Origin of the sequence: Vibrio chemaguriensis (genome assembly GCF_012275705.1) — a bacterium.
Classification (GTDB): Bacteria; Pseudomonadota; Gammaproteobacteria; order Enterobacterales; family Vibrionaceae; genus Vibrio; species Vibrio diabolicus.
Map to the genome: position 1 here is coordinate 1 of NZ_SHOE01000003.1, position 57,671 is coordinate 57,671.

Below are 57,671 nucleotides of genomic sequence, written 5' to 3' on the forward strand. Positions count from 1 at the left end.
GTATACTGTGTATTTACTTGTATTGATCTTTTTTTTTTTTTTTTTTTAATAGTACGGCTACCACCGAGATCTACACAAGGCTATTCGTCGGCAGCGTCAGATGTGTATAAGAGACAGATATCAATGTTGACACTGCCAAATATATATTTATTAATGTAAAAACTTTTTAAGAATGATGAAGATTTTTGTTTTAATGCTAAATTAGATAAATAGTTCGCTTCTTTTGTTGGTTTGAGAACTGAAATCATAGTGAGAGCTCTGAAAACTATATGAGTGGTAAGACGGCGAATATAGGAGCTGAACGAATAAGGGTGAATTTTTAAGTTAACATGTAAGGGATGATAATTTAATGTTTGCATGTTTATAAAATCAGTGGAGTGCGTTAATTCATTATTATAATAGAATTAAAAGTTATTTTTATACGCATGCAAAAAATTAAGAGTTAAAATTTAAAGGTGATATCCTTGCTTGTTAATCATAATAAGTGTTTTGGATTTTTACGCTTCCCATTTTTTGTAAACTCAGGCTGCGAACAAGACCCTTTTGTATTTACATGTAATTTGGAAAATAAAGGCGGTGGCTTGAAAGCTTGTTTTAATCAAGCCGAGAATTCGATGTACTTCGTTGTTGACGAAAATGGGTTGAAAACAGATTATGCCCAACGAAAAGGGAAGAGTTTAGATAACTATAAATGGATAGATATTTCTCTTGAAGAACCTGAATTCATTCCTTTGAAGTTTGAAGTAAATGAAAACAAGAATGCGTATTTTTCATTGACTAGAGGTGGTGGGCGGTTGAGTGTCGTTGCTAACTCCGTTGACATGATTGAAGATGAAAATGCTGTTGAGTACTACTGTGAATTGGAAACTGAAACAGCTCTGGATCCCAACGTTAGATTAAAAATAAAACACGTAAAGCCCAATGAGTTTGAAGCTTGGGATTAAATAGCAATAGATTCCAGTGAGAGCCTAAATAAAATTCATTGTAATAAAGAGTTAGCTTTTCTAGAAAATTTACTCGAGATGTTTGGATAAGAAATGTTCAGATAAAAAGCGCCGAAAGGCGCTTTTTATTTTCTTTAAAATAAAGTATGGTCTCCCTCCTTTTAAAATGGTAAGTGTTGAATAATTATACAGTGGTTAGGTAAATGAATAAAATAACTAAACTCGCTTTGGCTTTGTCCGTATTGACATCTGTTGTTGGGTGTCAACTGGTCTCAAATACGCCGATGCAATCGACAGCAACGAAGGAAATAATTGAAAAAGCAAAGGCAGAGTTTGATGGACAACGTTTTTATAAGTTGAATGAATATGATGAAGAAATCAACGTTTCAGATGACGGGGTCATTACCTTCAAGTCTTACTTACCACGCAGCGGCGGTTATGAATGGGTACCAATTGTTATACGCGATACTAGTTTTCGTGTTTCTTGCGATTATTTCAGTGAATATGTTGAAGCTGGAATGGTTGTTCAGGTTCAGTTTGTAGGTAAACGCGGGCGCATTGAAAATTACGACAAGCAACGTTGTGAAGAGTACGGTGGGCCAACATGGCAATAAGAGCTGTAGACAATTAAAGCGCCGAAAGGCGCTTTTTATTTACGTTTTAGTTAACCGTTAGAAAAGATGTAGACCAATCTTCGGAAGATTAGGCAAGCAATGCGTAGTATCTGGTTAACGAAAAAATACGAAAGTTGCAACAATGGACGTGTCAGTAAAGTAGGAGCGATAAAGCCTCCGCGTACTGTACTCATCGTGTGTTACGTTAATTAGGAGTGTCTACCATGAAAAGCCAGAACGACAATCAAGCAAGTTACCAAGATGAACCTGATGAAGGTCGTCGCAATATGATGAAAATGACGGGTGCTAGCGTGGTTGCTATGGGAGTCGGATCGCTCTCAACGAGTTCCGTTCAAGCTGAGACGCAAATAAGTCTTGGTGACACCTGGGATAAAACATTTACGAAAAGTAACCAAGTTCAACATCGCAAAGTGAGTTTTAAAAACCGTTATGGCATCATGTTGGCAGCGGATCTTTATCAACCTAAAAATAAAAGTGGCAAGCTTGCGGCTATCGTCATTAGTGGTCCATTTGGCGCTGTGAAAGAGCAGTCTTCAGGGTTATATGCTCAAACATTAGCTGAGCGAGGCTTCATTACTTTAGCGTTTGATCCGTCGTATACCGGAGAGAGTGGTGGTGAACCAAGAAATGTTGCATCACCTGATATCAATACAGAGGACTTTAGCGCAGCTGTGGACTTTATTGGCCTACAGAAAGACGTTGATCGTCAGAAAATTGGTGTGATAGGCATATGTGGTTGGGGCGGCATGGCGTTAAACGCAGTTGCTGCAGATAAACGCGTCAAAGCAGTCGCAACCAGTACGATGTATGATATGACCCGTGTAATGTCTAAAGGCTATAACGACAGTACGACGTTTGAACAGCGCACGCAAACGTTAGAGCAGCTAAGCCTGCAACGATGGGAAGATGCCGAAAATGGAATACCTACTTACGGGCCAGTATCGCTTGAGTTAGTTGGAGGTGAGCCCCAATTTGTTGTTGAGTATGCAGCCTATTACAAGTCTCCTGAACGTGGCTTTCATCCACGAGCGATTAACTCAAATGCCGCATGGACACTCACAACGCCGCTGTCGTTTATGAATATGCCAATTCTGACCTACATTGAAGAGATATCTCCACGCCCAGTGTTGTTCATTCATGGCGAAAAGGCGCACTCTCGCTATTTCAGTGAAACGGCGTACGAAGCGGCGGCAGAGCCTAAAGAATTGATGATCATTCCAAATGCGAATCATACGGATCTCTACGATCAATTGGATGTGATCCCATTTGATAAATTAGAGAGCTTCTTTAAGGTTAATTTAGTTTAGATCGCCCTCTAGAAGACAACTGAGGAGCGGTTACTATTGTGCTCCTCAGTTCCTATTGATTGAAAAATTCTCTAGATTCTCGGTGAACCATTACGGAGAGTATTTCATTATTATACTCACAAGTCGGTATGAACTTGTTTTGTAGAAAACGCTAATAAAATCGCTAAACAGCTACATGCTAATAGAACGACACCTAAGTTTTGTACTGTTCCAGCCATCGCTAATCCCGTCCCGATCATGATGTAGTACATGAGCCCAAATAAAGCACCTGCGCTACCTACCTGTTGTTTATAATCAACGAGTGCATCACTGAGTATGTTGGGTATCGCAATCCCATAAGACATGACGACTAACACCATTGGAGCAACAAACCAGATTGATTGGCTCAGAATCAACACACCGACTGACCCCAAACTAAGCAATACTGCTGAGAGCCAAAGTAGTTGGCTTTTTCGAACATTTTTAGACACTAGGGATTTGTTTAAATAACTCCCAAGCAGAGTGCCTAACCCCAGTACCATGCCACTGTATCCAAATTGTTCGGAGCTATACCCAAGTGCTGAGAAAGTAAATGCGCCAAGCTGGTAATAAGAAAATAGAGCAATGTTATACAAAGCAACCAGTAATCCTGAGCGCCAAATTCGCGCGTCTCTTAGCATTTTCCAGCTAAGTTGATGCAACCGCACTGGTGTCTGTTCCTTCTGTGTTTCAGGAAGTTTAATAACGTTATAAGCGAGCAATACTAACGCGATTAAAAATAAAGCGAAAAACACATAACGATATCCACCAAGCCCTGTAAGCTGTCCGCCTAATAGCATGCCTACTACCGGGCTGATTGATATACCCATCCCCATTAAGCTGAAGACTTTACTCAGTTCTTGACCGTCAAACGCGTCACGAAGCATGGTCTGTGTGACAACGGAACCTACCGCGATACCAAATGCGCTCAGGGCTCGCGCAGCCATGACAACAGCAAAACTCTCGGTTTGAGTTGCGAGTAAAGACGCAAAACCATAGATAAAGAGCCCAATTAACATGGTAGGCCTTCTTCCCAGTTTATCTGCGAGCACTCCCCAAACAACGACGCCAATGGCAAACGCTAGGAAGTAAATCGACAGTGTTTGTGCTGCTTGTGCGTGGTTTACATCAAATGATAGAGCGATTGAGCTCAACGCTGGGCTATAGATGGTTTCTACAATTTGCGGAAACATCAACATAACCAGCATGAGCCATAAAGAGGGCTTAGTATTCATATTGTTACCCATTGTTAATGAAGTTGGCGGGCAGTATAAATGAGGCTATGATTGAGCCAATAACAACATAAAAACCAAATACATCAATATTCGGACAAAATGGCACTTATTGACGAAGAAACACAGTTTGACGCAGACAAAATTTCTAATTGTGTAGTGGGAATTGCTGCGGATATTGGCAAGCACGACTCGGGTATGCATCAGCACAAGAAAGGGCAATTGTTGTACGCACCTCAAGGTTGTATGAGTTTTGCTCTGAAGGACTCGATTTGTATTCTGCCCCCGACAAAGGCGGTTTGGATCCCACCTAATACGCCGCATCGCGCACTGATGACGAATGTGGTTGCGTATCGATCTTTGTATTTTGATTGTGAGGTGTTTGCGTGTCCGAGTAAGATCACGATGATAGAAGTGAATAATTTACTCCAAGCCCTCATTGATAAAATGTCATTTTGGGAGTGGGATAAGCCTAACAGCGAGATGCTAAATACGACAGCACTCTTCTGGGAGGAGTTTTATGCTGCGAAACGTTATTCGTTTCAGTTGCCTTTGCCATCACATCGGCGCTTAACAACATTTCGCCGGGAGTTGGTTGAACCTTCATTTCTCGCTCCTTCGCTTACTACTCTTGCAAGCAAAGTGGGGGCAAGTACCAAGACGGTAACACGATTATTTAAGTCGGAAACGGGTATGAATTATCAAGATTGGCGTCAACAGTGGAGGCTCTTAAAAGCAGTTGAATTGTTATCAACGGGAATGCAAGTTAGCGCCGTTGCTGATTGGCTGGCGTTTTCGTCAGACAGTGCTTTTATTGCATTTTTCAAAAAGCAAACTGGGCAAACACCTCTGACGTTTATGAAAACCAAGCCCTAAGCATCAAAATACTCACACTCTTTCTAGAACAAATCCTAGGTTCATAGGCTCAGCCTATGAAGCGTACATAGAGAGATACCAACGTGCACGTTACTTGTGTTTACTCGGCAGCTGATGAAAATATTGAGTAGCAAAGTCAATAAAGGCTCGGATGCGTTTTGGTTGATGTCGGTCGTGATGGTAAAGGAGTGAAAACTCCACACTCGGAATGCTCCAGTCGGTAAACACTTCTTTTAGCTTGCCTGTCTGGAGTTCTTGTTGGCAATAAAGTGCTGGCACACGGATGATACCATTTCCCGCCAACGCTGCTTTTATCATTACTCTGCCACTCTTACATCGTAACTGTCCACGTATCTGGTGTTCCGTTGACTGCTTTGTATTTGTGTTCTCGAATGCCCAGCGTGTCACACTGCCTGTCAAACAAATGTGTTTTTCTAAGTCTTTTGGATGCGAAGGATAGCCATATGTTTCTAAATAACTTGGGCTTGCGTACGTCCCCATTTCCACATCGATCAGTTTGCGAGCGATAAAGTTGGAGTCTTCTAACTTTCCCATTCGAAAAGCGATATCGAATTCATCTGCGATTAAATCGACACGATGGCTGCTAAAATCTAAGTTAATGTTCACTTGTGGGTGTTGGATTAGAAACTGAGCAACGATATCTGCGACAACGTCTTCCCCTAAATAACCCCCCACGCAGTTGATACGAATTTCGCCTCTTAATTCTTCTACATCATCAACCACTGCCATAACAGCTTGATCAATATTGTGAAGGGCGGTTTCACACTGTTTATACAGAACCTTGCCTGCTTCGGTGAGCTTCAGTGTTCGAGTGGTTCTTTGTAGCAAAGTGGCACCAATCTGTTGTTCCAGATTTGTTATTTGACGTGAAACGTGTGAGCGAGAAACGCCAAGTTCCTCTGCTGCTTTTGTGAAGTTTCCTAGTTGAGCGATTAGGACGAAAGAGCGAATATCCGCAAGGTTGATGTGTGTTTGCATGACGACTTCTGCGTAATTCAAAAAAGTATTGTTGCAGTATAACAACAGTGTTTCAACTAGGTCGGTATATATCAACAAACAAAGTTTTCTTAAACTTATCGCCACTGAGGTAAACCGTTCTATTAAGGATTCAAAATGAAAAAGTTAATTGTTATTACAGGCGCTAGTTCAGGCATTGGTGAAGCGATTGCACGTCACTTCAGTGAACAGGGCCATGCTCTTCTTTTGTTAGCAAGACGTGTAGAACGTTTAGAAGCATTAAACTTACCAAATACGCTTTGTGAAAAGGTAGATGTGACCGACAAAGCTTCTTTTGAGGCGGCAATTGAGAAAGCTGAAGCGTTGTATGGTCCGGTAGATGCACTTGTAAATAACGCAGGCGTTATGCTTCTAGGCCAGATAGATACTCAGGACGCATCGGAGTGGAAGCGCATGTTTGATGTGAACGTACTTGGCTTGCTCAATGGTATGCAGTCCGTCTTAGCACCGATGAAAGCACGCAACAGTGGTACGATCATTAATATCAGCTCTATTGCGGGCAAGAAAACATTCCCTGATCATGCCGCTTACTGTGGTACCAAATTTGCGGTTCATGCGATTTCTGAAAACGTACGTGAAGAAGTCGCATCATCGAATGTTCGCGTTACGACTATTGCACCTGGCGCTGTGGAAACTGAATTACTTTCCCATACTACGTCTCAAGATATTAAAGATGGCTATGATGCTTGGAAAGAGGATATGGGGGGCGTGTTGGCAGCCGACGATATTGCACGAGCAGTGCTGTTTGCTTATCAGCAACCGCAAGGTGTATGTGTTCGCGAAATTGCTTTGGCACCGACAAAACAGCAACCTTAACATTAATTTACAGCGACTTCTGGATCATTAGGGCTGTGAATATTTGCACACCGATTCGTGATTGATATGGCATCTTTCAACTAAGTCGTATGAAAATTTAGGTTACCCATTTAAGTCCGTAGCCTAAGTGTGTTATTGCTTATACCCAAGTTACTCAAGGTGAGAAAAAACTTTGAGTAATTTGGGTTTTTATTTGGTCTCAATTTTTAGTATGTCGCTCTATTGGGGTCAGCGGGCCACAGTCGTAAAGAAAAGGAGAAGGTGACGTAAAGCAAAATGAAGCAATATCCATAGCTTAATGAGAATTGATTTCATCAACGTCACAAGCCGTTACAATTATCCGTTAGGTATTATACTTTGTGGGTGGTTAATATTTAACCAAACAAGGAGGTGTGTATGAAACGATTCGCGAACATACTTTTTGCAACACAAGGATTGCCTGGTCATAGTGAGGCGCTCGAACAAGCGATGAGGATCGCATCCAGCAACAAAGTACCTGTTTCAGGGCTAATTGCGTGCCCCGATTTCCCCGCGGATATGCTCCAGTATCAGCAAAGTTATGAGCAATCGCTACAAGACTCCCTCAAACAAAGCATTCAGGAATACAGACAGAAGCTCGATCTTTCTGAAGATGATCTGGCATTTCCTCTTGCTGTGAAAAGCAGTGAAAAACCCGCTGTCTGTATCATTAAAGAAGCATTAGCTGACAACAAAGATCTTATCATCAAAGAAGCTGAACCACTCGGTGAAGGCGCTGAAGGCTTCAAAGCCATTGATATGACACTGTTACGCAAATGTCCTTGTCCATTATGGTTACACCGACCGATTGATAAGCCGAGAGACAAACGCCGTGTGGCTGTTGCTATAGATCCGTTAACGGCGAGCGATGAACAGCACTCATTAGCGGTGCGTTTACTTGAATTATCTCGTTCAATAGCCGACACCTGTGACAGTCGTTTACATGTGATTTCTTGCTGGGAATATTACTTAGAGAACTACCTACATGACAATGCTTGGATTCAAGTCGACGATGCTGAGTTGAAACATGAACTCGACAAAGCAAAAGCCGATCATAAACAAGCTCTACAACAACTGCTGGAAGAGTCGGGGATTACGGGTGAAATTGTGATTCATCATTTACACGGAAAGCCTGATGAAAAAATCCCGGATTACGTAGAAAGCATAGAAGTGGACGTTCTAGTCATGGGTACCTTAGCGAGAACTGGGATATCTGGCTACGTCATTGGTAATACGGCTGAAAACATTTTGCAATCTATAAACTGTAGTTTGGTCGCTCTTAAGCCCGATGGTTTTGTATCGCCGATTCAGTAATTGGTGTGTAACAAACCTAGGTTTAAGTGGTTGTTTTAGGTAAAGGAGGGAGACGGAGTTCTAGAACATGGAATTATCAGTGTATCAATAAGTTATCAGAGGAGAGTGACATGAAAAACCTATGCCCGAAATGCCACACAGAAATGATAGAACGTTCGAACGTTTATGTTTGTCCGAGAAATGATATCGGTGACTGCACCTACGATGCGTTCGAGTTAACTGATGACGATAATCCATACACATTCAGTCGAGAACACGTAAGTAGTGATCTACGTTCTTACACCGTAGCGGACAGCAAGTAGCTGTTTGTATTAACGTTCCTTTAAGTAGCATTCAGTGATTGCTGTTTGCTACTTATCCCTTGGTTTTATGATCTTTTTTGAAATACTTGGGCTAAAACAATCAAGTGGAGCTTTTTATCTTTGCGCCAAATAGGGCGAACTTTCTTATAAAAATGAATGGGCTGCGATGTTGAATAGCATAACGGGTAAAGAAAACCTGCCGAAAAATCCCGATAATCAATTGGTCTTACTGATTTTCCCTGTGCTGCCAATTTTAATCTTCTCTTTTCTTTTTTACATCTACACACCCGCAGGCGTAAGCTGGAATGCGGAATGGATACCTAGCCTCGATATTAACTTCAGCTTTAGGTTAGATGGTCTGTCATTCCTTTTTGCCGGGCTGATCAGCGGGATTGGCGCACTGATCCAAATATACGCTTTGGCTTACTTACGAGAGAGTGATAGCCGATTTTCCTTTCATTTATACCTAACCCTATTCATGCTTGCCATGCTAGGGATTGTGATGAGCGATAACATCCTGTTGTTATTTGTTTTCTGGGAACTCACCACCATCACTTCTTACTTACTGATTGGTTTTAATCACGAAAACAAAACGTCACGAAAAAATGCACTGCAGTCGTTGATCGTTACAGGTGCTGGTGGATTAGCGTTGTTAGCTGGCCTTATCTTGTTGGGAGCGATGGCAGGGAGTTATGAGCTACATACGATCATCGCTCAGGCGGACACTATTGCGCAGCATGAATGGTTTATCCCATCTCTAGTGCTCATACTACTTGGTTCATTTACTAAATCTGCGCAGTTCCCGTTTCATTTTTGGCTACCTAACGCGATGGCAGCGCCCACTCCAGTCAGTGCGTATTTACACTCGGCAACAATGGTAAAGGCGGGCATTTACTTGTTAGCGCGTTTATCGCCAGTTTATGCTCATAGCGAGGTTTGGTTTTATGCCCTAGTGATCACAGGGAGTATCACCGCCGTTTGGTGCACGTTTGTCGCATTAAAACAAACTGACTTGAAGCTGATGCTAGCCTACAGCACGAATGTTGCTTTGGGTAAATTAACATTATTACTAGGTATGGGCACAGATTTGGCCGTTAGTGCAGTACTGATGTTTATTCTCGCTCACTCTTTCTACAAAGCTGCACTGTTTATGGTGGTGGGGAATATCGATAAAGCGACAGGAACGCGAGATATTGATCAACTGTACGGCTTGAAGTCAGTGCTCTTCATCAGCATGGTTGCGGGGAGTTTGGCTGCATTGTCGAAAGCTGGGTTTCCGCCGTTGTTAGGCTTTTTGAGCAAAGAATACATGTACAAAGCCGCCGTAGAGCTCAATAACTGGATCGCCTTTGTACTTTTAATCGTGAATATACTGATGGTTGCGCTAACCATTATGCTTATAGCGAGACCATTCTTTGCTCGCCGTGATCTCATGCCGATTGAAATGAAGCCAGTTGAGACAAAAAAAGCCATGTGGTTCTCGCCTTTGCTCTTGGCACTTGGCAGTCTCATCGTTCCGCTAGTCGGTTTAAATTGGTTAGATCACAATATCATCTTTCCTGGCTCTGCTGACATTCTGCCTGCAGCCGATATTAAAGCGACATCATTATGGCATGGTGTGAATGTACCGCTGGTCCTAAGCGTTATCACGCTAGTATTGGGGTATGTGGTGTACCGTGTTTATCCTACTGTGTCTGCATTTTTTCAGCGGTTACATCTATTCGTCCCCAAAGCAGAGAATGTTTTTGAACGACTATTAGATGACATGATGACACTGGCGAAGTGGCAAACGGCGCTGTTGCAGCAAAAGAAGTTGAGTCGTTATGTCCTGCTATTTTTCGCGGTACTCGCCGTCGCTTTACTTGGTCAGGTAGCATTTATTCCTCTGCCTTTGTTAGAGCAGCTTTCAAATGTGGCTTTCTATGAGATTGGCATTGCCTTATTACTGATTGGTGCAGCGATCGTATGTACGTTGTCTCACTCAAGGCTTCTTGCGATTTCTGCGCTAGGTATGATTGGTTTTATGACCACGCTTGTTTTTATGATCTACAGTGCTCCGGACGTCGCGAAGACTTTACTGTTAGTGGAAACATTAATGGTGGTCTTTTTAGCATTGTTAATGCGTCATATGCCGCGTTTAACCACCGTGCCCAAGCATTCAATAAAACGCAAATTGGCGAATGTTTGTATAGCGGGCGTGATAGGTGTTTCGATTACTTTCCTCTTGTTAGGAATCACGTCCCAGCCGATGGATTCATCGGTGTCGGAATTCTTTGCGGAAAATAGTGTCCCAGGCGGGCATGGGCGCAATATTGTCAACGTCATTCTCGTCGACTTTCGTGCGTTTGATACATTGGGAGAGGTTGTCGTCGTTGTCATTGCTGGGATTGCAGCAGTGAGCTTGCTTAAGACAAGAGCGAAAAAGCAAAACCGTATTCAATCATTAATTTTTGCAACCACGGCACATATCGTCGCGGCGCTCATGCTTGTGTTCTCAGTGTATCTGTTATTACGTGGTCATAACGAACCGGGTGGTGGCTTCATTGGTGCATTGATTGCCGTTATTGGCTTATCGCTTCTCATGTTCGCGGAATCACCGAAATACGTTCGTTCTAGATTGTATTTCAAGCCGTTTTTCATTGCGTTATTAGGCATCGCATTGAGCTTAATATCTGGAGCTTTGAGCTTTGCGTTTGATAAACCGTTTTTAACCGGGTTGTGGTGGAAAGATGTGATACCACTGGGTACGCCGTTAGTTTTTGATGTTGGTGTTTATCTTGCCGTTATAGGTGGCGTGATGGGGATGCTGCTTCGTATTAATGAGGAGCTAGAGTGATGGAAATAGTCTGGAGTGTTGTCGTTGGAGTATTTGTCGCCGCAGGCGTTTACTTAATGCTGGAAAAGCATATCTTGCGTCTTTTGTTCGGTATCATGTTACTCAGCAGTGCGGTTAACCTTGCTATTTTTACCGCGGGAAGGCTGACTCCTGGAGAGCCGCCATTGATTGGCGATAATGCACTTTTGCCACCAGATGGCGCGGCAAACCCATTACCTCAAGCACTGATTTTAACCGCGATAGTCATCGGTTTTGGGCTACTTATTTTTGCTTTAATGTTGTTCTATCGAGCTTATAAAGATTCTGGAACCGCAGACGTCGATGAAATGCAACGTTCTGAGGAGGGTCAATGAGTTCGATTTTACTGACGTTACCTGTTGTTCTTTCATTGAGTACGGCGCTGACCATTTTCTTTGTACGTCGCTCAACAAAAAGTGCTGAGTGGTTAAGTGGCGCGAGTGCGATTTTGAACCTTGTTGTCGCAGGCCTTCTCACAGAAAACATCATAAGTAATGGTATTCAAGCCGTTGCTTTTGGCCAGTGGCAAGCACCGTTTGGTATCGTCTTTGTCGCAGATTACTTCAGCGTTGCCATGGTGATGATTACGGCAGTGATTGGTGCGATATGTGTTTTCTATGCCATGGCGGACCTTCACCGAAAACCTTCCTATAGCAATTACCATGCGTTGACGCACGTGTTGCTTGCTGGTGTTTATGGCGCGTTCCTCACCGGAGATATTTTTAATCTGTATGTTTGGTTTGAGGTCATGCTCATCGCGTCATTTGGTTTAATGGTATTAGATGCAACGAAAACTCAAATTGATGGGGCAGTGAAGTATGTGATGTTGAACCTGATTTCGACGCTAGTGTTCTTACTTGCCATCGGTTTGTTGTATGGCGCAACGGGCACCTTGAACTTGGCCGATCTCTATACCAAAGCGGGAGAGAGCGAACTGAGCATCAACATGATGTTGTCCGCCTTGTTTTTGTTTGCCTTTTCTATCAAAGCGGCACTATTTCCTTTATTTGCTTGGTTGCCAGCTTCTTATCACACCTTACCAAGTGGTGTGGTTGCGCTGTTTGCTGCGTTGCTTACTAAAGTCGGCGTATACGCGTTAATACGAGTCTTCACATTGGTATTTCCGCTCGCCGAGAGTGGTTGGCAGCCGACGTTGATTTGGATTGCTGGCCTCACCATGTTAACGGGCGTTTTGGGGGCGGCAAGTCAATTCGACATTAAGAAAATTCTTTCTTTTCACATTATTAGCCAAATAGGCTACATGATAATGGGATTAGCGATTTACACTCCTTTAGCTTTGGCTGGCGCTATTTTCTACATTGTTCATCACATCATTGTAAAAGCGAATTTGTTCTTAATCGGTGGCTTTATTGAGCGCAAATATGGGTCTAGTCAACTTGAACAGTTGGGCGGGGTATATAAAGCAATGCCTTGGTTAGCGTTCTTGTTTCTTGTCCCTGCGTTTTCTCTGGCAGGATTTCCGCCGCTCTCTGGTTTCTGGGGCAAATTCTTGGTGATCAAATCGAGTTTACAGGCTGAATATTACTGGTTAGCCGGTACCGCGCTATTGGTGGGGCTGCTTACTGTCTACTCGATGACGAAAATTTGGAGTGAGGCATTCTGGAAAAAGCCGGTTAGGGAGAAAACAGAACAGACTCTGCAAGTCAAAGTACATTGGTTGTATTGCGTTCCAATTGCCGTATTGACCATGTTCACGTTGATCATAGGCTTGGTGGCGGAGCCTTTTTATCAGTTTTCTGTTCAAGCTGCTGAACAACTGTTAAATCCGAATGAATACATTCGAGCGGTATTGGGAGGAAATCTATGATCTATCTATTCCTCAATCTTTTCTTAGCATTAGCATGGATGATGTTAAACGGCAGCTATTCGAGTTTGAATTTTATTGTCGGGTTTACGGTCGGTTTTTTTGCCTTACGGTTGAGCCAACCATTTGGATTAAAAACCAGCTACTTTCGACGTTTTGCGTCGGCATTAAAGTTACTGGTGTACTTCGCTTATGAAATGATCATATCGGTTGCAAGAGTCGTGTGGGATGTCGTGACGCCAACGCATTTGAGCCAGCCAGATATCGTCTATGTCCCTTTGGACGTCGATTCCGATCTTGAAATCACCTTACTTGCGAATATGGTTTCGTTAACACCGGGCACACTCAGTTTGGACGTTACGCCTGATAAAAAGCATCTTATCGTTCATGCCATGTTTGCTCCTGAGCATGAAGAAGTTATTCGTGGAATTAAAAACGGATTAGAGCATCGAATTTTGGAGGTGACGCGTGGATAGTTGGCTGCAAATAAGTGTCACTTTTGCCTATGCAGGGCTATTACTCAGTTTTGTTATGGCTTTCTTCCGTTTAATTTTAGGACCAACGCTGGCTGACCGAGTTGTGGCGTTAGATTTGATTTCATTTATCACCATCGGTTTTATTACGGTTTACACCTTAGACAGTGGTGAGGATGCCTTGTTAGATATCGCCATTACATTAGGTTTGGTCGCATTTCTTGGCACAATCGCATTTGCGCGTTTGATCGTTAAAAGGAAGGAGAGAGAATAATGGATGTGTTGATTGGGCTGTTTTTATGTTTAGGGACGTTATTGATTCTAAGCGCTAGTTTAGGTGTGTTGCGGTTGCCAGATTTATATACCCGAATGCATGCCGCAACCAAAGCCGGTACCGTCGGAGTTAGTTGCTTACTACTAGCGGTTGCCTTCTCAATTCCTGAAGTCACCGTGATCTCCCGAGTTATCGGTACGATGTTGTTTATCGTTCTCACGGCACCAGTCGCCTCCCACCTGCTCGGAAGAGCAATGCGAGAGGTCGGATATAAGATTTGGCGTAATGATTAAGTTTTTTCTTGTTTAACCAATTGTCACTATTGATTCAGCTGGCTAATTTCTTCCAGCACTTCTGGGTTAGCAATAGCACCAATATTTTTTACAGCTTGCCCGTTCACCAATTGTTTCACTGCTAGTTCAACCAGTTTTCCTGATCGTGTTTTAGGAATATCACTGATAGCAAAAATTTGGCGTGGGACATGGCGCGGTGAACATTTTGTTTTCAATGTTTGGCGAATTGAATTGGTGAGTTGTTGGGTTAACTCGACCTCGTGAGCGAGTTTTACTAATAACCAGATTTCTTCAGACTGCTGGTTTAACTTGCCGACGGCGATGGAGTCCTCGACCTCGGGTAACGCGTTCACTTGCTGGTAGATCTCAGCGGTGCCGATTCGTACGCCGCCTGGATTCAATGTCGCATCGCTACGGCCATAAAAAATAAAGCCGCCATGTTCGGTTTGCATCACATCGTCGCCGTGGTGCCAGATATCGGTAAACTTGCTCCAATAAGCGTTGTGATAGCGTTCGCCGTCGTCGTGCCAAAAACCGATAGGGAAATTAGGTAGCGAGTTATTGCACGTTAGTTCGCCGCGTTGCTTTGTAATCGCATTTCCCTCGTCGTTCAAAACACGCACGTCGATTCCCAGCCCTGAACCTTGGCATTCGCCTTTGTACACCGGTGAAATAGGGTTCCCAAGTACAAAACACCCACAAATATCCGTGCCGCCAGCGATAGAAGCGAGATGCAAGTCCTGCTTGATGTGCTGATAGACATAATTAAATTGTTCTGGGTAAAGCACCGAACCAGTTGAGCACAGAGTTTTGAGTGATTTCAGGTTATGTTCTAGTTTTGGAGAGCAGTTCGCATGCTCCAGTGCTTCTAAGTATTTCGCTGACGTACCAAACAGTGACACGCTATGTTCTTCCGCTAATCGCCATAAGACCGAGTGATCAGGGTAAACCGGACTACCGTCGTAAATCACTAAGGTTGCTCCACTCGCAAGAACGGAAACATGCCAGTTCCACATCATCCAGCCACATGTTGTGTAGTAGAAAACCTTGTCTTGTGGTTTGATATCGCAATGTAGTTGATGTTCTTTGAGGTGATTGAGCAAGGTACCGCCCACGGAATGGACAATACACTTAGGTTGACCTGTTGTACCAGAAGAATACAAAATGAATAACGGGTCATTAAACAGTGTTGATTGATATTGAACTGGTTTTGGAGAAAAGTGGTGAGTAATATCAGACCAATACACAAAGTCAGAAGTGCTAGCACTCTTAGCGTTTTGTATATATTCGATTTGGCATACGCTAATAGTGGCGTATTCGGAGACACTGCTTAGCTTACTACTAAGAGTCGTGTTTTTGTCCGTCATATCGAAAGCTTTGCCTCCGAACTGGTAGCCATCACAGCAAAAAAGAACTTTCGGCTTGACCTGGCCAAAACGCTCTACGACGCTATCGATACCAAAATCAGGCGAGGTTGAAGTCCAAATGGCACCAAGACTGGTGGTGGCCAGCATGGCAATAACGGTTTCAGGAAGGTAGGGCAAATAACCCGCAACGACATCGCCTTTGCCAACACCACAATTGAGTAGCCATTGCTGAACGACAGACACTTGTTCAAGCAACTGTGTACCAGTGAGCTGCCTGTGTTCACCGCTTTCATTAGTAAAAACGACAAACTCACGCTCAGGTGTTTGTTCGGCCTGAGATAGGAGGTTCTCTGCGTAGTTAAGCGTGGCGTCAGCAAACCATACGGTGTCCCTATTTACATGGCTCAGAGTAGAATCTGTCTGTGTCCATTTGGGAGCACCAAGGCTTTTGACTTGCGAGCCAATATTTCCAATGGCGTTACAGAAATGCCAGGTATGTCGCCAAAATTCGTCATTGTGGTCAATGGACCACTGGTGTAAAGACGTGTAATTATTGATTGAGATATCTTCGGTTTGGTGCGCATTAACCGTCTCGATAAATCGTAGCAAGTTGCTATTGCTGATGCGCTCAGCAGATGGTGACCAAATAGGTGCAGAATTTTGCATAGGTCCCTCTAATTTCGATTCTTTTTGAATATGACCAAAACAAAATAAAGGGGCGAACATAGCAGTGTTCGCCCCTTATCTGATTGTTTAAAGTTGTTCGGCAAGCTGAGGTAATACCTCAAATAAATCACCAACCAATCCATAGTCGGCAACTTCAAAGATAGGAGATTCAGGATCTTTGTTGATCGCGACAATCACTTTGGATTCCTTCATCCCTGCAAGGTGCTGGATGGCACCGGAGATCCCAACTGCAATATAAAGCTTAGGCGCAACGATTTTACCGGTTTGACCCACTTGTAAGTCGTTGGCAACAAACCCGGCATCAACCGCCGCGCGAGAAGCGCCAATGGCAGCACCTAGTTTATCGGCAACTTGTTCGATCAATGCGAAGTTCTCTTTGCTACCGACCCCGCGTCCACCTGACACAACCACCTCTGCCGCGCTTAATTCAGGGCGCTCTGACACGGTTTTATCAACAGAAACCAATTCAACCATTGGGTCTGAGATAGTGACCTGCTGATGCTTAATATCAGCTTGGTTGTGACAAGTAACCGGCTCAAACGCAGACGCGCGCACGGTGACGACGCGAACCTTGTCGCTGGTGGTCACTTTGGCAAATGCGTTTCCTGCGTAAATAGGGCGGATAAAAGTGTTTTCATCGATAACTTGGACAATATCGGAAATTTGCCCAACGCCGAACTTCGCTGCTACTCGCGGTGCAAGATCTTTCCCTTTTGATGATGAGCTAGCCCAGATTGCGTCAAAACCTTCAGCAATACTCACTACAATAGGTGCGATACTCTCGGCAAATTGATGCTTAAGTTGACCATCATCGACACAAATTACGTTTGATATACCATCAACGCGACAAGCTTGCTGAGCGACTTCTTCACACTGGTGGCCCACTACGATCAAAACATTGTCTTGACTGACTTGTTTTGCTGCATTAACCACTTTGAGTGTGTCCGCATGCAATTGGTTATTGTCATGTTCCGCTATGATTAAGTTCTTCATGAAATCACCTTCGCTTCGTTACGCAGCTTATCGAGAAGCTCTGAGACAGATTCAACCTTGATGCCACCTTTTCTCTGCGCTGGTGGTGTGACTTCTTGAATGGTTTGGCTAAATACCACTTCAACACCCAGACTGTCAGGTGTGATTGTATCTAACGGCTTGCGCTTAGCTTTCATGATATTAGGCAATGAGGCAAAACGCGGTTCATTCAGGCGTAAGTCAGTACTGATCACTGCAGGTAAGTTCATAGCGACCGTCATCAAGCCGCCATCCACTTCTCTCACGACCTGAACTTTTTGATCTTCTATCTTAACGTCGGAAGCGAAAGTTGCTTGAGGCCAGTCAAGTAGGGCTGCCAACATCTGAGCCACTTGGTTGTTGTCGGTATCAATCGACTGTTTACCCGTAATCACAAGCTGTGCTTGTTCTTGCTCGACCAGAGCTTTGAGCAGCTTAGCGACGACTAATGGCTCTATTTTGTCTTCAGTATCGACATGAATAGCGCGATCGGCACCTAACGCAAGCGCAGTACGTAGTTGCTCCTGACATTGGCTACCGCCAGCACTGACAACGATGACTTCATCTGCAATACCTTGCTCTTTTAGTCGTACGGCTTCTTCAACGGCTATTTCGCAAAATGGATTAATCGTCATCTTGACGTTATTGGTTTCAACATCGCTATGGTCCGCTTTCACGCGAACTTTAATGTAGGGATCAATGACCCTTTTGATTGGCACTAGTATTTTCACGTTAGATTCCTTTTTACAGTGAAGACTATGTGTTTACAGGGAAGACGATGTGATGACGTCTTTAAAATGATGTTAATTTACCTTTACGTTTGCGTCAACTTTAAATATATTGTTGCTTAACAAGTTGGCAACATGCAAAGAAAAAGGAATGCAATCATGGAAAGAGACTGCATGGAATTTGATGTTCTGATTGTAGGCGCTGGTCCCGCAGGTTTGTCTGCGGCATGCCGAATCAAACAATTAGCAGCAGAAAAAGAACAAGACCTCACTGTTTGCGTGGTAGAAAAAGGCTCTGAAGTTGGAGCGCATATTTTATCGGGTGCGGTGTTTGAAACGCGCAGTTTGGATGAGCTGTTTCCAGGTTGGCAGGAGAAAGGCGCACCACTCAATACCAAAGTAAACCAAGATAAAACCTATTATCTGGGCAACGAAATCAATGGTCATGAACTGCCTTCTTGGGCAGTGCCTAATACGTTACATAACGACGGTAATTACATTATAAGTTTGGGCAGTCTATGCCGATGGATGGCGTTGCAGGCTGAGAACTTAGGGGTGGAGATCTACCCAGGTTTTACCGCCAGTCAAGCCATCATCGATGAAGACAACCGCGTTTGTGGCGTGATCACGGGCGATATGGGATTAGACAAAAATGGTGAACAAAAAGGAAATTTCGAACCTGGTATTGAACTGCGAGCGAAGTTTACTTTATTTGCTGAAGGCGCGCGGGGTCATATTGGTAAGCAGTTGATTAATCGATTTAATCTCGCTGAAGATAAAACGCCTCAACATTACGCTATCGGCTTTAAAGAGCTGTGGGAAATACCACCAGAGCAGCATCAACAAGGGTTAGTGGTTCACGGCTTAGGCTGGCCGTTAGCGAACGAAGCCACAGGTGGCAGCTACCTCTACCATTTAGAGGGAAACCAAGTTGCCGTCGGGTTGATTGTTGACTTGAACTATAAGAATCCGCACTTGAGTCCATTCGATGAATTTCAGCGTTTTAAACATCACCCGATGATTGAGCAATACCTCAAAAATGGTAAACGAATTAGTTATGGCGCAAGAGCGATCACCAAGGGCGGTTTCCATTCGCTTCCCACGCAACAGTTTGCTGGTGGCTTGTTGATTGGCTGTGATGCAGGAACGCTTAACGGCGCTAAAATCAAAGGCACGCACACCGCAATGAAATCTGGCATGCTTGCCGCCGAAGCAGTATGTGAAACCCTTGAGAGTCAGTCAGTTACTGCTGATTATCAAAAGCATTTCAAACAGTCTTGGCTGTATGAAGAGCTTTATCAAGCACGTAACTTCTCAAGTGGAATTCACCGCTTTGGATCGTGGCTGGGCGGTGGCTTAGCGCTGCTGGAACATAACGTGTTAAAAGGTAAAGCTAAGTGGCATATCCGCTGTGATAAGCCTGATCATCAGTCTCTGTTATTGGCGGAAAACAGCAATAAAATTGTCTATCCGAAGCCTGATGGCGTGTTAAGTTTCGATCGCCTCTCTTCTGTTTATCTATCCAATATCTTCCATGAGGAAGATCAACCATGCCACTTACGACTGGCGAACCAACGGATTCCTATTGAGCAGAACCTTGAATTATATGCAGAGCCAGCACAGCGCTATTGTCCGGCTGGCGTGTATGAAATCGTACAGGGGGAGGAGCAGCCAGAGCTGCAAATAAATGCGGCGAACTGTATCCACTGTAAGACCTGCGACATCAAAGATCCAAGTCAAAATATTACCTGGACACCGCCGGAAGGTGGTGGTGGCCCTAACTATCCGAATATGTAGTCGTCTGAGAATAATTTTTATTAACAATTTATTTACTTAAAGTTTGCGTTAGTTCAAATCTTTCTCGATGAACTCGATTGCAACTTAATCTTTCAAGCACTATTCTGATTTTAAATTGACGTTTACGTAAACTGAATACAAAGTTGATGCATAGGTGTAAAAGCGGTTACCAGTATCAAAGTTAGGTTTGATCAAATAGTGCTCAATGGAACGCACTTAAATAACGAAAGGGAGATCAACTATGGTATCGGAATCGCCTCTGTTGCAGGTAAACGATATTTCATTGGCTTTTGGTGGGGTGAAAGCTTTAACTGACGTGAGCTTCCATGTGAATGAAAAGGAAATCTTTTCAATCATTGGTCCAAACGGTGCAGGTAAAACCTCAATGCTCAATTGCATCTCTGGTCGATACACACCAAACAAAGGCTCTGTAATCTTCGCTGGAGATGATGTAACCAAACGAACGCCTAGCCAACGAGCTGAGTTAGGGTTGGGAAGAACCCTCCAGAACTTAGCACTCTTTTCTCATATGTCGGTACTCGACAACATTATGGTTGGTCGACATCACCTACTGAAAAACAACTTCGTCACAGGGCCACTTTACTGGTTCTCTTACGCGCAGAAAGAAGAAATGGCGCACCGTAAATACGTAGAAGACGTAATCGATTTTCTTGAAATTCAGCACATTCGCAAAGCCACCGCTGGCACACTTTCTTACGGTTTACGTAAACGTGTAGAGCTTGCTCGTGCCATTGCCTTAAAACCTAAGTTACTGCTGCTTGATGAACCAATGGCAGGCATGAACTTGGAAGAAAAGGAAGACATGGCGCGTTACATCATGGATTTAAACGAAGAGTTAGACATCACCATCATCATGATCGAGCACGATATGGGCGTGGTGATGGATATCTCTAACCGCGTATTGGTGTTGGATTTTGGTAAACACATTGCTATGGGCGAGCCAGAAGAAGTGATGGCCAACCCGCATGTGAAACAAGCGTACTTAGGCGAAGAGCTACCGACATTAGAGGAGAGTGCATAATGGCACAGCAACATAATGATTGGGCAGATATAACCCGCTTAGATACCTTTCCAAAAGTATTGCAGCACAACGCCAAGCACTGGCCCGAGCAAGTCGCAATGCGTGAAAAGGAGTTTGGTATTTGGCGAGAGTTCACTTGGCAAGATTATGAAAACCGAGTGAAGTGGATGGCGCTCGCACTCAAAGACTTAGGTGTTGGTGAGCAAGACGTTGTTGGTTTGCTGGGTGATAACCGCCCGGAATGGGTATGGGGCGAGTTGGCTGCCCATGCGATTAAAGGCTTCTCGCTGGGCATCTATCAAGATTCCATGCACGAAGAAGTGGCGTACCTCATCAATTATGCCAAAGCAAAAGTCGTGGTTGCGGAAGATGAGGAGCAATGCGATAAGCTACTTGAACTCGGTGATGAGATCCCAAGCGTAGAATTCATTATCTATTGTGACCCGCGTGGAATGCGCAAGTACGACGACCCACGACTGATTGATGTTGAGCAGGTCTATAAAAAAGGTCAACTGATCGACAAAGCGGATCCCGATAAATATCTCAATATGGTTGCGGCAACCAAAGGCAGTGATCTTTCGATTCTTTGTACCACGTCGGGTACGACTTCCAAACCAAAGTTGGCTCAGCTACACAGCGGCACTTTCTTAGATCACTGTGCGGCTTATCTGCGTGCCGACCCGCGCTCTCCAGGCGACAACTACGTTTCTGTTCTGCCTTTGCCTTGGATTATGGAGCAGGTGTATGTGGTTGGTCAGGCGTTGATTTCTCGTCAAATCGTTAACTTCGTGGAAGAACAAGAAACCATGATGTCCGACTTGCGCGAAATTGGCCCGAACTTCGTGCTGCTTGCGCCGCGAGTGTGGGAAAACATTGTGGCAGACGTGTCTGCACGAATGATGGATTCCACACCGTTTAAGCAGAAGATGTACAAACTGGGCATGAGCTTAGCGAATAAAGCGTTGGAGCAGGGTAAACGTTCAAAACTCGCTGAATGGATTTTGCTACGTGCTCTGCGTGACCGCTTAGGTTTCTCGAATCTAGCATCTGCTGCAACGGGCGGCGCGGCGATGGGGCCTGACACTTTCCGTTACCTACAAGCTATTGGTGTGCCACTTAAGCAGCTTTATGGTCAGACCGAAATGTGTGGCGCATACACTGTGCACCAAGCGGATGATGTGGATTACGATTCCGTCGGCGTCGCGTTTGACAATGCAGAAGTGAAAGTCATCAACCCAGACAGCAATGGCGTGGGTGAGATCATCGCGAAAAGTACGGGCATGTTTACTGGCTACCTGAACAACCAGGAAGCGTATGACGAAGACGTACAAGACGGATGGATGCACACAGGCGATGCGGGCTATTTTAAAGACTCTGGCCACTTGGTGGTGATTGATCGTCTGAAAGATATGTCGGAAACCAGCCATGGCGACCGCTACTCTCCGCAGTTCATTGAAAACAAACTCAAGTTCTCGCCGTTTATTGCAGAAGCCGTAGTGGTGGGCAAAGGTCGACCTTGGCTATCCGCCATCATCTGTATTCGCTACGCGATTGTTGCGAAGTGGGCAGAGCAGCGAGGCTTAGCATTCACTAACTACACCAACTTATCTGCTCAACCAGAAGTGTATCAAGCCATTCGTGAAGAAGTGCTGAAAGTGAACGAATCCCTACCTGATGCACAGAAGATCAGCAAATTCATTTTACTTTACAAAGAGCTAGATGCCGACGATGGAGAGCTAACTCGCACACGTAAAGTACGCCGTGGTGTGGTTGCAGAGAAATACGGAGACATCATCGAAACCATCTACAGCGACGATCCAAAAGTCGATGTCGATACAGTGATCACTTATCAGGATGGCACCAAAACACGCATTCAAACGTCGCTAGTGATTGAAACGCTTATTGAGCATGAGCCAACACTAGTGGATAGCGAACAACGGAGGATCGCATAGTGAATACGGATTTATTACTGCAACTCGTCATTAATGGCGTGATCGTTGGCATGTTGTATGGCGTTGTCGCCATGTGCTTTGTACTGATATACAAATCGACCCAGGTGGTGAACTTCGCTCAGGGGGAGTTTCTTCTGATTGGTGCGTGGGTATGTTGGGCGGCGCTTGTTCATCTGCAACTGCCATTTTTTATCGGCTTTTTACTCACGCTCGCGTTCATGATGGTGTTCGGTATCGCCGTGCAAACCATTGTGCTCAGACCGTTAATTGGTGAGCCGATTATCTCGGTGATTATGGTGACCATCGGTCTGTCTATGTTCTTCCAAGCATTGATGAAATGGATATTTGGTGTCTCAGCTGTGTCGTATCCGCAAGTGTTCGAAACAAATGTGGTGAATATCGGTGGTTTGAACGTTGAGTTCGCTTACATTCTGAGTTTGATCTTCTCGATGCTCATCATGGGCGCGTTCTACTGGTTCTTCAAATTCAGCAAAATGGGTCTGGCAATGCGCGCAACGGCATTTAACCAGCAAGTAGCCCAGAGTCTTGGCATTTCCATCAAGAAAGTGTTCGCCATTAGTTGGGCTATTTCGGCAATGGTATCTGCAACAGCAGGGATTGTTATCGGGATCGTTAACGGCGTATCTGACGCGCTATCCATTATTGGTATCAAAGTTTTCCCAGCCGTTATTTTAGGTGGCTTAGATTCTGTAGTCGGCGCAATTGTCGGTGGCATCACCATCGGGGTGCTAGAGAACTTAGCTGAGTTTTTTGATAGCCAATACCTGCAAGTGGGTAACCTGTACAACATCGCACCATTCTATGTGCTGTTAATCATTCTTGCCTTCAAGCCATACGGCCTGTTTGGTACCAAAGATATCGAGCGTATTTAAGGAGAAATAACATGGCTCAACTTAGCATGCGCCCATGTGGGGATTTTCGAACCACATACAAAAGTGATACGCCAATTTTTGAAACCAAAACCATCAGAAGCCTTGCGATTGCTGGTGTTATCGCCATGCTGGCAGCACCGCTGGTCTTGGATATTTACTTCCTCAACCTGTTTATTCAGATTGCATACCTCGGTATCGCGGCATTGGGCTTAAACATTCTGGTTGGTTTTACAGGACAAATCTCCCTCGGCCATGGTGCGTTTTTTGGCTTTGGTGCCTTTGCATCGGCTTGGCTGAATAACCAGTTCAACATTCCAGTCGTGTTTGCGATTCCGCTTGCGGGTTACTTAACCATGATTGTCGGGATGCTGTTTGGTCTGCCAGCTGCGCGAATTAAAGGCTTATATCTCGCGATTGCGACTTTGGCTGCGCAGTTTATTTTAGAGGACTTCTTTGCTCGTGCAGACTGGTTCAGTGGCGGCTCATATGGTGCTGGTGCAAATCCTATCAATCTGTTTGGCTTTGAGTTTACGACCGATGAAAGCTTCTTCTACATTGCTCTGTTTGCGCTGATCTTTATGTACATGTGGGCATCGAACTTGATCCGTTCTCGTGATGGTCGCGCGTTTGTCTCGGTACGAGATCACTACCTGTCGGCAGAAATCATGGGTATCAACCTAACCAAGTATCGTCTGCTCTCATTTGGTGTGTGTGCGTTCTATGCAGGCATCGGGGGTGCACTCTACGGGCATTATTTAGGGTTCGTATCAGCAGAAGGTTTCACCATCATGATGTCTATCCAGTTCTTGGCAATGATCATCATTGGTGGCTTGGGTTCCGTCAAAGGCACATTGATGGGCACGATATTTATCGTATTGCTGCCTGAAGTTTTGGAGTTTGGCGTGACGGGGCTGGCTGCGTTTAGCAATAACACTTCGTTCGTTGATGGGCTTGCTTACTTCAAAGAAATGGCGATCGGCTTGGTCATCATGCTGTTCCTTATTTTCGAACCTCAAGGGTTATCGCATCGCTGGCAACAGATTCGAGCATATTGGAAACACTATCCGTTCTCATATTAACGTGGAATTAAGTGGAATATACCTCAATAACAAGGACAACGAGTTATGAACAAAGGACATTTAGCGACAACGTTGGTGCTATCTTCGGCACTGTTTACTACCGCCACTTGGGCAAAAGACTCTGTATTTGTCGGGCAATTGGTCGACTTTTCTGGACCAACAGCCTACGTGAGTAAGCCTTATGGTTCTGGTGTGCGAGACGCATTACGCTGGATCAACCAAAACGGTGGCATTAATGGTACTGAGCTCGAATTTGAAACGGTAGACATGGCGTATAAAGTGCCAGTAGCGATTTCCAACTACAAACGTTGGGTGGCGCGTAAAGACATGGTTGCGCTGCAAGGCTGGGGCACGGCTGATACCGAAGCACTCATCTCGTTTGTCACCAAAGACAAAGTGCCAGTGTTCTCTGCCTCTTATTCAGGTCACTTAACCGACCCAACCGGCAAGAACCCAAAAACTGCGAAACCAGCGCCTTATAACTTCTTCTATGGTGCGTCGTACTCAGATGCGTGTCGTGCACTGGTGAAGTGGGCGAAAGAAGATTGGGAATCAAAGGGTAACCAAGGTGCGCCGAAATTTACCCACATTGGTGATAACCACCCATTCCCGAATGCGCCAAAAGAAGCGTGTGCAGAATATGCTGAAGAGCTTGGTTTTGAGGTGCAAAACCCAGTCGTTGTGTCACTCAAACCGGGTGATTTCAAAGCGCAATGTCTGTCACTGAAAGAGTCTGGCACCAACTACGGTTATATTGCCAATATCGGTAGCTCGGTAATCTCACTCGTGAAGTCTTGTAACACGGTTGGTACAGAGTTCCAGTACATGGCGAACATTTGGGGCGGTGACAAACCAGTACTTGAAGCGGCGGGTGACGGCCTTAAAGATTATGTTTTCCCTGGCATGACGGCGTTTTGGGGAGACGATAACGAAGGCATGAAACTGGTTCGTGAGATTTCTAAGCAGTCTGAATCAGAGCCGGGCGAGTTTAGAACTCACCACTACATTCGCGGCATTTGTTCTGCGTTCTACATGAAAGAAGCGATGGAGTGGGCGAAAGACAACGGTGGCATTACGGGTGAAAACATCAAGAAGGGCATGTATGTCCATGACAACTGGGTCCCACAAGGCTTAGAAGGTGTTTGTGTACCTGCGAACTGGAAGCCGGAAGATCACCGTGGCACAACAACCGTGAACGTGTTTATGGGTAACAACAACGGCGGCGCAGTCGATATTAAGAAAGTGTCCCAAGTGACATTGTCACGTCGTGACGATTGGCTAGGTTATTAATCGACGACTTATTAATAACAAAGCTTACTGAAAATAAGGATGGGTGAGAGAACACTCTCACCCTAGCAAGGAGTAGTTTGATGGCTGAATTAGCAACGAATATCGAACCGGCAGAAATACTGCTTTCAGTGAACAACATTGAAGTCGTCTACGACGAAGTAATACTAGTACTTCGCGGTGTGAGCTTAGAAGTTCCAAAAGGGCAGATTGTGACCTTACTGGGTGCCAACGGTGCGGGTAAATCCACAACGTTGAAAGCCATTTCTGGTTTGTTGAAAACCGAAGATGGTGAAGTGACGCGCGGCGAAATCAACTTCATGGGCGAGCGCATAGACAACAAAAGCCCGGAAGAGATCGTCCGTTCGGGCATCTTCCAAGTTATGGAAGGGCGCCGAATTGTTGAAGACATGACGGTGATAGAAAATCTTCGCTTAGGCGCTTACACGCGCACGGACAACGAAGTCGAGCAAGACATCGAAATGGTGTTTGATTATTTCCCTCGCCTTAAAGAGCGCACAGGTCTAGCGGGTTATTTGTCAGGTGGTGAGCAGCAAATGCTAGCGATTGGTCGTGCACTGATGGCTCGTCCAAAAATGATCTTGTTGGATGAACCTTCGATGGGGCTTTCGCCGCTGTTGGTGAAGGAGGTGTTCAGCATTATTAACAAGATTAATAAAGATCAAGGCATTACCATGCTTTTGGTTGAGCAGAATGCCAACTTTGCCCTTCAAGCGGCCGATTACGGTTACATCATGGAATCAGGCAAAATCGTACTGGATGGCAGCAAGCACGAACTGCTAAACAATGAAGATGTGAAAGAGTTCTACCTTGGCGGCGGCGATGAAGATCGCAAGAGCTTCAAGAATCTGAAATCTTACAAACGTCGTAAGCGTTGGTTATAAGGAGCAAGGATGAACGAACTATTTGATGCGAAAGAGTCTTTGTCTCCGCAGGCACGAGAAGAATCGCTGTTTCAACGTCTGCCAACGTTGATTGAAAATGCAAAAGCCAACAGCGAACATTATGCGACGCATTTTGCTGAGTTAGATCCTACATTGGCGAATAATCGTGAAGGGCTTACCCAGTTTCCAATTACGCGCAAATTCAATATGCCAAACCAGCAGCAACTTAAACCGCCGTTTGGTGGTTTAAATAGTGTTGCGATTGGTCAGATGGCGCGTGTATTCCAATCACCGGGGCCGTTGTATGAGGCACAAACGGATGAGATGGATTTCTGGCGTATGGGGCGCGCGTTTCACGCGGCTGGATTTAGTGCGGGCGATTTAGTGCATAACACGCTCTCTTATCATTTCTCGCCTGGTGGATTTATTATGGATGGTGGCGCAAGAGCTTGTGGCTGCGCGGTATTTCCGGCGGGTGTCGGGAATACCGAAGCACAAATTGAAGCGATTAAACAGCTGCAGCCAACGGGTTATACGGGCACGCCTTCTTACTTGCTGACGTTGCTACAAAAGTACCAAGAACAATACGATGAGTCGCCGAGTTTTACCAAAGCGCTGGTCTCTGGTGAAGCGGTCACCGCAGACATGCAACAGATGTTTGAGGACAAAGGCATTGCAGTCTCTCAAGCCTACGCAAGTGCTGAGCTTGGTTTGATTGCTTATCAAGTGTCTGGTGAGCAAGGCTTGGTGATTACCGAAGATATCATCGTGGAAATCGTTAATCCTGATGGCATTCCTGTACAACCGGGAGAAGTCGGCGAAGTGGTCGTGACATCGCTCGATGAGAAGTTTCCGCTGATTCGCTACGCAACGGGAGATTTATCGGCATACCTAGAAACGGGCTCGGATTCGCCACGCACGAATGCGCGAATTAAAGGCTGGATGGGACGAGCAGACTCCGCGGTGAAAGTAAAAGGGCTGTTTGTTTATCCGCATCAGATCCAAGAAGTCTGTCGTCGCCACGATATTAAAGGCTCCTTGAAAATTGAGCGTGATGGCTTCAACGATACCATTACTTTCTGCTGTCATGATGTTCATGTATCAGCAGAGGACATTCAAGCAACACTCCAGTCTGTCACCAAACTGAAAGGCAATGTCCAGTTTGTACCGAACCAAGCGGAGCAGCTGTTAATCAATGACCTGCGCAGTTAACCCATCATTGTAAAACGCATTTATAAAAAGCTAACAACGTAAAAATCAAAGGCTAGGAGAGGGGATACCACATTGTGCTGCGTATCCCTTTCTTTTTGTGCCAGTACAATCAGGAGGGCGATAAATGAAGCAGGCACCGACCATCAATCAACAGTTTTGGGATAATTTGTTTACCCAAGGCACCATGCCGTGGGATGCCAAAACCACACCTCAAGAGCTAAAAGCTTACCTAGAAAACGCGCTTCATAGCGGTCAGTCTGTATTTATCCCTGGCTGTGGTGCTGCTTATGAACTCAGCTCTTTTATTCAATATGGGCATGATGTGATCGCGATGGATTACAGCCAACAAGCAGTAAAAATGGCGCAATCGACGTTAGGCAAGCACAAAGATAAAGTCGTGCTGGGGGATGTATTTAACGCTGACTCTACGCACTCATTTGATGTGATTTACGAGCGTGCCTTTCTCGCTGCACTACCGAGAGACCAGTGGCCAGATTACTTTGCTATGGTGGATAAATTGCTGCCAAGAGACGGTTTGTTAATTGGTTATTTCGTTATAGATGATGATTACCACTCTCGCTTCCCTCCATTTTGTTTGCGAAGTGGGGAGTTGGAGGGTTATCTAGAACCGGCGTTTAAGCTTGTGGAATCCTCAGTGGTGGCAAAAAGTGTTGAGGTTTTTAAAGGTAGAGAGCGCTGGATGGTGTGGCAGAAAAGCTGCCGTATTTAAACGCTATGGCATCAAATAATGAATACAAAATCAGCGTCACATAATGCATATTTTAAAGACAATTATTCTTGTGGTAACGATAAGTGTTGTGAATTGGCGAAGTTGTGAGAAATGTAGATCATGTCCTTTGAAAACATAAGGATATATAATATGGACAAATCATTTTCTCTCATCGATAAGCCTACCTTCTTAGGCTCACTTTTTCTTTTACTCAGCGTCGTTATACCTTTAATTTTATTTCCAGCGCAGGGGGCGGATTGGATAGCTTCGGCCAAATTTTTCATGACCGATAAGCTTGGTGTGTTATACCTCGCACTGGGTATCGCAGCAATGTGTTTTATGATTTACACGGTGTTCAGCGATCTTGGCCAAATCAAACTTGGTGAAGCCGACGAGCAACCAGAATTTGGTAACGCCTCATGGGCTGCAATGCTATTTTGTGGAGGTATTGGCGCAAGTATTCTGTATTGGGGGTGTATCGAGTGGGCATACTACTATCAATCACCACCATTTCAGTTGGAAGCAGGCAGTGAAGAAGCCATTCGCTGGGCCGCGACGTATGGTCTGTTTCACTGGGGACCGATCGCTTGGTCAATTTACCTTATTCCTGCTCTGCCTATCGCTTACTTCTTTTATGTACGCAAACAACCTGTTTTGAAAATCTCTAGTGCGTTAATGCCTGTATTAGGAGAAAAGCGTGCAAACGGTGGTATTGGCAAGTTTATTGATGTGCTGTTTATTTTTGGTATGTTGGGTGGCGCGGCGACTACGCTTGGCTTAGCAGCGCCTCTTATCAACGGTGGTCTACATCATATCTTCGGTCTTCCAAACAATACCTTCAGCCAAGTGGCTGTATTACTTCTCTGTACTGCTATTTTTGGTTACTCCGCGTATGCAGGGCTTGAGAAGGGGATCAAATTCCTTAGTAACATTAACTTCTGGGGTGCGATGGGCTTGTTACTCTTTGTACTTGCCGTTGGGCCAACCGTGTTCATGTTAGAAACGGGCTTAGACTCTATTGGTCGTATGTTGTCTAACTTCTTTGTTATGGCTACCTGGGCGGAGCCGTTTGGTGGTTATGGTGAGTTTACAGATACCCACTTCCCGCAAGACTGGACTATTTTCTACTGGGCATGGTGGTTGGTCTTTGCTCCTTGTATGGGATTGTTTGTTGCGCGTATCTCGCGTGGAAGAACGATCAAACAGATGGTCGTAGGTTCGATATTTTACGGTTCTTTAGGTTGTTTCTTATTCTTCATTGTTTTAGGTAACTACGGTTTATCGTTGCAATTGACGGGTGAGCTTGATGTCATCGCAATCCTCAACGAATCAGGCGCACCAGCGGCTATTTTTGCAACGTTAGACACATTACCGTTAGGGCCAATCGTTATTGGTGTTTTTACACTATTGTGTATCATTTTTACGGCGACTTCGTTTGACTCTATCTCGTACATTCTTGCGTCTGTGGTTCAAAATGATGTGACGGAAGAACCGATGCGCTGGAACCGTTTGTTCTGGGCGTTTACTTTGTCTTTTCTGCCAACCGTCCTAATGTTCATGGGAGGTTTATCGACATTACAAACCGCTGCGATCGTGGGCGGTTTACCGTTGTTAGTTATCTCGGTGATGTTGATGGTGTCCTTTGTTCGCGCGGCGAGCCTAGATATTAAACATCAAGCAGAATACGAAGAGCCAACCATTAACATTGAAGAACTGCCGGAAATTGACCCTTGGTCAACAGAGGGAATGGCCTTGGCGAAATTTGAGCGCTTTAAAGACTTAGCTCAACAGGCGGCTGAAGAAGAGCGCGAAGCAATGGCGGCCCTGATGAGCATGCGTAAGAGAATTCGCGCATTTGCCTTAGAGCACAGCTGTGAATCTGGGTTTTCGGACCATCATTTACCAGAAGAGATGCAAACAGAGCTACAGCAACTAACCGAAGCGCTTGAGTTGGCTCAACAGAAGAAACAAGAACTGTCTGAACAAGCCCAAGAATCTCGAATGGAATTTAATCATGTGTTATTAGGCGGCGCGTCGGCAGGTTTAGCAACGTCGCAGGCTTAAGAACAGACACACAAGAGCCGAGTACAAACTCGGCTCTTTTTTGGCGTGGATACCTTACAGTTAAAAATTCTGCTCAGTCAGTGTTAATGCTTATACTATTTTAGGTTGACCATCTGATGCGGTGGCACCGCCGTCTACAGGTAGGTTTACGCCATTAATGAAAGATGCGTCATCACTTGCCAAGAAAGTCACGACAGACGCAATTTCTTCAGGTTCTGCTGCTCGGCCAAGCGCAATGCGCTCATTGAATTTATCGCGGATTTCCTGCGGCCAGCCGTTCGTCATGTTGGTTTTTACTAAGCTTGGGCATACGGCGTTAATTCTTACACCCTCCGCACCATGGTCCAATGCCATCGCTCTAGTAAGGTTGACCACAGCGCCTTTACTCGCGCAATAGAATGCGGCACCCCAGTCACCACCCAAACCAGAAACGGACGCGGTATTCACCATACAACCTTTCGTTTTTAAGAGTTCAGGTAACGCAAACTTCGCGCAATAAACGACGCCGTCAATGTTTACACCAGAGATCTTCTTCCAGTCTTCCAAACTACCTTCAATCACTGAACCAGGGACATGTACGCCAGCATTGTTTACTAAAATATCCAGTTTACCGAAACGGGTAACAACATCAGAAATCAGTGCTGCGACTTTGTCTGGATCAGAAACATCAATGGAATGCGCAGACACGCGCTGTTTATCAAAGCCCTCAACGGCGTTTGCCAACTGCTCTTCATTCCAATCGGCAAGAGCGACGTTTGCGCCTTCTTCATACAGACGTTTTGCGATGGCCAAACCAATACCATTGGCAGAACCAGTGACGAGTGCGACTTTATTTTTTAATCCTCTCATGCGATTTCTCCTTCGAAACTTACAAAAACGGGATCTTGATTTTTCTCTGTGCGCGGCAACATCAGTTTGTCGTTGTCGCTGTAATCTACGGGGATAGCCACCACTGCTGGTCCTTCAACGTCCATGGCTTTATTCAATGTCGGTAGCAATTCGTGTTGACTAATCACTGCGAAGCCTTTCGCGCCAAATGATTCGGCGTAGGCCTTGAAATCAATTGGTCCAAATTTCACACCAGAGCAGCGCTGATATTTGTTGATCTCTTGCATTTCTACCATGTTGTAGGCGTTATCAACCCACACAATATGGACGATATTGCAGTTCAGTCTAACCGCGGTTTCTAACTCCATGCTCGATTGCATAAAACCGCCGTCTCCCGATATCGATACCACTTTACTACCAGGTTTTAGTAGGCTGGCACCAATGGCCCATGGCAGTGCAACGCCCATTGTTTGTTGGCCGTTAGACACCAGCATTTGGCGAGCTCGAAAACAACTTAAGTAACGAGCGATCCAGATGTGGAAGCTCCCCATATCAAGACATAGCGTGGTATCTGGTGTGATGATAGATTGCATGGCTTTAATCAGTGCCAGTGGATGAAATCCTTGCTTGTTATAGACATTGGGATAGGTTTTGATCACTTGCCGTTGCAGTGCTACCTCTTCCAGTACTGAAAGTGCCGTTGGGGAAAGGCGAGCATATTCAGAGATATAGCTGCCCATCTTGTCTAATGACTGCGCAATATTTCCGACGATTTCAACACAAGGCTGATAATTAAGTTGGTATTCTGCTGGTTCAATATCGAGGTGAATCACTGGGTTGCGGTGGCTGTTCCAAAGCTCAGGGTCATACTCTATTGGGCTAAAGCCGATGGTGAGAATTAAATCGGCGTCCCGCAGTAAAACATCGCTAGGTTGGTTATTAAATAAACCGACACGCCCAGCAAAGTGGTGATAGTAATTGATGTCTACCGTGCCGGCGGCTTGGTAAGTGCCGACAACGGGTAGCTGCGTATTTTGAAGAAATCGGGCGATAGCAGCAGCGTTTTGGCTGCGGCTCGCGTGAAGGCCAAGTAAAACCACACAACGCTTTGCTTTACTGATTCGACTGACCGCTTCTTCGATTGCTGCGATGTCTGCGCAACCAGGCTGTGTGTAAGGCGAGGGGACAATAATGTCCGTTTGGGTTTGCTCGGATAAAACATCTTGAGGGAGACTCAAAAAGCAAGCCCCAGGACGACCTGACTCTGCGATACGAAATGCGTTCGCCATGATCTCGCTTGCGGCGTCCACATGCTGCACTTCAGCACTGAATTTGGTTATAGAGCGAAAAATACTGACGGTATCCATGCTCTGGTGTGTTTGTTTTTGCTGGTCAGTTCGTTTCACCGCACCACCGATAGCAATCAGCGGATCGCCTTCGGAGTTTGCTGTTGCCACCCCCGTAACTAGGTTTCCACAGCCTGGACCTGACGTAACCATTGTGACGCCTGCTTTGCCGGTTAGTCTTCCCATAACGCCCGCCATAAACGCGCCGTTAGCCTCGTGACGTACCGGAATCATTTGGATGTTAGTGTCTTCAATCGCATCGAACAGTCGATCGATTTTTGCACCGGGAATACCGAAAATGTACTTAATGCCGAGAGACTCTAGCTGTTGAGCGATCAACTGAGCTCCATTTTTATTTGAAGGTTTGGATTGCATTTGTTGTCCTTATTATTTGCCTGACTTTGTTACTTTTCCGCCTTTTCTATGGCGGTATTTATATCTTCCGGAGCCAAATTGGCACTGAGGAAGTCTGTCGATACCGGGGTATCAATCACTAGCCGCGAGACTTTGCCAATCTGGAGGAACCCTGACGAAATGCTGTAATCCTGAATATGACCACCTCCTTGGCGGTCATCGGTAATAAAGTGTTCGTGATAGCCGGGTACATTGATGCCAGTCGTATATTTAGGACTGCGAAAGCCGGCGACCACGCCTTGCTTATGCGTGAAGCGGAATGTTGGTTGTTCTTTGACCACTTCAAGCATTGGCCGATAAGGGCGTGTTTGTTTAGGTACGGTGCGAGTACGGACTGAATCGAAAACGCCATCAATGCGCACTGCGCAAAATAGGTTGTCACTTGGAACCATGTCGTCTATGAGGCTATGGACTTCATGACGTGACATGCGCGATGTCAGTGGCAGCTCGATATCAGGCTTAAAAAAAGTCATGACAGCAAAGGGCGTTTTTTGCGCCAGGTCTGCCGGGTTTGCGGAGCCATCCGACTTGAGTTGAAAAACTTCCTTATCAAAAGCAATCAACTCACCATCCAATTCATTGAACGTACCTAAACCAAAATCCCCATGTTTCAGCAGTTCTTCTATGGTTGTTGAGCCTTCGTAAACACCAGCGATCAAAGCACTCATTAACGAAGTCTGATAAATCTCACCATCTCCGGTAACGTGATGGTATTCAGAAAATTCTTTCGCTACTTCAAGCGAACAAGCACATAGAGGGTTATAAAATCCACGCATGAGTAAGACCAGTTATGCAATGAAGAGTATATTTAGATTGACTTCTACACGGTGCTAAATCCAATATAAAAAAGATTTACTTTGATATGGAAAATATATGGAATTTCGCTACCTGAAGTATTTTGTCGCGGTCGCCGAGACTCGTCACTTTACCCGAGCCGCTGAACAGTTAGGGATTGCGCAACCTCCTTTAAGTCAACAAATCAAAAAGTTAGAGCACGAGCTTGGCGTGGACCTATTTAAGCGCTTGTCTAGAGGAGTAGAGCTGACCCATGCAGGGCAAGTCTTTTATACGGATGCGGTAAATATTCTTGCTGATGTGGAACGCGCTAAAGCAAAAGCTCGTCAGATTGCTCGTGGTGAAAATACGCAGGTTAAAATTGGGTTCGCGACGTCAACATCAACCTGCATTAAGGTATTGAAGAGAATTGGGCGTATTCAAGAGAATGGGGTTCATTTACAGACGGCGGAACTGTCAATGCCAGAGCTTGCCACTCAGTTAAAAAGCAAACAACTTGATCTCGCAATCATGCGGCTACCCTGTTACGCCAGTGAGCCTTTTGAGCACAAGGTGTTGTTTAACGACCCGTTTGTCGCGGTGATTCCAGCGGGGCACGAGCTGGCAAAGTATCCCTGTATCCAGATGAAACAGTTGAGAGGCCATAAAATTTTACTGTTTCCACGAGAGACTGGACCCGCATTGTTTGATGGCATGAGCACACTTTTTGCCGACGCAGGAGTAAGGCTCGAACCACAGTTCGCAGCACCGCAACTTCGTACGACGATCGCCATGGCGCAGGCTGGGTTAGGTATTGCTCTCGTTCCGCGTTCACTGGCTGAACATCTCGATGATTCTGCGACAGTCGCCGAGATTGATGATATCCCCCTAACCAGTCGTGTTGTTGTTGCTTGGGAGGCGTCTAATCTCAATAAGCTGGCGTTAAAAGTAGCCATGAACATCGGTCATGTTGAGGTTTAAAGATGAGTCATCGAACTGGCTCTGATAGCCACAGGCAAATGTGATACTCTCCCTCGTTATATGCAAAGCTATGCTTTGGTTGAATAGACAAATCTTACTCAACGAATAGAACTTACTGAGGATGTACCAATGATATACGCTGCGGTCTTTGATATGGACGGGTTGCTGATTGATTCAGAACCTTTGTGGAAGGAAGCGGAAAAGCAGGTGTTTTCATCAGTTGGCGTCCAAGTGACCGAAGTATTATCAAAGCAGACTGCGACGATGACGACAGGTGAAGTAACAAGGTTTTGGTATGAACGTAATCCTTGGCAAGAAAAGAGCCTAGAGGAAGTAGAGAATGCTGTTGTGGATAAAGTGGAGGCATTAATAATTGAAAAAGGATGCGAATTAGAGGGTGTTACAGAAACACTCAAATTGCTTAAGGAAAAAGGGTTTAAGATAGGGCTGTCTACTAATTCACCTTATCAACTCATTCCCACCATTTTGAACAAACTCGGTATTGCCAGTTACTTTGACGCGATATCATCGTCAGACGATGTAGAAAAGGGCAAGCCAGAGCCAGATGTCTACCTTTCAACAATCAATAAACTAGGTGTAGATTCAAGTAACTGTATTGCCTTTGAAGACTCTTATTCGGGTATGCTTGCGGCAACACGAGCAAACATAAAAACAGTCGTGATACCTCAACCTGATAAGTTCTACCAAGAGTTTAATGAAGCCAGTCTAAAGCTGCAAAAGCTATCAGAGTTTAATGAAAGCCATTTAGTGGATTTAATAGGATAAAGCTATTCATTACGATTGGTAATATTTATGACAGATGTCATACCATATGGAGAACTTTAATGAGATATTAGTTGCTTATGTGTAGGAGTGGTGAGGGATGAAATGAAGCTTAATTTCGTTGCATATTTGATCAAAGAAGGCTACGAAGAGGCCGATATAATCAACCCTAAGAAACAAGAAGAAAGGTGAAGTGCACTTGCCATTTTTTCAAAAGTAAACCTGCGTCATCACAGTAGACGGTTGCAAAACATGGGTTTTACGGTTGAACTAGCCAAGATAGATGCATAAAAAGACTAACAAAGCATTTAAGAGGGACTCCCGAGGCTTGTCATTTTTTGGTTTCGGGTTAATGATAGCGTTATTCACAACTTAGTGCAGCGTTAAACCGCAAGGATGATGGATGATTAAAGCGCAAGTATATGATGTATTTTGTGATGAATTGGCTCAAGGTAACCCTTGTGGTGTTGTCGAACTAAATCACTGGCTGAGTGATTCTGAGTTACTTCAAATCACTCATCAGGTCGCTCAACCTGTCACATCATTTGTGGTTCAGTCTGGCAGTGACTACCACATTCGCTGGTTTAGCCTAGAAGGAGAGATCAACCTATGCGGACACGGAAGTTTGGGCGCAGGCGCTGCAATCATTTCCAACTATCATCAGAATGAGGTCATTCTAAAAAGCCAATATGGTCATATTACCGTTACTGAACTGGATGGAATGTATCGGATAGTGATGCCAAGTTGGCAAGCAAAGCCTCATGTAATCCCCTTGGATATTTCAGGCTTTTCCAATCGCCCCGTAGATGCTTTTACAACGCGTGATTTGGTTGTTGTTCTCGAATCCGAAGATGATGTTGTTCGCTATCAACCTAACTTTGATGAGCTGATTAAAATTGATGCGTTTCATGCTGTCATCCTGACGGCTCAAAGCTCTGATAGTGGCTATGTGCTGCGTTACTTTGCACCTAAAATCGGTATTTCAGAGGATCTTGCCACAGGCTCAGCTCAGTGCTCATTGGCGCCTTATTGGTTTGAAAAGCTAGGCAAAGAAAAACTGATGGCTCGCCAGCTATCTCGTGCTGGTGGTTATTTTGAAGTGGCTCGTGGTTCAGAATCTACTATCGTATTGTCTGCACACGTAAAAAGTCGCACTTAACTTTAAACGCCTCTAGCTCTGACCAAGAACCGGAGGCGGTCGATTTTTTGATTGTCCTATAAGTGCAGAGCTAAGATTTTAACCCTGCAGCGGTCATCATGACGCGAAACAGCATTGATACGAACCCCAGAGCTAGCACATTGGCCGCCCAGATCCCAACCATCCACGCCCATTGGCGGCACCAATTTTTGACTTTCATACTCACTCCTTATCAACTCGTTAATGGTACGCTTCGTCTTCTTTCACTTTTCCAGAGAAGACGTAGTAACTCCAAAAGGTGTAAGCCAGAATGATCGGGATGATGATCACTGCTCCAACGAGCATAAAGCGTTGACTGCTTGCAGGAGCGGCTGCTTCCCATATTGATATGCTAGGAGGAATGATATTTGGCCAGATACTGATGCCAAGCCCAGCGAACCCGAGAATCACGATAACCAATGCCATCACGAAAGGGCTGCGCTCTTTACGCTTTTTAACGGAGTCGGCAATCTTCAAACATACCAGCCCAGTAATGACAGGTACGGGCAATAAGTAGAACAAATTAGGCAGAGAAAACCATCTTTCCGCAATGGCAGGGTAAGCAAGTGGAGTCCAAGCGCTCACAATGACTAATGCGGAGATCATCGCCAGTAGTGCTTTGTTAGTGAAGCGGTACATCGTGTTTTGCAGTGCACCTTCCGTCTTCATGATGAGCCATGTGCTACCGAGCAGCGCGTAGGTTGCGACTAAACCGAAGCCACAAAAGATGGGAAAAGGGCTGAGCCAGTCTAGTTGGCTACCTACGAAGACGCGGTTTTCCACCGCAAAGCCTTGAATTACCGCGCCAACAACGATGCCTTGGAAAAACGTGGTTAAAATCGAGCCGACCATAAAAGAGCGGTCCCAGAACTTTAAGTGGCTTTCCAATGCTTTAAAGCGAAACTCAAACGCTACGCCACGAAAGATCAAAGCAATCAACATCAACGTCAAAGGGATGGTTAGCGCTTCAATAATTACCGCGTAAGCCATCGGAAAAGCGCCAAATAGAGATGCGCCTCCAAGCACAATCCAAGTTTCGTTGCCGTCCCAAACTGGCGCGACACTGTTGACCATGACGTCTTTTTGTTTTTCATCCTTGATGAAGGGCATCAGTATTCCAATACCCAAATCGAAGCCGTCCATGATGATGTACATCAAAGTGGCAAAAACGATGATCGCGAACCAAATCACGGATAAATCAAAATGCATATTTTCTACCTTCACTTTGTGACAAATTCTAGATGCGGCCTGAAACGGTCGTCATGTCGTGCTCATCGTGCTCGATTGCATCGGGGCCTTTCTTGATTTGGTGGATCATGTAGTAATAACCAAAACCAAATACCAAGCTGTATACAACAAGGAAACACAGCAGGCTGATGCTCATTTGTAGGTCTCCGTGTGCAGAAACCGCATCACGCGTTTTTTGTACGCCATACACGACCCAAGGTTGCCGACCAACCTCTGTCGTAAACCAGCCAGCAAGTATTGCGATAAGACCAGATGGCCCCATAAACAATGAAAACTTGAGGAACCAACGCGAGGTATAAAGCGTGTTCTTTTTTCGTAACCACATGCTGTAGAAGCTTTGAAAAATCATCAGAAGTCCTAGCCCGACCATGATTCGAAATGACCAAAAGACGATAGGTGAGTTCGGTCGTTCCTCTTTCGGGAAGTCTTTCAGCGCCGGGATTGGCTCAGTTAAACTGTGGCGTAGGATCAAACTTCCTAGAACAGGAACTTCTATGGCATAGTCTGTGCGTTCTTGTTCCATGTTTGGCATGCCGAACAATATCAATGGGGTTGGTTTGCCATCGCTGTTATCCCAATGTCCTTCGATGGCGGCGATTTTGGCAGGCTGGTATTCCAAGGTGTTTAGCCCGTGCACATCGCCAATCACGGCTTGGAGTGGCGCAAGGAACACTAAGATCCCGAGCGACATCGAAAACATGGTTTTTACCGCAGTCGATTGATTGCCTCTCAATAAATGCCAAGCGGCTGACGCGCCTACAAAGAGTGCTGAACTGACGAAAGCCGCGACGCTCATGTGCGCCAAACGATAAGGAAATGAAGGATTGAAAACGATAGCAAACCAGTCGGTTGGCACCACACGTCCGTCGACAATTTCATAGCCTTGTGGCGTTTGCATCCAACTGTTGGAGGCGAGAATCCAGAAGGTCGAAATGATCGTGCCTAACGCCACCATCGAGGTTGCAAAAAAGTGCAGCTTTTCGCCGACGCGACGCCACCCAAACAGCATTACGCCAAGAAATCCGGCTTCGAGAAAGAAAGCCGTTAACACTTCATAAGTCAGTAATGGGCCAGTGATAGAACCAGCGAAGTCGGAGAAACCACTCCAGTTGGTGCCGAATTGATAGGCCATGACAAGACCAGATACAACGCCCATTCCAAAGTTAACCGCAAAAATTTTCGACCAGAAGTGATAGAGCTTTTGGTAATCGGGATTACGTGTTTTTAGCCATAAGCCTTCCAGCACGGCGAGATAGGTGGCCAAACCTATGGTGATAGCGGGGAAAATAATATGAAAGGATACCGTAAAGGCGAACTGTATCCGTGCAAGCATAAATGCGTCGAGGCCAAACATTAAACTTCCTTTGATCTTTTAAGTTTTATGAGAGAGCTATTTTAAAAGGAGCGGAATGAGGGAAGTAGGTACAGACAGTGACTATAAACCTATAACAGATTAAATATTGAAGTGTTATTATTTTGAATTCAGCTTTATGGAGGGGGATTCGCGTGTGGCGAAGTATCAAGAGTTAGTGGAACAGCTTAAAAGGCAGATAAAATCGGGGATATGGCACCCGGGTGACAAACTGCCTTCTCTGCGTCGCCAATCTGAACACTCGGGTTTGAGCTTGATGACGGTATTGCACGCTTATCAAATTCTGGAATCTCAAGGCTGGGTCACCTCACAGCCGCGCTCTGGTTATCGAGTCGCTCCCAATATTAAGAGTTCAAATGAACCCCAAGCGCCAGCCGCGGTTTCGTGGACAGAGCAGGTAGACATCAATGAGTTTATCTTTGATGTGCTGCAGGCGAGTAAAAATCCATCCATGATCAATTTTGGCTTTGCCTATCCAGATCCAAGTTTGTACCCACGCTATCACGTGAATCGGGCGATGAGCGCAGCCGCTCGCAATATGCCGATTTCCACCACCTTTGATAACTTACCTCCAGGAAACGAACAATTACGCACCATCATCGCGAAGCGTTATGCTGCGAAAGGCATTGAAATTTCACCCGATGAAATTGTCATTACGGCAGGCGCGCTGGAGGCGTTAACGCTCAGTTTGCAAGCCTGCACAAGACCGGGAGATTGGGTGGTTGTGGAGTCGCCTGCATTCTATGGCGCATTGCAATCCTTAGAGCGGTTAGGTTTGAAAGCGCTCTCAGTAAGAACAGACCCAGTCACGGGTATTGACCTAGATTCATTGGAACGAGCGCTGCAAACACACGATGTGAAAGCATGTTGGCTGATGTCGAACTTCCAAAATCCTCTGGGTTTTACGCTCTCCAACGAGAAAAAACAAAAGCTGATTGAACTGACACAGCGATATAACGTGCCAGTGATTGAAGATGATGTGTACAGCGAACTGCATGCCGAGAATGACTCGGTTTACCCACTAAGAATGTTTGATGACACGGGCAATACCATGTTGTGCTCCTCGTTTTCAAAATCGTTAATCGCAGGGCTACGTATTGGTTGGGTTGCGGCGGGAAAGCGGGCGCTAGAGGTACAAAAGTTACAGTTAATGAGTACATTAGCGACGAGTGCACCAGTGCAAATGACATTGGTGCACTATTTAACAAGCCGCAATTATGAATCGCATTTGAAGCAGTTACGCAAAAAGCTGTTTGAACGTAAAAGTAAGATGACGGATCTGCTTAATGAGCTGTTACCTGAAGAAGTCAAAGTGTTAAGCCAAAGCGGCGGGTACTTTATTTGGTTAGAGCTTCCCAAGCATATCGACGCCTTGCAGATATATCGAGAAGCGCTAAAAGACAATATCAGCATCGCACCGGGAAAGATGTTCAGCCTAACAGAACAATACGATCACTGTATTCGTCTTAACGCTTCTTTTGAGCTCAATGACAAATACGTCCATGCTCTCAATCTGCTTGCCAACATTATTCGCGATCATTTGGCGAAATAGCGACTTTCTTCAGTTTTTTGGTTTAATGGAGCGCGCCGGATTTCCAGCAACTCGATCGCCTGGCGCAACATCTTTGGTTACGACAGAGCCAGCGCCGACGACGGCCTCATCGCCAATGGTCACGCCTGGCAGTATGATTGCGCCCCCACCAATCCAAACGTTATTGCCGATTTTTACCGGTTTGGCGATCTCATCTCCGGCTAAGCGTCTTTGTGTATCCAGTGAATGAGCGGCTGTGTAAATTTGCACTCTAGGCCCAATCATGACGTTCGCGCCAATCTCAACCTGCCCATTGTCCAGAATAATGGCATCCCAGTTGATGTAGGTGTTTTCCCCGATGGACAAGTGGCAACCGTAGGTAAGTTGAAGCGGTGGCTCTATACAGGCGCTGTTTTCTAATTGGACGCCCATTTCCGCCAATAGTTGTCTACGGATATCTGGGTTTGGCTCGTGGTTAAATTGGAAGACAAGCTGCGCGGTTTTGGCGCGCATTAGCTTTAGTTCTTCATCCAGGCAATTATAGGTTTCTCCAGAGCGCATCCGAGTCAGTTCTGACATAACAATCATTCCATTAATGGTTTGCAGTTGAGGCCACAATGATAAGTGAGTGTTTCAGTCAATAGGAGATTTTTATTATGAAATCAGATGGTTATCACTGATTTATATTCAATAGGTTAGTTTTGAGTAAGCAGTCGTTAAGAGTCATTCAAATAGAGAAGTGAAGTGAATTGAATTGGGTAAGTTCCTTTTAGCAGGGGAGGAAAGTATAGATTGGATGTTGCTTTCCTCTCCACAGCTTGATTTGGAGCATTTATTGGCTGTCCCACATCACTTCGCATTCTTCTTTAATAGCCGATTTTAAAAGCTCAATAAGTGGAAATGCTCTGCGTCCTAAACTGACCGTTTGTTCCTCTTGCTCCTCATCTTCTTCCATTGCTTGACTGTTGTTCTGCTCTATCGCTTCTTGTGCTGCGAGAGCGGAGGTCAATCTAGATAGAGCATCAGGGATGTCTTGAGCGGAAATTGACCCTGGTACTGAGCCACTATGGCCCATCATTTTGATCATCTTTATCGCAATATCGCCAAACATAGTGACGTTCGAGTGGCTATGGCAACGAAATGTAATAAGCATTTACCTGCTCCTGTTTTAGGTGTTCATTTGAGTATAAATGGTATCTGAGACACGAGGCAATTTAATCCGATAATTCGCAATCTTTCAGATAGCTATCTATCTTTAACGAAAGACAAACATAAGGAGATGATTTTGTTGAACTCCCAACTAAAGACGTTGATTTGGCGGCTTCACAAGCGAATATTTACGTTGCTTACGGTGTTATGCATATGGTCACCTTCTGTCGTTGCTCAACCTTCCATTGTTTTTGGTGTCGTACCGCAACAGTCGGCGACCAAACTAGTGCAACAATGGCAGCCATTACTGCAACGCTGGGGAGATCTTGCTGGCGTTGAGATTAAGTTTGCCACGGCACGTGATATTCCCACATTCGAAGCTCGCTTGATGGCTGGAGCCTACGACATTGCATACATGAACCCATATCACTTTACGTTGGTGAATCAAAACCCAGGTTATACGGCGTTAGCAAGAGCGAAAAATAAGCGCATCACAGGCATTATTGTAGCAAGGCTAGGGAAGTCGGTTTCCCTTGATGAGCTGCAAGACAAGACCATCGCTTTTCCTGCCCCACGAGCATTTGCTGCTTCTATCATCACACAATCAGAGTTGGCGCAGAAAGGCATCAAGTTTACGCCTAAATATGTTGGTTCGCACGACTCAGTCTATTTGGGGGTACTTAAAGGTTTGTACATTGCTGGTGGTGGCGTGAAGCGTACCTTTGAGAGCTTACCGAGTGAAATAAAAGACCAACTTAGCATCATTTATACAACTGCTGGTTATACGCCTCATGCTATTGCGGTTTCAAATAATGTCGATGAAGAGATTACTCTTGCCTTACGAAAGGCAATTTCGCAACTTAATGATGATCCAAAAGCACAGGAGAGTTTTACTTTACTCAACATTGACGGGTTACAGCTTGCACAAGACCAAGATTGGCAAGATGTTGTTCAATTGGGAATCTCAAGATAAATGGTTGTCCTATGACGCTGCGTTCGAAAACGATACTTGGCATTGCTCTTATTGAGGCCCTTGCGCTCGGTGTACTCATCATTAGTGGGCTTAATTGGTTGGAAAGTTCCAACGAGACTAGCCTCGAGGTTGGGAGCCAACACTTGGTGAGTGTATTTGCTCAGGCGTCGAGAGATGCGGTGATTGCGACGGACTTAGCCTATCTAGACAGTTTTGCTCGTTCTGTCGTGAGTGAGCACGAGCTGGCTTATATTCGTATTGTTAACCAAGATGGCGTCGAGCTGACGCTACAGGGGGATTACAGCGGTGTTGATACTGGTGTGAGACCGTTTGATGTGACCGATGGAGTTTACGATGTTGCGCAAGAGATTACTCTTGGAGAGCAGACTTTCGGTAAGGTTGAAATGGGTGTGAATGTTGAACATGTACATCAAGTACTTTCATTTGCGACTCATGCAAGTTTGGTTATCGCCTTTATTGAAATGTCGCTGGTGGCCATGTTTTCGTATGCTCTCGGTAGCTATTTGATGAAGCGGCTCGATCTTCTTCGTACTGGGGTAATCAAGGTTTCCCAGCAAGGTCCGGGTTCGCAAATTTCGATTTCAGGCAATGACGAAGTTACACGTGTTGGCGAAGCGTTTAACCAAATGTCACGCTCTTTAGTGCAAGCGCAAACTAAACTTCAGCAAGAGCATCAAACCCAGCAACAGTTATCGGCCAAAATATCTCAGCTTGCTGAGGTTGCTGAACATGCGCGTGATACGATCATCATTACTCACCCTGACGGCACTATTGCATGGGTAAACCCTGCGTTTGAACAGCTAACCGAATATACGTTGGAAGAAGTTATTGGCAAATCGCCGGGCGAGTTACTCCAAGGGCCAGACACAGACCCAAATACGGTGGCATTGCTCTCAAAAAGTGTCCGTAAGCACTCTCCTATTAGGGTTGAAATACTCAACTATACCAAGTCGAAGCACCCGTATTGGGTCGAGTTGGAGCTCTCTCCTGTGTTTGATGAAGATGGCGGGCTGTTACGTTTTATTGCGGTAGAGCGTGACATCACCGACAGGCGCAGGATGGAGAGGCGTCTGTCGTCTGCTTTAGATAAATCGAAAAAGGCGATGCAAGCCAAATCGGAATTTTTGGCGAACATGAGCCATGAGATTCGCACCCCAATGAACGCGATCATGGGGATCAGCGAGATATTGCTTGAGAACGAAAACCGTCGAGAGCCAAGGGAGTTATTACTCTTGCTGCACAAATCTGCCAACAACCTTGTGACGATTATTAACGACATCCTCGACTACAGCAAAGTAGAAGCGGGCAAGTTGACGTTAGTTGAAGAGGAGTTTGACTTGCGTTCACTCGTCGAGAGCTGCACCGCTTTGTGTGCCTATCAGGCGGATAAAAAGAACCTTAAGTTGTTGGTTGATATGCCATTGTCTATGAATACGGTCGTGGTCGGCGATAAAGGTCGGATTAATCAAATCTTGCTTAACTTGATCGGTAATGCGGTGAAATTCACGGACGAAGGTCATGTGCTACTCAAAGTCAGAGAAAGTGAGCACGGTTTTGATTTTTCCGTGAGTGATACGGGCATTGGTATCCCCGAAGATCGATTGGCTCATATTATGGATAAGTTTGAGCAGGTCGATACCTCCGCGACAAGACGCCATGAAGGTACAGGCTTGGGGTTGGCAATCTCAAAACGTTTGATCAGCATGTACAACGGCGAGCTTTGTGTGCATTCAGATTTTGGAAAAGGGTCGTGTTTTAGCTTTAGTTTGCAGTTGCCTAAGCAAAGTCAGCTTCTTTCCGATCCGATAGAGCTGAGTGCAAATCGACTATTGTTGATTGATGATTATCAACCGCGCGTGCAACACTTGATACATTTGGCTCAAGAGATTGGCATTGAAGTTACTCATGCCAACGATTGGTCAACTGCGCAGTCTTTGGGTAAAAATTTGGATGGTTTTGATCGTATCCTCGCGAGTGTAAACAATGCTCAAGATAGAGATGCGCTCTATGAGCTTGATGCGACAGAATCCGCCGCCAAACGGGTACTGTTCCTTGCACCTTGCGTGATGGAGGAAGGGCAGGCATGGTCGTGCGAGCGGGATCGTTTATTGCCGCAACCGGTCACGCAGCATAAACTGCAAGCTCTGTTTTCTACTAAGACACAAAAGCGTCGAGAACTTTCCTCAGATGAGAACCCTGACTTTTCTAGTCTTCACCTATTAGTCGCAGAAGACAGCCATATCAATCGAATATTGATTGAAAAAATGTTGCAAGACACTGGTGTTAAACTGACGTTGGCGGAAGATGGTGTTGAAGCCGTTGAACTTTATAAACAGCTTTCTCCGGACTTGGTGATTACCGATATTTCTATGCCAAACAAAGATGGTTTTGGCGTGACAAAAGACATTCGTGAGTTACAGGAAAGTGGTGCGTTTCCTTGGTGTCCAATCGTCGCGTTTTCTGCACATGCGATGCAAGAGCAGCAACAAAAAAGTATCGCATTAGGTATGGATGATTACCTGACAAAACCAGTTCAGAAAAGTGATTTGCTTAATATGATCGCGAAGTGGGGATGCCACACCCTTGCAGAGGAAAAGCACGCTTCTGTTTAGTGTTTCGGTTAGATTAAATCGGCTCAAAGAAAACGAGCATGTTATTAAACATGCTCGTTTGTAGTTGTTTATCGTAGGTTGAGCAATTTACAAGCTGTTTGGATCACCCAATGCTAACGCCACTTTCGACATCGGCCGTTTACCTAAGGCTCGGCAAATTTGCCAACCTGCTTGGTTGATGATTTTAAGATCAATGCCTGTTTCAATCCCAAGTTGCTCACACAGATAAAGCACATCTTCCGTTGCAACATTGCCACTGGCTCCTTTGGCGTAAGGGCAGCCGCCCAAACCAGCAACCGCACTATCAATGGTGTTGATGCCTATTAACAAGGCTTGGTAAATATTGGCTAGTGCTTGCCCGTAGGTATCGTGGAAGTGCACGGCTAACGCGTCTTTCGGCAGTTGCGTTAACAGCGAATCCAGCATGGCAATGACACGATTAGGCGTTGCCTTACCGACAGTGTCACCGAGCGAAATCTCATAACATCCCATATCAAACAGTGTATTTGCGACCTTGGTAGTTTGCTCTGGCTTGATTACTCCCTCGTAAGGGCAAACCATGGTGCAAGACAAGTACCCGCGCACAGGTATGTTGTGCTGCTGTGCGAGTTCGATAACGGGCTCAAAGCGAGAGAGGCTTTCGGCAATACTGCAGTTAATGTTCTTTTGGCTGAACGCCTCCGAAGCCGAACCAAACACCGCAATTTGCTTTACGCCACTTTCCAGTGCACGTTCTAACCCTGCGAGATTTGGTGTAAGTGCGCTGTAAACCACGTCAGGCTTTTGCGTGATACCTGAAAATACTTGATCGGAATCGGCCATTTGCGGTACCCATTTCGGCGAGACGAAAGAGCCTGCTTCAATGTGCTTTAAGCCACTGTTGCTTAGCAGATTGATCAAACGGATTTTATCAACCAGTGTCACTGCCGTTTCATTTTGTAAGCCATCACGAGCACCGACTTCGACGATGTTAACTTTCGTTGGCAGCATATTCACGCTCCTTATCTTCACTGATATTTTCGGGCGCAGAAGCCAAATGCAGCAGGATGGAACCGTGCTGTACTTGGTCTCCATGTTGATAAAACACTTCATCAATTATCGCTGCTACCGGAGCGGTAATGGTGTATTCCATCTTCATCGCTTCGAGTACTAACAGCGGATCGCCAGCCGCTACTTTGTCTCCCTTATTTACCATGACCGCCGAGATCACGCCGTTCAGTGGTGCGGTTGGACTAAGTTTGTCGTCTTTGCCTTTTGGTGATTCAAAACTTGGTTGATGAGCGAACGTACGTTGCTGACCAAGATAAAACAGCGTTGTCTGGTGCTCGTCGCTAAGCGCGTTAAAGGTGTAACGAACATTATCGATATCGACGACGAACTGGTTGCCACTTTCAAGCAGAGTGACCTGATGCAACTCCTCACCACATCGGACTGTGAAGTGGTTAAGGTGCTGAGCCCCTGTATCTTGCGATGGTTGTTGCAAGCGTACTTGATGGTTGGCATTGGCATCCGTGAAGTTAAATCGATAAACGTTGTCAACTGATAGCCTAAAACCTTGTTTGGTTGGCGTGGGTAACGTTGAGCTGCCTGATTTAGCAGTGAGAACATTCCAGCGAGCAACGGTCGCCAACGTTAACCAGATCGAATCCGACACACTTTGCTGCTCACTTATGCCTTGTTGGTGTGTGACTAGGAAACCTGTATCAAGCTCAATCTCGGCAAAGGCTGGCTGCGAAATAATGCTGTTCAGATAACCAATGTTTGTCGTTACTCCATGTACGTGATATTGAGTTAACGCCTGCTTAAGCTGCTTGAGCGCGATATCACGTGTTTGGCCCCAGACGATCAGTTTGCTGATCATCGGATCGTAGTATTCGCTGATGGTATCGCCTTGAGTAACACCACTATCAACACGTACACAAGCTAGCCGCACATTACTGTCTGATACGGGTTCTTTTAAGTAATCAATGCGGCCAGTCGACGGCATAAAGTCTTTGTCTGCGTCTTCGGCGTAAATTCGCAGCTCGATTGAGTGACCGTTATGAGTGATTTCAGATTGCGAAATAGGTAAATGCTCGCCAGCTGCGACTTTGAATTGCCATTCAACCAAATCAACGCCAGTGATCAACTCGGTGACAGGGTGTTCAACTTGCAGACGAGTATTCATCTCCATGAAGTAGAACTCACCGCGGCTATCGAGTAAGAACTCCACCGTGCCAGCGCCAACATAATCGATAGCTTGCGCGGCCTGAACCGCGGCTTTACCCATTTGTTTACGCAGTTCATCACTAAGACCGGGAGCTGGAGCTTCTTCGACTACTTTTTGGTGACGGCGTTGAATGGAGCAATCGCGATCAGAAAGATAGACACAGTTGCCATATTGGTCAGCAAATACCTGAACTTCAACGTGGCGAGGCTGCAATATGCATTTTTCGATTAGAAGCTGCTTATCGCCAAAGCTTGAAAGCGCTTCACGCTGCGCACCGTCGATGGCCAGCGGCATTTCGGCTGCGCTATTGACCACTCGCATGCCTTTACCGCCGCCACCTTGTGTTGCTTTAAGCATCACTGGGTAACCGATTTTTTCCGCTTCCGCTAATAAGTGCTCAACGCTGTTGTCTGTGCCGTGATAGCCGGGAACCAAGGGCACGTTCGCCTCAGACATGATGGCTTTGGCTTGCGACTTCGAACCCATTGCTTCAATTGCGCTGGTGGAAGGGCCAATAAAAACAATGCCATTTTCGCTGCACGCTTTCGCCAGTTTCGGGTTCTCGGAAAGAAAACCATACCCAGGGTGGATAGCATCGGCTTGCCATTTTTTCGCAGCGCCGATAATTGCATCGATATCGAGATACGATTCACTCGCAGGAGCGGGGCCAATGAATTCAGCGAAATCCGCTTGTTTAACATGTAAGCTGCTGCGATCCGCTTCGGAATAGACGGCTACCGTCTCGATAGCTATGCTTTTTGCGGTTTTAATGATTCGGCAGGCAATTTCACCGCGGTTTGCGATCAGTATTCTTTTAAACATGATTCCTCCAATTGGCGGCGCGCTTTTCAAAAAACGCAGTCAGCCCTTCTTGTCCTTCGCTGGACACGCGAGCGGTTGCAATAGCTTGGCTGGTGTATTCAATTAATGAATGATCGATAGGTTGGTTATCACAGCGTAAACAAAGTGCTTTTGCAGCCTGCATGGCTTGTGGACCGTTGTTGAGCAGGTGATCAATGGTGCGATTGACGGCTTCACGTGGTTGAGCGTCTATCTGATGAAGAATACTCATCGATAGCGCGGTTTCGGCATCAATCAGTTCCGCGGTTAAAAAGTAGCGTCGGCTTTGTCGTTGTCCAATCGCTCTGATTACGTAAGGTCCGATGGTAGCGGGTAATAAACCGAGCTTTACTTCACTCAAACAGAAGCGGCTTTCAGGTGTACCAATAGCGATATCGCAGCAGCAGATAAGCCCAAGTGCGCCGCCAAATGCAGCGCCGTGCACCATAGCAATGGTTGGTTTGCTAAAGGTATCCAGCGTATGCAAAAGTTTTGCTAGTTGCTGTGCATCTTGCAGGTTTTCACTCTCGGTTTTGGTGGCCATTGACTGCATCCAGCCAAGATCCGCACCCGCAGAAAAGTGTTTCCCTTGTGCCGTTAGTACCAATGCACGTAGAGAGTCGTCTCTCTCAAGTTTTTCCAAGGTTTCGATAAGTGAAGCAATTAATTCATCATTAAACGCGTTGTGTTTCTCTGGTCGATTGAGGCTCAACCAAGTAACGCCATTGCTGTCTTTTTCAAGCAGTAGTCCGGTCATGTGACTTCCTTTGTCTGACATTTCAGTCTCTATTCCAATGCTCGCTAACCGTTACTTGTATAAACATCGGTATTCGCGAGGAGTTAAGGTTTGCCTTGCATCCGGCTACATGCGGAAGATGCCAAATTTACTGTCTGGTATTGGCGCATTAAGCGCAGCAGACAGAGCAATGCCGATAACATCACGGGTTTTCGCAGGGTCAATAATCCCATCGTCCCACAGGCGAGCACTGGCGTAATAAGCATGGCTTTGAGTCTGGTACTGCTGCGCGATAGGACGTTTGAACGCTTCCTCTTCTTCAGTGCTCCAGCTTTCACCTTTGCGCGTTTTGATATCGCGGGTCACTTGCGCCATTACGCCAGCCGCTTGTTCGCCGCCCATGACGGAGATGCGCGCGTTTGGCCACATCCACATCATGGTTGGATCATAAGCTCGGCCGCACATGCCGTAGTTGCCTGCGCCATACGAACCACCAATAACCACGGTAAACTTTGGCACGTCTGCACACGCAACAGCAGTTACCATTTTCGCACCATGTTTGGCGATGCCTTCTGCTTCGTACTTCTGACCGACCATAAAGCCAGTGATGTTTTGCAAGAAAAGTAGAGGAATTTTGCGTTGTGCGCACAGCTCAATAAAATGCGCGCCTTTCTGCGCCGACTCTGAGAATAGAATGCCGTTGTTAGCGACAATGCCAATCGGCATTCCGTGAATATGAGCAAAGCCACAGACCAAGGTTTCACCGAACAAGGCTTTAAATTCATCAAATTGTGAATCATCAACAATTCGGGCAATGACCTCTTTGACATCAAACGGCTTTTTAAGATCGGTTCCGACGATGCCGTACAGCTCTTGCGCAGTAAAGCGTGGTTCCTGTGGTGCTTTTTGCTTGAGTTGAACGGGTTTCAAGTGGTTAATTTGAGAAACGGCTTGTCTTGCCAACTCTAACGCGTGGTGATCATTTTCTGCGTAATAGTCCGCCACACCAGAGGTGCGACAATGAACGTCTGCGCCACCAAGATCTTCCGCGCTGACTTCTTCGCCTGTCGCTGCTTTTACAAGGGGAGGTCCTGCCAAGAAGATCGTACCTTGTTCTTTGACGATGATGGAAACGTCACACATGGCAGGAACGTAAGCACCGCCAGCGGTACATAGCCCCATGACCACCGCAATTTGCGGGATACCCTTGGCTGACATTCGAGCTTGGTTATAGAAAATACGGCCAAAATGGTCTTTGTCTGGAAATACTTCATCTTGGCGGGGTAGGTTAGCACCGCCAGAGTCGACTAAGTAAACACACGGCAACTGACACTTCTCTGCGATTTCCTGTGCGCGTAAGTGCTTTTTCACGGTAAGTGGGTAGTAACTGCCGCCTTTTACCGTCACGTCGTTGGCGACGATCATGCACTCGGTGCCGTCAATCACACCAACACCCGCTACTACGCCCGCGCATGGAACGTAATCAGGGTACACATCCCAGCCAGCAAACTGACCGATTTCTAAAAAAGATGAACCGGGGTCGAGTAGGGCAAGAATGCGCTCACGAACCGGAAGTTTACCTTTCTTCTGCTGATGCTCTCTTGCTTTCTCGCCGCCACCATCTTCGATTTGCGCGGTCACGGTATAGAGTTGATCCACAAGTGACGCCATAGAGCGGTAGTTTTCCTGATACTGCTCTGAGTGGGTATTAATATTGGTCGTCAAACAAGCCATAAATAGCCGATCTCCATTCGGAGTGACAGGCACAGATTGCCTGTCACCAATTTAGGTTGAATAATGAAATGTGTTGAGTCAGTCCGCCTGAGGTTGAATGATAACTAGGCGCTTTCGTTAAACAATTCGCGACCAATAAGCATGCGTCGGATTTCCGAAGTGCCCGCGCCGATTTCGTACAATTTGGCATCACGAAGCAGACGACCCGTATCAAACTCATTGATATAGCCGTTTCCACCGAGTAACTGGATCGCATCCAAAGCCATTTTGGTTGCCAGTTCCGCGCTGTAGAGAATCGCACCAGCGGAGTCTTTACGTGTGGTTTCACCGCGATCACAAGCGGCTGCCACAGCATATACGTAGGCTTTAGCAGCATTCATTTGTGTATACATATCCGCGATTTTCGCTTGCACAAGCTGGAATTCGCCAATGGATTTGCCGAACTGTTTACGGTCGTGGATATAAGGCACAACGATATCCATACATGCCTGCATAATGCCAAGCGGGCCGCCAGCAAGGACAACGCGTTCGTAGTCCAAACCGCTCATCAACACTTTCACGCCTTGGTTTTCTTCACCAAGAATGTTTTCAGCAGGGACTTCGCAGTTTTGGAATACCAATTCACAAGTGTTCGAACCGCGCATGCCCAACTTGTCGAGTTTTTGTGCTTGAGTAAATCCAGGGAATCCGCGTTCTACGATAAAGGCCGTGATGCCTTTGGAGTGCTGGCTTGGGTCGGTTTTGGCGTAGACAACATAGGTGTGCGCATCTGGGCCGTTGGTGATCCACATTTTGTTGCCGTTTAGCAGGAATATATCGCCTTTACGTTCCGCTTTAAGCTGCATAGAGACCACATCTGAGCCTGCACCGGGTTCACTCATGGCAAGGGCACCGATATGTTCACCGGAGATGAGTTTTGGTAGGTATTTTTCTTTTTGTGCTCGTGTGCCGTTGCGGTGGATTTGGTTGACACAAAGATTGGAGTGAGCGCCGTAACTTAACGCAACCGAAGCGGATGCTCGACTGATTTCTTCCATAGCGATAACGTGGGCGAGATAACCCATGTTCGCACCACCAAACTCTTCGCTGGTGGTCACACCTAAAAGACCCATGTCACCCAGTTTGGACCAAAGATGGTTTGGAAAGTCGTTAGATTGGTCGATAGATTGCGCTAGCGGCGCAATTTCTCTTGCAGCAAAACTATTGATTTGCTCGCGAAGCAAATCGGTATTTTCGTCATAAACAAAGTTCAGGGAAGAGTAGGTAGATTTCATTGCGTGTCCTTGCCTTTACGTCACCTACATCCCAGAGTTGAGGTGTTAGGTGACTTTTTCGCCTTTCATGGATCTCAGTGTGTTTTGGCATCGCAACTGCGCAGCATTTAACTCCATCATTACCGCTTGAATGTCGTTTGCTTGCTGTTGCAATGCTGCCTTCTTCTCTTCGATCAACCGAATCATATAGTTCAACTGCTCAATACTTTGATCGGTATCGTAGAGTTCAAATAACTCTTTGATATCTGCAAGAGAAAAGCCCAATCGCTTACCTCGCAAAATCAGTTTTAGTCGAATTCGATCACGACCATTGTAGATTCGAGTGTTGCCTTTACGTTCTGGAGTTAGGAGACCTAAATCTTCGTAGAAGCGAATGCTTCGAGTAGTAATGTCGAACTCTTTCGCGAGCTCGCTGATCTTAAATGTGTTCATTCCTTAACCTTACGACTTTCGTATAACATTCACATGAATATACAATTCGTTAACGTTAAAGTAAACAAACAACATCCACTCTTGAGCCTTGATATCACTCGCATTTACTCGAAATCAAAGAATCACTCGAACAAACAATAACCTCAAACTTGACGTTAACGTAAATGTTAGTATAGTTATGACGTAAACGTCAACAAAAGGTTAATGGAATGAAAAATGAAACATGGATTGTTGCCGCCAAGCGAACGCCTATCGGCTCTTTTCAAGGTGCATTAGCTTCAACCGATGTCACGGAACTCGGTGCGAAAGCCATCCAAGGGGCACTAGCCGAAAGCCAACTCGATGTGCAAAAAATAGACGAAGTGTTGATGGGATGCGTTTTACCCGCCGGCGTGGGGCAAGCGCCAGCAAGACAAGCAAGTCTTAAAGCAGAAATGCCACAATCGATTGGTTGTACGACACTGAACAAAGTCTGTGGCTCGGGTATGAAAACCGTGATGCTGGCCCATGATCTTATTCAATCTGGTAATGCGCATGCGGTTATCGCTGGTGGTATGGAAAACATGTCGTCTTCTCCTTATCTATTAAAGAAAGCGCGTGATGGTTTCCGTTTAGGTCACGAGCAAGTGCTTGATCACATGTTTTATGACGGTTTGCAGGATGCTTACCAAGGCGAATTGATGGGTGTCTTTGCCGAACAAACCGCGCAAAAGTATCAGTTCAGCCGTGAAAGTATGGATATCTGGGCGCAGCAGTCGGTGACTCGTGCGCAGCAAGCGATTGAGCAAGGTTTGTTCAAAGAAGAGATCGTGCCTGTTAACGTAAAAAGTCGACGCGACGAAACCTTGGTGGTAGACGATGAGCAACCGAGTAAACTCGACGTCAATAAAATTCCCACCTTACGACCTGCGTTTGCCAAAGATGGCGGCGTAACGGCAGCCAACTCAAGTTCTATTTCTGATGGTGCATCGGCAATGGTATTGGTTGATAGTGAATTTGGCCGTCAGGAAAACGTTCAACCTCTAGCCAAAATTGTCGCGTACAGCACGCATGCAAGACAGCCTGATGAGTTCACCATCGCACCCGTATTCGCGATTGAAACGCTGCTGGAAAAAACGGGCTGGGACAAATCAGACGTGGACCTTTGGGAAATCAATGAAGCCTTTGCCGTTGTCGCTCAATACGCGGTGAAAGCACTCGAATTGGACGAGAGCAAAGTGAACCCTCGCGGCGGCGCTTGTGCGTTGGGGCATCCAATTGGTGCGAGTGGTAACCGAATCCTCGTGACTTTGATTCACGCTCTTAAACAAACAGGCGGTAAACGTGGCGTTGCATCGCTTTGTATTGGTGGCGGCGAGGCTACCGCCATCGCGATTGAAATCTGCTAATTCATTCTCAACAAAGTTTCACTTACATAACAGTAGTCAGTAACAAGCTGAAAAATACAAGGATGTCATCATGACAGAACAAGTAAAGCAGTATATCGGTGGTGAATTTGCCATCTCCGACTCAAAACAATGGCTAGATGTAACTAACCCGGCAACCAACGAAGTGATTGCGCAAGTGCCTTGTGCCACGGAATCAGAAATGAATGCGGCGATTGCTAGCGCAACGGAAACGTTCAAGCGTTGGAAAGAAGTCGCTGCGCCGGAGCGTGCAAGATTGATGCTGCGCTACCAACACTTGCTAAAAGAGCAACACGATGAGTTGGCGATACTGCTTTCAAGTGAGACAGGCAAAACTCTTGCGGATGCAAAGGGTGACATTTGGCGTGGGATTGAAGTGGTGGAACAAGCGGCGAACATTTGTAGCTCAATGATGGGTGAAACGGTGGAAAACGTCGCAACCAATATTGATGGTTACTCTTACATTCAACCGCTCGGTGTTTGTGCTGGCATCACACCGTTTAACTTTCCTGCGATGATTCCATTGTGGATGTTCCCAATGGCGATCGCTTGTGGCAACACCTTTATTCTAAAACCTTCGGAACAAGTTCCGCTGACTGCAATGAAATTGGCAGAGCTATTTGAACAAGCAGGCGCCCCGAAAGGTGTTTTGCAAATTGTTCACGGCACCAAAGAGCAAGTCGACCGCATTCTGACTGATCCAGTCGTTCGTGCGATCTCTTTTGTTGGCTCAGTGCCAGTTGGTGAGTACATCTACAAAACGGGTACGGACAACCTAAAGCGCGTGCAGTCATTTGCGGGTGCGAAGAACCACATGGTCATCATGCCAGATGCAAACAAGCAGCAAGTCATCAATAACCTAGTTGGCGCGTCAGTCGGTGCCGCAGGCCAACGCTGTATGGCGATTTCGGTGGCAGTATTTGTCGGCGAAACCAAAGAGTGGATTCCAGAGCTTAAAGAGGCGTTAGCTCAAGTTCAGCCAGGGGCGTGGGACGATGAAACCGCCGGTTATGGCCCACTGATTAGCCCGCAAGCGAAGCAGCGCGTGGTGAATCTGATTAATGAAGGTAAAGCGTCTGGCGCGAACTGTGTTCTGGATGGGACAGATTGCCAAGTACCTGGCTTCCCGAACGGTAACTGGGTCGGTCCAACACTGTTTACCAATGTGACGACAGACATGTCGATTTATCAGGAAGAGATTTTCGGGCCTGTACTGTTAACTATGGAAGTGGATGACCTAGATGAAGCTATTGAACTGATCAATGCAAACCGCTTTGGTAATGGTACGTCTATTTTCACGGCGAACGGCGCTGCCGCGAGAAAGTATCAGCACAATATCGAAGTGGGTAACGTAGGTATTAACGTGCCGATTCCAGTGCCATTGCCGTTCTTCTCATTCACGGGTTGGAAAGGCAGCTTCTACGGCGATCTGCATGCTTACGGTAAACAAGCGGTTCGCTTCTACACCGAAACGAAAACCGTCACTGCGCGTTGGTTTGAAGATGACATTCCAAGCGGTCCAAACATGACTATTCAACTTAGCTAATTACTGGATTAACGATACCTCTAGCCAAGCCCTTCAACCCTTTAGAGGGCTTGGATCGGATAAAAATGCAACGAATTAGACCTTAGGACTTCAAGATGGATTTTGAATTAAACGAAGAGCAACTCGCGTTTGCCGAAGTAGCAAAGCAGTTTGCAGACCAAATGTTAGCGCCGCACGCGGCCGAGTGGGATGAAAACCATCACTTCCCTAAAGATGTACTGCGTCAAGCAGGTGAACTTGGCTTTTTGAGCATCTATACGCCGCCAGAGCATGGTGGTTTGGGATTGTCTCGTTTGGATGCGGCGATCATTTTCGAGCAGTTGGCCATGGGTTGTACCGCGACGACGGCGTTCATGACCATTCACAACATGGCGACGTGGATGATCACCAGCTTTGCCAAAGCGGAAGTGGCGCAGCAATTTAGCGCGGATTTAATTTCGGGTGAAAAGCTCGCTTCCTACTGTTTAACCGAGCCCAATGCAGGCTCTGACGCCGCTTCTCTAACTACTAGCGCAGTGCGTGATGGTGATGAGTTTGTCTTGAATGGCGCAAAAGTGTTTATCTCGGGCGCGGGTGATACAGATGTTCTCGTCGTGATGGCGCGTTCGTGCGGCGAAGGGGCGGGTGGCGTTTCTGCGTTCGTCGTTCCTGCTGACATCGAAGGCATTAGCTACGGTAAAAAAGAAGCCAAAATGGGTTGGAACTGCCAACCAACGCGCATGATCACCTTCGAAAATGTCCGCGTTCCGGCTGACTATCTGTTGGGTGAAGAGGGAGGAGGCTTTAAGTTCGCCATGCTTGGCCTTGATGGTGGTCGAATCAATATCGCTACTTGTTCCGTCGGTACTGCGCAACAAGCACTGAACGAAGCCAAGCAATACATGAACGAACGCAAACAGTTCGGCCGTTCACTGGCGCAATTTCAAGCGTTGCAGTTCAAGCTTGCTGATATGGCGACTGAGCTGGTCGCTGCGCGTCAAATGGTGCGACTCGCTGCCGCTAAACTGGACGCGAAACACGCAGAAAAAAGCGCCTACTGCGCAATGGCGAAACGCTTTGCAACGGATGTGGGTTTTAAGGTGTGTGATCAGGCGCTGCAAATCCATGGCGGCTATGGCTACATCAAAGAATATCCTGTTGAGCGCCATTTCCGAGACGTTCGTGTTCACCAAATTCTTGAAGGCACCAACGAAATCATGCGTCTGATCGTCGCAAGACGATTACTAACGGAAGGCGTTGAACTGCTCTAGAAAGCGAGACACAGCCTTACCTAAAGAAATTAAAAAGGACTGAAAGATTATGACGGCACAAA

At 45.9% G+C, this 57,671-nt stretch carries 53 protein-coding genes (1 of these 53 running past the window's edge); 34 read left to right on the forward strand and 19 right to left on the reverse strand.

Going from position 1 to position 57,671, the window contains the following annotated elements; translation table 11 throughout:
- The first annotated feature begins 455 nt into the window (after positions 1 to 455).
- The 3 genes from EX191_RS04135 to EX191_RS04145 all read left to right on the forward strand — a co-directional run bounded on the left by EX191_RS04135 (position 456) and on the right by EX191_RS04145 (position 2,886).
- Positions 456 to 944 carry a hypothetical protein gene (locus EX191_RS04135; protein ID WP_341480766.1) on the forward strand — a complete coding sequence of 163 codons (489 nt, stop codon included), beginning with the start codon at positions 456 to 458 and terminating at the stop codon, positions 942 to 944.
- Positions 945 to 1,147: 203 nt separating this feature from the next.
- Positions 1,148 to 1,558, forward strand: a complete 411-nt coding sequence (locus EX191_RS04140) for a hypothetical protein (protein ID WP_182018663.1) — start codon at positions 1,148 to 1,150, stop codon at positions 1,556 to 1,558.
- A gap of 224 nt (positions 1,559 to 1,782) precedes the next feature.
- Positions 1,783 to 2,886 carry an alpha/beta hydrolase gene (locus tag EX191_RS04145; protein ID WP_182036067.1) on the forward strand — a complete coding sequence of 368 codons (1,104 nt, stop codon included), beginning with the start codon at positions 1,783 to 1,785 and terminating at the stop codon, positions 2,884 to 2,886.
- Between the two features lie 116 nt (positions 2,887 to 3,002).
- On the opposite strand, the gene EX191_RS04150 is transcribed toward EX191_RS04145, so the two are convergent.
- Complete coding sequence (locus EX191_RS04150; RefSeq protein ID WP_193447185.1) at positions 3,003 to 4,139, reverse strand: multidrug effflux MFS transporter; 1,137 nt, start codon at positions 4,137 to 4,139, stop codon at positions 3,003 to 3,005.
- Between the two features lie 99 nt (positions 4,140 to 4,238).
- Here EX191_RS04150 and EX191_RS04155 point away from each other — a divergent pair, with 99 nt between their 5' ends.
- Positions 4,239 to 5,012, forward strand: a complete 774-nt coding sequence (locus EX191_RS04155) for an AraC family transcriptional regulator (protein ID WP_150916854.1) — start codon at positions 4,239 to 4,241, stop codon at positions 5,010 to 5,012.
- Positions 5,013 to 5,102: 90 nt separating this feature from the next.
- Here EX191_RS04155 and EX191_RS04160 read toward each other — a convergent pair whose 3' ends face one another.
- Positions 5,103 to 6,011 carry a LysR family transcriptional regulator gene (locus EX191_RS04160; RefSeq protein WP_193447186.1) on the reverse strand — a complete coding sequence of 303 codons (909 nt, stop codon included), beginning with the start codon at positions 6,009 to 6,011 and terminating at the stop codon, positions 5,103 to 5,105.
- 135 nt (positions 6,012 to 6,146) lie between these two features.
- Between EX191_RS04160 and EX191_RS04165 the strand changes: the two genes are divergently transcribed.
- The 9 genes from EX191_RS04165 to mnhG all read left to right on the forward strand — a co-directional run bounded on the left by EX191_RS04165 (position 6,147) and on the right by mnhG (position 14,219).
- Positions 6,147 to 6,866, forward strand: a complete 720-nt coding sequence (locus EX191_RS04165; RefSeq protein WP_046875926.1) for an SDR family oxidoreductase — start codon at positions 6,147 to 6,149, stop codon at positions 6,864 to 6,866.
- A gap of 396 nt (positions 6,867 to 7,262) precedes the next feature.
- Positions 7,263 to 8,198 carry a universal stress protein gene (locus EX191_RS04170; RefSeq protein WP_193447187.1) on the forward strand — a complete coding sequence of 312 codons (936 nt, stop codon included), beginning with the start codon at positions 7,263 to 7,265 and terminating at the stop codon, positions 8,196 to 8,198.
- 110 nt (positions 8,199 to 8,308) lie between these two features.
- Complete coding sequence (locus EX191_RS04175; RefSeq protein WP_005392611.1) at positions 8,309 to 8,500, forward strand: hypothetical protein; 192 nt, start codon at positions 8,309 to 8,311, stop codon at positions 8,498 to 8,500.
- Positions 8,501 to 8,666: 166 nt separating this feature from the next.
- Positions 8,667 to 11,336, forward strand: a complete 2,670-nt coding sequence (gene mbhE, locus EX191_RS04180; RefSeq protein ID WP_193447188.1) for a hydrogen gas-evolving membrane-bound hydrogenase subunit E — start codon at positions 8,667 to 8,669, stop codon at positions 11,334 to 11,336.
- The gene (locus EX191_RS04185; RefSeq protein ID WP_167427378.1) at positions 11,336 to 11,689 is read left to right on the forward strand and encodes a Na+/H+ antiporter subunit C; all 354 of its coding nucleotides are present in this window, start codon (positions 11,336 to 11,338) and stop codon (positions 11,687 to 11,689) included. The genes mbhE and EX191_RS04185 overlap by 1 nt, the downstream gene beginning before the upstream one ends.
- Entirely contained in the window at positions 11,686 to 13,182 is a 1,497-nt protein-coding gene (locus tag EX191_RS04190) for a Na+/H+ antiporter subunit D (RefSeq protein ID WP_193447189.1), read from the forward strand. The genes EX191_RS04185 and EX191_RS04190 overlap by 4 nt, the downstream gene beginning before the upstream one ends.
- Positions 13,179 to 13,655: a Na+/H+ antiporter subunit E gene (locus EX191_RS04195; protein ID WP_005392607.1), complete on the forward strand. Its 477-nt coding sequence runs from the start codon at positions 13,179 to 13,181 to the stop codon at positions 13,653 to 13,655. The genes EX191_RS04190 and EX191_RS04195 overlap by 4 nt, the downstream gene beginning before the upstream one ends.
- On the forward strand, positions 13,648 to 13,926 hold the full coding sequence (locus EX191_RS04200; protein ID WP_046875930.1) for a cation:proton antiporter: 279 nt from the start codon (positions 13,648 to 13,650) through the stop codon (positions 13,924 to 13,926). Before EX191_RS04195 ends, EX191_RS04200 begins: the two co-directional genes overlap by 8 nt.
- On the forward strand, positions 13,926 to 14,219 hold the full coding sequence (gene mnhG / locus EX191_RS04205) for a monovalent cation/H(+) antiporter subunit G (RefSeq protein WP_104972424.1): 294 nt from the start codon (positions 13,926 to 13,928) through the stop codon (positions 14,217 to 14,219). The genes EX191_RS04200 and mnhG overlap by 1 nt, the downstream gene beginning before the upstream one ends.
- A 26-nt stretch (positions 14,220 to 14,245) precedes the next feature.
- Here mnhG and EX191_RS04210 read toward each other — a convergent pair whose 3' ends face one another.
- The 3 genes from EX191_RS04210 to EX191_RS04220 form a co-directional block, all read right to left on the reverse strand.
- Positions 14,246 to 16,252 (reverse strand): acetoacetate--CoA ligase, encoded by a 2,007-nt coding sequence (locus EX191_RS04210; protein ID WP_193447190.1) that lies wholly within the window; start codon positions 16,250 to 16,252, stop codon positions 14,246 to 14,248.
- Between the two features lie 87 nt (positions 16,253 to 16,339).
- Positions 16,340 to 17,266: an electron transfer flavoprotein subunit alpha/FixB family protein gene (locus EX191_RS04215; protein ID WP_193447191.1), complete on the reverse strand. Its 927-nt coding sequence runs from the start codon at positions 17,264 to 17,266 to the stop codon at positions 16,340 to 16,342.
- Positions 17,263 to 18,015 carry an electron transfer flavoprotein subunit beta/FixA family protein gene (locus EX191_RS04220; protein WP_048624911.1) on the reverse strand — a complete coding sequence of 251 codons (753 nt, stop codon included), beginning with the start codon at positions 18,013 to 18,015 and terminating at the stop codon, positions 17,263 to 17,265. Before EX191_RS04220 ends, EX191_RS04215 begins: the two co-directional genes overlap by 4 nt.
- A 156-nt stretch (positions 18,016 to 18,171) precedes the next feature.
- On the opposite strand from EX191_RS04220, the gene EX191_RS04225 reads away from it, so the two are divergent.
- From EX191_RS04225 to EX191_RS04270, 10 genes are all read left to right on the forward strand, one after another.
- Entirely contained in the window at positions 18,172 to 19,809 is a 1,638-nt protein-coding gene (locus EX191_RS04225) for an electron transfer flavoprotein-ubiquinone oxidoreductase (protein WP_193447192.1), read from the forward strand.
- A 241-nt stretch (positions 19,810 to 20,050) separates the two neighbouring features.
- A complete protein-coding gene (locus EX191_RS04230) occupies positions 20,051 to 20,851 on the forward strand; it encodes an ABC transporter ATP-binding protein (protein ID WP_193447193.1) in 801 nt (266 codons plus the stop codon).
- A complete protein-coding gene (locus EX191_RS04235) occupies positions 20,851 to 22,803 on the forward strand; it encodes a long-chain fatty acid--CoA ligase (RefSeq protein ID WP_193447194.1) in 1,953 nt (650 codons plus the stop codon). Before EX191_RS04230 ends, EX191_RS04235 begins: the two co-directional genes overlap by 1 nt.
- Positions 22,803 to 23,696 carry a branched-chain amino acid ABC transporter permease gene (locus tag EX191_RS04240; RefSeq protein ID WP_005392598.1) on the forward strand — a complete coding sequence of 298 codons (894 nt, stop codon included), beginning with the start codon at positions 22,803 to 22,805 and terminating at the stop codon, positions 23,694 to 23,696. The genes EX191_RS04235 and EX191_RS04240 overlap by 1 nt, the downstream gene beginning before the upstream one ends.
- Positions 23,697 to 23,707: 11 nt before the next feature.
- Positions 23,708 to 24,775, forward strand: coding sequence for a branched-chain amino acid ABC transporter permease (locus EX191_RS04245; RefSeq protein ID WP_006741060.1), 1,068 nt, complete (start codon positions 23,708 to 23,710; stop codon positions 24,773 to 24,775).
- Positions 24,776 to 24,820: 45 nt separating this feature from the next.
- The gene (locus EX191_RS04250; protein WP_006741059.1) at positions 24,821 to 26,065 is read left to right on the forward strand and encodes an ABC transporter substrate-binding protein; all 1,245 of its coding nucleotides are present in this window, start codon (positions 24,821 to 24,823) and stop codon (positions 26,063 to 26,065) included.
- Positions 26,066 to 26,145: 80 nt separating this feature from the next.
- The gene (locus EX191_RS04255; protein ID WP_005392594.1) at positions 26,146 to 26,967 is read left to right on the forward strand and encodes an ABC transporter ATP-binding protein; all 822 of its coding nucleotides are present in this window, start codon (positions 26,146 to 26,148) and stop codon (positions 26,965 to 26,967) included.
- A 9-nt stretch (positions 26,968 to 26,976) separates the two neighbouring features.
- Positions 26,977 to 28,179 carry a phenylacetate--CoA ligase family protein gene (locus tag EX191_RS04260; RefSeq protein ID WP_193447195.1) on the forward strand — a complete coding sequence of 401 codons (1,203 nt, stop codon included), beginning with the start codon at positions 26,977 to 26,979 and terminating at the stop codon, positions 28,177 to 28,179.
- A 124-nt stretch (positions 28,180 to 28,303) separates the two neighbouring features.
- Complete coding sequence (locus tag EX191_RS04265; RefSeq protein WP_193447196.1) at positions 28,304 to 28,909, forward strand: methyltransferase domain-containing protein; 606 nt, start codon at positions 28,304 to 28,306, stop codon at positions 28,907 to 28,909.
- 150 nt (positions 28,910 to 29,059) lie between these two features.
- Positions 29,060 to 30,973 (forward strand): BCCT family transporter, encoded by a 1,914-nt coding sequence (locus tag EX191_RS04270; protein WP_193447197.1) that lies wholly within the window; start codon positions 29,060 to 29,062, stop codon positions 30,971 to 30,973.
- 90 nt (positions 30,974 to 31,063) lie between these two features.
- Here the strand turns inward: EX191_RS04270 and budC are convergent, their stop codons facing one another.
- From budC to budA, 3 genes are read right to left on the reverse strand one after another with little or no spacing between them, the layout of a single operon-like run.
- Entirely contained in the window at positions 31,064 to 31,822 is a 759-nt protein-coding gene (gene budC, locus EX191_RS04275; protein ID WP_193447198.1) for a meso-2,3-butanediol dehydrogenase, read from the reverse strand.
- Positions 31,819 to 33,522 carry an acetolactate synthase AlsS gene (alsS, locus tag EX191_RS04280; RefSeq protein ID WP_193447199.1) on the reverse strand — a complete coding sequence of 568 codons (1,704 nt, stop codon included), beginning with the start codon at positions 33,520 to 33,522 and terminating at the stop codon, positions 31,819 to 31,821. The genes budC and alsS overlap by 4 nt, the downstream gene beginning before the upstream one ends.
- 29 nt (positions 33,523 to 33,551) lie before the next feature.
- Positions 33,552 to 34,337, reverse strand: coding sequence for an acetolactate decarboxylase (budA, locus tag EX191_RS04285; protein ID WP_005392587.1), 786 nt, complete (start codon positions 34,335 to 34,337; stop codon positions 33,552 to 33,554).
- Between the two features lie 97 nt (positions 34,338 to 34,434).
- Between budA and EX191_RS04290 the strand changes: the two genes are divergently transcribed.
- From EX191_RS04290 to EX191_RS04300, 4 genes are all read left to right on the forward strand, one after another.
- The gene (locus EX191_RS04290; RefSeq protein WP_182036083.1) at positions 34,435 to 35,316 is read left to right on the forward strand and encodes a LysR family transcriptional regulator; all 882 of its coding nucleotides are present in this window, start codon (positions 34,435 to 34,437) and stop codon (positions 35,314 to 35,316) included.
- Positions 35,317 to 35,445: 129 nt separating this feature from the next.
- The gene (gene hxpB, locus EX191_RS04295) at positions 35,446 to 36,102 is read left to right on the forward strand and encodes a hexitol phosphatase HxpB (protein ID WP_193447200.1); all 657 of its coding nucleotides are present in this window, start codon (positions 35,446 to 35,448) and stop codon (positions 36,100 to 36,102) included.
- Between the two features lie 219 nt (positions 36,103 to 36,321).
- On the forward strand, positions 36,322 to 36,390 hold the full coding sequence (locus EX191_RS23100) for a hypothetical protein (RefSeq protein ID WP_318652618.1): 69 nt from the start codon (positions 36,322 to 36,324) through the stop codon (positions 36,388 to 36,390).
- Positions 36,391 to 36,502: 112 nt separating this feature from the next.
- Positions 36,503 to 37,258, forward strand: coding sequence for a PhzF family phenazine biosynthesis protein (locus EX191_RS04300; protein WP_164665521.1), 756 nt, complete (start codon positions 36,503 to 36,505; stop codon positions 37,256 to 37,258).
- Between the two features lie 70 nt (positions 37,259 to 37,328).
- On the opposite strand, the gene EX191_RS04305 is transcribed toward EX191_RS04300, so the two are convergent.
- Genes EX191_RS04305 through EX191_RS04315 form a run of 3 tightly spaced genes read right to left on the reverse strand, consistent with a single transcriptional unit; the run spans position 37,329 to position 39,878 of the window.
- Positions 37,329 to 37,457 (reverse strand): DUF2474 domain-containing protein, encoded by a 129-nt coding sequence (locus tag EX191_RS04305; protein ID WP_193447201.1) that lies wholly within the window; start codon positions 37,455 to 37,457, stop codon positions 37,329 to 37,331.
- Positions 37,458 to 37,477: 20 nt separating this feature from the next.
- The gene (cydB, locus tag EX191_RS04310; RefSeq protein ID WP_193447202.1) at positions 37,478 to 38,485 is read right to left on the reverse strand and encodes a cytochrome d ubiquinol oxidase subunit II; all 1,008 of its coding nucleotides are present in this window, start codon (positions 38,483 to 38,485) and stop codon (positions 37,478 to 37,480) included.
- Positions 38,486 to 38,513: 28 nt separating this feature from the next.
- A complete protein-coding gene (locus EX191_RS04315; RefSeq protein WP_170901804.1) occupies positions 38,514 to 39,878 on the reverse strand; it encodes a cytochrome ubiquinol oxidase subunit I in 1,365 nt (454 codons plus the stop codon).
- A 154-nt stretch (positions 39,879 to 40,032) separates the two neighbouring features.
- Here EX191_RS04315 and EX191_RS04320 point away from each other — a divergent pair, with 154 nt between their 5' ends.
- Entirely contained in the window at positions 40,033 to 41,448 is a 1,416-nt protein-coding gene (locus EX191_RS04320; protein WP_021484215.1) for an aminotransferase-like domain-containing protein, read from the forward strand.
- A gap of 9 nt (positions 41,449 to 41,457) precedes the next feature.
- On the opposite strand, the gene EX191_RS04325 is transcribed toward EX191_RS04320, so the two are convergent.
- A complete protein-coding gene (locus tag EX191_RS04325; RefSeq protein ID WP_021821808.1) occupies positions 41,458 to 42,006 on the reverse strand; it encodes a sugar O-acetyltransferase in 549 nt (182 codons plus the stop codon).
- Between the two features lie 253 nt (positions 42,007 to 42,259).
- On the reverse strand, positions 42,260 to 42,580 hold the full coding sequence (locus tag EX191_RS04330; RefSeq protein WP_031427956.1) for a DUF1840 domain-containing protein: 321 nt from the start codon (positions 42,578 to 42,580) through the stop codon (positions 42,260 to 42,262).
- Between the two features lie 132 nt (positions 42,581 to 42,712).
- Between EX191_RS04330 and EX191_RS04335 the strand changes: the two genes are divergently transcribed.
- Positions 42,713 to 43,549 (forward strand): phosphate/phosphite/phosphonate ABC transporter substrate-binding protein, encoded by an 837-nt coding sequence (locus EX191_RS04335; RefSeq protein WP_193447203.1) that lies wholly within the window; start codon positions 42,713 to 42,715, stop codon positions 43,547 to 43,549.
- A gap of 11 nt (positions 43,550 to 43,560) precedes the next feature.
- The gene (locus EX191_RS04340) at positions 43,561 to 46,182 is read left to right on the forward strand and encodes an ATP-binding protein (protein ID WP_193447204.1); all 2,622 of its coding nucleotides are present in this window, start codon (positions 43,561 to 43,563) and stop codon (positions 46,180 to 46,182) included.
- Positions 46,183 to 46,269: 87 nt separating this feature from the next.
- On the opposite strand, the gene EX191_RS04345 is transcribed toward EX191_RS04340, so the two are convergent.
- The 6 genes from EX191_RS04345 to EX191_RS04370 all read right to left on the reverse strand — a co-directional run bounded on the left by EX191_RS04345 (position 46,270) and on the right by EX191_RS04370 (position 53,407).
- The gene (locus EX191_RS04345) at positions 46,270 to 47,172 is read right to left on the reverse strand and encodes a hydroxymethylglutaryl-CoA lyase (RefSeq protein WP_193447205.1); all 903 of its coding nucleotides are present in this window, start codon (positions 47,170 to 47,172) and stop codon (positions 46,270 to 46,272) included.
- Complete coding sequence (locus tag EX191_RS04350; RefSeq protein WP_193447206.1) at positions 47,153 to 49,213, reverse strand: acetyl/propionyl/methylcrotonyl-CoA carboxylase subunit alpha; 2,061 nt, start codon at positions 49,211 to 49,213, stop codon at positions 47,153 to 47,155. The genes EX191_RS04345 and EX191_RS04350 overlap by 20 nt, the downstream gene beginning before the upstream one ends.
- On the reverse strand, positions 49,206 to 49,988 hold the full coding sequence (locus EX191_RS04355) for an enoyl-CoA hydratase-related protein (RefSeq protein WP_193447207.1): 783 nt from the start codon (positions 49,986 to 49,988) through the stop codon (positions 49,206 to 49,208). Before EX191_RS04355 ends, EX191_RS04350 begins: the two co-directional genes overlap by 8 nt.
- A gap of 105 nt (positions 49,989 to 50,093) precedes the next feature.
- Entirely contained in the window at positions 50,094 to 51,701 is a 1,608-nt protein-coding gene (locus EX191_RS04360; RefSeq protein WP_193447208.1) for a carboxyl transferase domain-containing protein, read from the reverse strand.
- 104 nt (positions 51,702 to 51,805) lie between these two features.
- Positions 51,806 to 52,975 carry an isovaleryl-CoA dehydrogenase gene (locus EX191_RS04365; RefSeq protein WP_193447209.1) on the reverse strand — a complete coding sequence of 390 codons (1,170 nt, stop codon included), beginning with the start codon at positions 52,973 to 52,975 and terminating at the stop codon, positions 51,806 to 51,808.
- Positions 52,976 to 53,020: 45 nt separating this feature from the next.
- The gene (locus EX191_RS04370; RefSeq protein WP_193447210.1) at positions 53,021 to 53,407 is read right to left on the reverse strand and encodes a MerR family transcriptional regulator; all 387 of its coding nucleotides are present in this window, start codon (positions 53,405 to 53,407) and stop codon (positions 53,021 to 53,023) included.
- A 209-nt stretch (positions 53,408 to 53,616) separates the two neighbouring features.
- Here EX191_RS04370 and EX191_RS04375 point away from each other — a divergent pair, with 209 nt between their 5' ends.
- From EX191_RS04375 to EX191_RS04390, 4 genes are all read left to right on the forward strand, one after another.
- The gene (locus EX191_RS04375) at positions 53,617 to 54,795 is read left to right on the forward strand and encodes a thiolase family protein (RefSeq protein WP_193447211.1); all 1,179 of its coding nucleotides are present in this window, start codon (positions 53,617 to 53,619) and stop codon (positions 54,793 to 54,795) included.
- A gap of 70 nt (positions 54,796 to 54,865) precedes the next feature.
- Complete coding sequence (locus EX191_RS04380) at positions 54,866 to 56,359, forward strand: CoA-acylating methylmalonate-semialdehyde dehydrogenase (protein ID WP_029798081.1); 1,494 nt, start codon at positions 54,866 to 54,868, stop codon at positions 56,357 to 56,359.
- Between the two features lie 95 nt (positions 56,360 to 56,454).
- Positions 56,455 to 57,609, forward strand: coding sequence for an acyl-CoA dehydrogenase family protein (locus EX191_RS04385; protein ID WP_193447212.1), 1,155 nt, complete (start codon positions 56,455 to 56,457; stop codon positions 57,607 to 57,609).
- Positions 57,610 to 57,658: 49 nt separating this feature from the next.
- Positions 57,659 to 57,671, forward strand: the 5' portion of a protein-coding gene (locus EX191_RS04390; RefSeq protein ID WP_193447213.1) for an enoyl-CoA hydratase. 764 nt of this gene lie beyond the right edge of the window; only the first 13 of its 777 coding nucleotides appear in the window; it begins with the start codon at positions 57,659 to 57,661; the stop codon falls past the right edge of the window.

Excerpts from the sequence above, each read along its gene's own strand:
- EX191_RS04140 (WP_182018663.1), top strand. The coding sequence starts at position 1,148 with ATGAATAAAATAACTAAACTCGCTTTGGCTTTGTCCGTATTGACATCT.
- EX191_RS04145 (WP_182036067.1), top strand. The coding sequence starts at position 1,783 with ATGAAAAGCCAGAACGACAATCAAGCAAGTTACCAAGATGAACCTGAT.
- EX191_RS04150 (WP_193447185.1), bottom strand. The coding sequence starts at position 4,139 with ATGAATACTAAGCCCTCTTTATGGCTCATGCTGGTTATGTTGATGTTT.
- EX191_RS04155 (WP_150916854.1), top strand. The coding sequence starts at position 4,239 with ATGGCACTTATTGACGAAGAAACACAGTTTGACGCAGACAAAATTTCT.
- EX191_RS04160 (WP_193447186.1), bottom strand. The coding sequence starts at position 6,011 with ATGCAAACACACATCAACCTTGCGGATATTCGCTCTTTCGTCCTAATC.
- EX191_RS04165 (WP_046875926.1), top strand. The coding sequence starts at position 6,147 with ATGAAAAAGTTAATTGTTATTACAGGCGCTAGTTCAGGCATTGGTGAA.
- EX191_RS04170 (WP_193447187.1), top strand. The coding sequence starts at position 7,263 with ATGAAACGATTCGCGAACATACTTTTTGCAACACAAGGATTGCCTGGT.
- EX191_RS04175 (WP_005392611.1), top strand. The coding sequence starts at position 8,309 with ATGAAAAACCTATGCCCGAAATGCCACACAGAAATGATAGAACGTTCG.
- mbhE (WP_193447188.1), top strand. The coding sequence starts at position 8,667 with ATGTTGAATAGCATAACGGGTAAAGAAAACCTGCCGAAAAATCCCGAT.
- EX191_RS04185 (WP_167427378.1), top strand. The coding sequence starts at position 11,336 with ATGGAAATAGTCTGGAGTGTTGTCGTTGGAGTATTTGTCGCCGCAGGC.
- EX191_RS04190 (WP_193447189.1), top strand. The coding sequence starts at position 11,686 with ATGAGTTCGATTTTACTGACGTTACCTGTTGTTCTTTCATTGAGTACG.
- EX191_RS04195 (WP_005392607.1), top strand. The coding sequence starts at position 13,179 with ATGATCTATCTATTCCTCAATCTTTTCTTAGCATTAGCATGGATGATG.
- mnhG (WP_104972424.1), top strand. The coding sequence starts at position 13,926 with ATGGATGTGTTGATTGGGCTGTTTTTATGTTTAGGGACGTTATTGATT.
- EX191_RS04210 (WP_193447190.1), bottom strand. The coding sequence starts at position 16,252 with ATGCAAAATTCTGCACCTATTTGGTCACCATCTGCTGAGCGCATCAGC.
- EX191_RS04215 (WP_193447191.1), bottom strand. The coding sequence starts at position 17,266 with ATGAAGAACTTAATCATAGCGGAACATGACAATAACCAATTGCATGCG.
- EX191_RS04225 (WP_193447192.1), top strand. The coding sequence starts at position 18,172 with ATGGAAAGAGACTGCATGGAATTTGATGTTCTGATTGTAGGCGCTGGT.
- EX191_RS04230 (WP_193447193.1), top strand. The coding sequence starts at position 20,051 with ATGGTATCGGAATCGCCTCTGTTGCAGGTAAACGATATTTCATTGGCT.
- EX191_RS04235 (WP_193447194.1), top strand. The coding sequence starts at position 20,851 with ATGGCACAGCAACATAATGATTGGGCAGATATAACCCGCTTAGATACC.
- EX191_RS04245 (WP_006741060.1), top strand. The coding sequence starts at position 23,708 with ATGGCTCAACTTAGCATGCGCCCATGTGGGGATTTTCGAACCACATAC.
- EX191_RS04250 (WP_006741059.1), top strand. The coding sequence starts at position 24,821 with ATGAACAAAGGACATTTAGCGACAACGTTGGTGCTATCTTCGGCACTG.
- EX191_RS04255 (WP_005392594.1), top strand. The coding sequence starts at position 26,146 with ATGGCTGAATTAGCAACGAATATCGAACCGGCAGAAATACTGCTTTCA.
- EX191_RS04260 (WP_193447195.1), top strand. The coding sequence starts at position 26,977 with ATGAACGAACTATTTGATGCGAAAGAGTCTTTGTCTCCGCAGGCACGA.
- EX191_RS04265 (WP_193447196.1), top strand. The coding sequence starts at position 28,304 with ATGAAGCAGGCACCGACCATCAATCAACAGTTTTGGGATAATTTGTTT.
- EX191_RS04270 (WP_193447197.1), top strand. The coding sequence starts at position 29,060 with ATGGACAAATCATTTTCTCTCATCGATAAGCCTACCTTCTTAGGCTCA.
- budC (WP_193447198.1), bottom strand. The coding sequence starts at position 31,822 with ATGAGAGGATTAAAAAATAAAGTCGCACTCGTCACTGGTTCTGCCAAT.
- alsS (WP_193447199.1), bottom strand. The coding sequence starts at position 33,522 with ATGCAATCCAAACCTTCAAATAAAAATGGAGCTCAGTTGATCGCTCAA.
- budA (WP_005392587.1), bottom strand. The coding sequence starts at position 34,337 with ATGCGTGGATTTTATAACCCTCTATGTGCTTGTTCGCTTGAAGTAGCG.
- EX191_RS04290 (WP_182036083.1), top strand. The coding sequence starts at position 34,435 with ATGGAATTTCGCTACCTGAAGTATTTTGTCGCGGTCGCCGAGACTCGT.
- hxpB (WP_193447200.1), top strand. The coding sequence starts at position 35,446 with ATGATATACGCTGCGGTCTTTGATATGGACGGGTTGCTGATTGATTCA.
- EX191_RS04300 (WP_164665521.1), top strand. The coding sequence starts at position 36,503 with ATGATTAAAGCGCAAGTATATGATGTATTTTGTGATGAATTGGCTCAA.
- EX191_RS04305 (WP_193447201.1), bottom strand. The coding sequence starts at position 37,457 with ATGAAAGTCAAAAATTGGTGCCGCCAATGGGCGTGGATGGTTGGGATC.
- cydB (WP_193447202.1), bottom strand. The coding sequence starts at position 38,485 with ATGCATTTTGATTTATCCGTGATTTGGTTCGCGATCATCGTTTTTGCC.
- EX191_RS04315 (WP_170901804.1), bottom strand. The coding sequence starts at position 39,878 with ATGTTTGGCCTCGACGCATTTATGCTTGCACGGATACAGTTCGCCTTT.
- EX191_RS04325 (WP_021821808.1), bottom strand. The coding sequence starts at position 42,006 with ATGTCAGAACTGACTCGGATGCGCTCTGGAGAAACCTATAATTGCCTG.
- EX191_RS04330 (WP_031427956.1), bottom strand. The coding sequence starts at position 42,580 with ATGCTTATTACATTTCGTTGCCATAGCCACTCGAACGTCACTATGTTT.
- EX191_RS04340 (WP_193447204.1), top strand. The coding sequence starts at position 43,561 with ATGACGCTGCGTTCGAAAACGATACTTGGCATTGCTCTTATTGAGGCC.
- EX191_RS04345 (WP_193447205.1), bottom strand. The coding sequence starts at position 47,172 with ATGCTGCCAACGAAAGTTAACATCGTCGAAGTCGGTGCTCGTGATGGC.
- EX191_RS04350 (WP_193447206.1), bottom strand. The coding sequence starts at position 49,213 with ATGTTTAAAAGAATACTGATCGCAAACCGCGGTGAAATTGCCTGCCGA.
- EX191_RS04355 (WP_193447207.1), bottom strand. The coding sequence starts at position 49,988 with ATGACCGGACTACTGCTTGAAAAAGACAGCAATGGCGTTACTTGGTTG.
- EX191_RS04360 (WP_193447208.1), bottom strand. The coding sequence starts at position 51,701 with ATGGCTTGTTTGACGACCAATATTAATACCCACTCAGAGCAGTATCAG.
- EX191_RS04365 (WP_193447209.1), bottom strand. The coding sequence starts at position 52,975 with ATGAAATCTACCTACTCTTCCCTGAACTTTGTTTATGACGAAAATACC.
- EX191_RS04370 (WP_193447210.1), bottom strand. The coding sequence starts at position 53,407 with ATGAACACATTTAAGATCAGCGAGCTCGCGAAAGAGTTCGACATTACT.
- EX191_RS04375 (WP_193447211.1), top strand. The coding sequence starts at position 53,617 with ATGAAAAATGAAACATGGATTGTTGCCGCCAAGCGAACGCCTATCGGC.
- EX191_RS04380 (WP_029798081.1), top strand. The coding sequence starts at position 54,866 with ATGACAGAACAAGTAAAGCAGTATATCGGTGGTGAATTTGCCATCTCC.
- EX191_RS04385 (WP_193447212.1), top strand. The coding sequence starts at position 56,455 with ATGGATTTTGAATTAAACGAAGAGCAACTCGCGTTTGCCGAAGTAGCA.